Here is a 56567-nt window from a genome sequence, read left to right as displayed (position 1 = left end):
CTCACATGTTGCGTTCGCTCTGTGCCCTCACGGCCTGCGGTCTGCTCGCGGTTCCCGCCCTGGCCGCGGATGAAAAGGTCCGGATCGTGAACGTCGAAACGGGCAAGGTGCTCGCGGTCGTCGACGACTCCGACGAGGCCGGCGCCCGCGCCGCGCTCGCCAAGACCGATCCGGCCAACAAGGCCCAGCAGTGGGAGATCAAGAAGGACGGGAAGTCCTTCTCGCTGGTGAACGTGAAGAGCGGCAAGGCGCTCGACGTGTTCGAGGCGTCGAAGGACGAGGGCGTGCAGATCATCGTCTGGGACGCGAAGGACGAGGACGCCGACAACCAGCGCTGGACGTGGGAGGAGAAGGACGCGGAGCGCCGCATCACGAGCAAATTGAGCGAGCTGGTGCTGGACGTGGACGACGAGGGTCGCATCATTCAGAAGAAAGCCGACGCGAAGGCGAAGAAGCAGTTGTGGAAGATCGAACCGGTGAAGTGACGGCCCGCCCCGACGTGACCGACGCCGGGTGCCGCGACGCGGTGGGGGCGCTGGCGCACGAGGGCGCCCACGCGGTGCTCGACACGGGCCGTTACCTCCTGCGGTTGACCGTCTGGGGGAGCGGCCCGCCGCTCGTGATCCTGCACGGGCTGTCGGACGCGGTGCGCGGGTTCGCGATGGTGATGCACCAACTCGCCCCGCACTTCACCTGCGTGGCTTACGAGCTGCCCAACGGCCTCGACGACGGCGCGCGGCTCGGCGCGTACCGGCACCGCGACCTCACCTCCGACCTTTACGCTCTGCTCGATCACCTGAAGTTGGGGCGCGTGGCGCTGCTCGGGTCGTCGTTCGGCACGACGGTCGCGTTGCGCGCGCTGGCCGAGCGCCCCGAGCGGTTCACGAAGTGTGTGCTGAAGGGCGGGTTCGCGTTTCGCCCGCTGCGGTGGTACGAGCGGTTCGGGGCGCGTCAGGGCCGCTACTGGGACGGGCGGCTGTGCGAACTCCCGTTCCGCGAGTTCGCGATGCGGCGCGCCTGCCCCGCGACCTGGGGCGGGTGTTCGCCGCTGGCACGCGCGCTGTTCCTGGACTGCAACGGCCGGACCCCGATCCGCGCCGCGGCCCGGCGGGCGGTGGCACTCGATTCGCTCGACCTGCGCCCGCTGCTGCCTACAATCGCCGCCCCCGTGCTCCTGATCGGCGGTGACCGGGACCGGATCGTACCGTGGGGCTGCGAGGCGGTTCTTGCACGCGGATTGCGGGACGTGCGCCGGGTGGAGTTTCAAGATTGCGGCCACTACCCACAGTACACGCACCCCGGGGCCACGGCCGCCGCGGTGCGGGCATTTCTGGCCGAATGAAGAGATTCACACCGCCCTCTTGAAAACGGTCCCTAACCCGCAATAATTCCTCAAGAGCAGTTCCCCGCGGGAGTGGCGGAATGGCAGACGCACCAGCTTGAGGGGCTGGCGGGAGCAATCCTGTGCAGGTTCAAGTCCTGTCTCCCGCACTGAATCGCTAAACGGCCCGGGGAAATCCCCGGGCCGTTTGTTTTTGATCGCGTCACTTTCGTTCACTCGTTCCCAACACTGTTGCCCGCGTTGGTTTGCAGCACGCAATGTCGCCTGCGCACCGCTCCGACCCGTCGCTGACATCAGCCGTTTACCCGCTCTCGCTACGGGGCTCGTGTGTGGTTCTGTCTGGAGTGCGGCCTGCGCGTGTGCGCTACCGAACGATCATGGTGGGCACAGCGGATTTGATTCGCGGTTCGGTTGAAGAGAGGCCGGCTACAGAACACGGAGTGGATACAAACCAACCGCGTTCGGTATCAGGTGCGCAGCACCACTCGCGGAGCGAGCAGGCCACACTCAACGGCCAGAACCATACGAACCCCGGAACGAGAGCACGTCGCTGTAACCGGGGGTACAGCGACGCACTGCCAGTACCCGACGGGGCACGGACTGGACATTCGCTACCGCCCGACTGGTAATTTGCTGACGGTTCGCGGTGCAGTCGCTACCCACGAATCCTCGCCTGGAACTCGGCTAAGGTGCCCGATCGGAGCCGGACGCCGGAATCGGACGCGGTCGGTTGATGTGATGTAAGTTTCAACTGTGTAGGGTTTTGCGATCGGTTGTTTTGCGCGTGTGAGTTCGCCGTGCGGGTCGAAACCCGGTGCCGGTTGCTCGGTTGAGCGTGGTACGAGGGGAAAAAGAGGTGGGAAATGCCGATGTGACGACTGCAGTTCGGTAGGTGTGGAGGGATCTTTCCCGCTTCCGCCTGGTATCCGCAACGCACCAACCGCCTCGGGTGGCCTTCAGCGGCGGATAACAAAGTGTGGGTGCCACAAGTTGTCAGTTAGGACTTACGTAGTTGACTTTTGGGTAAGTAGGTATGTAGGTGCGGCGAGGTAGGTTCGCACCGCTTCGCGCACGATGGCCGTCTTGGCCGCGAACCAACTGACGCCGGACTTGAGCCGGTGCCACTCGAGCCGCAGGAACGCGCGGATCGCGAGCCCGATGTGGACCGCTTGGGCCCGGCTCATGCGCACCTGGCACCGGTCCACGTGGCAATGCTGCTTGAGGCCCCGGTGATACTCCTCGATGCCCCACGCGTGCCCGGCCAGAACCGCACGAGTGGCCTCGTCCATGTCGAGGTCGTTGGTGATCCAATGCTCCGTGCCCCCATCACCGGTGGCGATCCGGAACGCCTTCACCAATCCGAACCCCTCCAGGTGCACCACCGTACCGGCGGCCCCGATCGGGCACCCCTCGATGGCCCGATTGCCCGTGCGATCCGGGTTCACCCGCCGGTTGCTCCGCACCCGGGTCAGGAAGTGCCACCCCAGGGCCCGCACCGCCTTCCGGTTGTCCTTGCCCGAGTACCAGGTGTCGAACAGTACCACCCGGGGCGACAGGTCCCGTCCCTTGGCGACCGCCAGCATGGCTCGGAAGTGGTCGTTCTTGGTCTCGGCTCGGGCCGGGTCGGCGAGCCGGTAATCACACGGTACCAGGGCGGCCCCGTCGGTCCACAGCAGGGTCACCAGCCCGATCCCGCTCACCACCCGGCGGTGCCGCCCGGACCAGCACCGGCGCACCAGCCCCATGTGCCGGGCGAACGGCTTGTCCAGCACCGAGTCGTCGAGCACCACGGCACCGCCCGGGCGGACCGACGACCGGGCTTCGTCCCACAACGCCGCTGGGTCCGGTTCCAGCCGGTGCAGCAGTCGGGTGAACGCATCATGCGCGGGCGCCGTCGGATGGTCCGGTTGGGCTCGCGCGGCTTCCGCGGCCGACGCCACCTTGGGGGTGGCGATCAGGAATTGGATGTAGTCCTCGGCGCTCGCACGTGGTGCGTTCATGGCCCGATCATAGACCAACAACACACCATGCGCAAATCCTGCGCCAGCGCAACTGCGTAAGTCCTAGTCAGTGAACCCGAAGTGGCCGAATTTGCGACACGCGGTTGCGGTCGCGAGATGTGCACTGGTGATGGGCCTCGAAATTACGCGGGCCGGCGAATCGAGCCGATGCGAACGGCGGACCTTCTCGTTGAGTTTTTGAACCGGCTTCGCTAGAATCCGATTCAAAGAACCCGCCGGCCGGTACTGCTCTCGAATATTCGCTCGCACACCGCCTGAACGCCTTTCTGACCGGGAGACCTCGATGGTGCTGCGCCCCGTTCTTCTCGCGCTGCTCGGTACCGCGACCGCGGGCAGTCTCGCCGCCGGGTTGCTCCTCGCGCGCGGCGAACAGGCGAGCGCTACCGCCCGCGACGCCCTCCCGGTGCGCGAACCGGTCAACCTTGATGGTTTCGCCGGGGCCGAAGCGTTCGTCCGCGCCGCGCCGCCGGCCCAGCCCGAAGACCCCGCGTTCAAGGACAAAGTTCTCCCGTTCCTCCAGAAGTATTGCGTCGACTGCCACAAGGGCGAGAAGGCCAAGGGCGGTCTGGCGCTCGACGGCTACGTGTCCGAGGCCGCCGCACGCAAGGACCGCAAGAACTGGAGCGCGATCCAGCACACCATCTCCTCCGGCGAGATGCCGCCGAAGGCGTCGAAGAAGCCCCAGCCGACGAAAGACGAGAAAGAGTTCGTCGTCGAGTGGATCGCGTCCTCGCTCACGCGGGTCAACTGCTCGCCGGACGTGCCCAAGGACCCGGGCCGGGTCACCATCCGGCGGCTGAACCGCGCCGAGTACAACAACACGATCCGCGACCTGTGCGGCGTGGACTTCAAGCCGGCCGAGGAGTTCCCGTCCGACGATGTTGGGTACGGGTTCGATAACATCGGCGACGTGCTCTCGTTCCAGCCCATTTTGCTGGAGAAGTACCTCGCGGCGGCCGAGAAGATCCTCGGCACCGCGCTCAACATCCCCGAGCCCCCGAAGAGCGCGAAGCAGACGTACCGCCCGCAGAACATCCTCGCCACCCCGCGCGACGCGAAGTCCAAGGACCCGGGCGTGAAGATCGTCTTCAAGTCGGAGGGGCAGGGGTTCCTGGAGAAGTTCAACTTCTCCGCCGAGGGCGAGTACCTGGTCCGGTTCCGCGGGTGGGGCTCGAACGTCGGCGGCGCCCACCCCAAGGTGACCGTGCGGGTGGGCGGTGAGGACGTGAAGACGTTCACGGTGGACGGCGAACCGGGCAAGGCCAAGACCTACGAAGCGCCGGTAAAGGTCCGGGCCGGCGAGAAGCGCGTCGCGGTCGCCTTCACCAACGGGTTCGAGGACAAGAACGAGAAGAAGGTCCGCGAGTTCGGACTGGAGCTGATCGAGATCGAAGGGCCGTTCAACCCGGTCCCCCCGCCCGATTCGGCGTCCGTGAGGCAGCTCCTGATCGCCCGCCCCGGCGCCGGCGTTGACGCGCGTGCGGCGGCCGAGACGGTGCTGACCAACTTCACACGGCGCGCGTACCGCCGCCCGGTGAAGCCCGACGAGGTGGCGCGGCTGCTGAAGCTGTTCGACCTCGCGACCAAGCAGGGCGAGCCGTTCCACGTCGCGCTCAAGCTCCCGATGAAGGCGGTGCTGGTGTCCCCGCACTTCCTCTACCGCATTGAGGACGACCCCAAGAACGCGAACGACGTCCGCACGCTCAACGACTTCGAGTTCGCCACCCGGTTGAGCTACTTCCTGTGGTCCAGCATGCCCGACGAGGAGCTGTTCCGGCTCGCGGCCAAGGGCGAGCTGCGGAAGCCCGCGACCCTGGAGGCGCAGGTCAAGCGGATGCTGACGGACCCGAAGGCGAAGGCGCTGTCGGAGAACTTCGCGGGGCAGTGGCTCCAGTTGCGGAACCTGAAGACGCTGTCCCCGGACAAGGGCTTCTTCCCGGGCTGGGACGATCAGCTCCGGAACGCGATGGTGGGGGAGGTCGAGGCGTTCTTCGAGTACGTGGTGCGGAACGACCGGCCGGTGCTCGACTTCCTCGACGCGGACTACACGTTCGTGAACGGGCGGCTCGCGGAGCACTACGGCCTCAAGGACGTGAAGGGGGCCGAGTTCCGCAAGGTGACGTTGCCGGACGTCCGCCGCGGCGGCATCATCACGATGGCCAGCACCCTCACCGTGACCTCGAACCCGACCCGCACCAGCCCGGTGAAGCGCGGGAAGTGGATTCTCGAAAACGTGCTCGGCACGCCGCCCCCGCCGGCCGCCCCCGACGTGCCCGAGCTGCCGCCGACCGGTCAACTCAAGGGGACGCTCCGCGAGCAGATGGAGCAGCACCGGGCGAACCCGAGCTGCGCCACCTGCCACGCCAAACTCGACCCGCTCGGGTTCGGGCTGGAAAACTTCGACGGCATCGGCGGCTGGCGCGCCCTGGACAACAAGAAGCCGGTGGACGCGAGCGGCGAACTGCCCGGCGGGCTGAAGTTCAACGGCCCGGCCGAACTGCGCAAGGTGTTGCTGGGCAAGGCGGACCAGTTCCGGACGTGCTTTGCGGAGAAATTGCTTACCTTCGGCCTGGGCCGCGGGTTAGAGTATTACGATAAGTGCGCTCTGGACGAGATCACGAAGGCGTCGAAGGAGAGCGGGGACAAGTTCTCCGCCATGGTGCTAGCGGTCGTGAAGTCCGACCCATTCCAGAAACGGAAGGGCAAACGGAGCGAATAACCTGGTGCCGACCGACGAACTGTGTTGTTAACCCGACCTGCCACCGAGATCGACCTGCCGACCGACGATCGAATCACACCCGAAACCGATCACCTCGCCCGCAAGGGCGGGGGCGCCTCACAGCGAGCTGCCAATGCCGAAGTCCATTTCCCGCCGGACCGCACTCAAGGGCCTGGGAACGGCCATTGCGCTGCCGTTCCTCGAATCGTTCGCTTCAGCCGCGCCGGCGTCTTCGGTGGCCGCGGCTGCTCCCAAGCGGCTCGCGTTCGTGTACGTGCCCAACGGCGTGAACATGTCCCAGTGGACGCCGTCCGCGACCGGCGCGCTGTCGGAACTGACCGGCATCCTAGAGCCGCTCAACGCGCATAAAGAGTACGTGAACGTGATCTCGGGCCTGGCGCTCGACAAGGCCCGGGCCAACGGCGACGGCCCCGGGGATCACGCGCGGGCGATGTCCGCGTTCCTCACCGGCCGCCAGCCCCGCAAGACCCACGGCGCGGACATCCGGGCCGGCATGTCGGCCGACCAGCACGTCGCGAGCGTGATCGGCGACCAGACCCGGTTCCCGTCGCTGGAACTGGGCATCGAGCGGGGCCAGCAGGCCGGCAACTGCGACTCCGGTTACTCCTGCGCGTACTCCTCGAACCTGTCGTGGCGCGGCGAATCGACGCCCAACGCCAAGGAGTGCGACCCCAAGGCCGTGTTCGAGCGGCTGTTCAGCGGCAACGACCCAAAGGAGCTTGCTGAGGCGCGGGCCAAGCGCGAGCTGTACAACAAGAGCGTCCTCGACTTCGTGATGGAAGACGCCAAGGGGCTGAACGCGACGCTCGGCTCCGGCGACCAGAAGAAACTCGACGAGTACCTCAGCAGCGTCCGCGAGGTCGAACTCCAGATCCAGAAGGCGCGCGAGGCGAACAAGAAGCCGGTCGCGAAGCCGGACATGGCGGCCCCGACCGGCATCCCGAAGGAGGTCCAGGACCACATGCGGCTGATGGCCGACCTGATGGTGCTGGCCTTCCAGACGGACCTCACCCGGGTGGCCACGCTGCCGTTCGCCAACGACGGGAGCAACCGCCCGTACAAGATGATCGACGTGCCGGAAGGGCACCACGACCTGTCGCACCACGGCCGCGACCCGAAGAAGCTGGAGAAGATCGCGAAGATCAACGCGTTCCACATGCAGCAGTTCGCGTACCTCGTCGGCAAGATGAAGGCCGTGAAGGAGCCGAACGGCAGTTGCCTGCTGGACAACGTGATGCTGGTGTACGGCAGCGGGATCGGCGACGGGGACCGGCACAACCACGACGACCTGCCGATCCTGCTCGCGGGCAAGGGCGGCGGTACGATCACCGGCGGGCGGCACATCGTGTTCCCGAAACGCTCCGATGTCCCGCTAACGAACCTGTACTTGGCGCTGTTCGAGCGGATGGGGGCGCCCGCCAAGGCGTTCGGCGACAGCACCGGCGTTCTGAAGATCTGACGCGCCGAAGCCAGTAGCCGCAGCCGATACTGTGGCGGGCGGGGGAGGGGATTTGTCCCTCACCCGCCTCCGTTCCCAGGACGAGAGGACGACGGCCGAGTCACGAACCCCGACCGCAGCGAACCAGTCGGCCGCTTCCAACCGTTCTAATGTCGCCACGGTGCGGGGGGCATGATCGGCATACCTCCTTCAGGGCGGTTATTTCTTCTTGCAGTAGCTCAGCGCCATCAGGGCGTAGCCCGTGACGAGGTTCTTGTCGCCTTCCATCCAGCGATCGTTCTTGTTCACGAAGCTGCCGTCGACCTCCTGGCGCTTCGTGATGGCGGCGAGCAGGTCGGCGCGCCAGTCGTGCTTTACGCCCTTTGTGTCGGTGAACTCGTCGACCCCCAACGCGTCCATCGTTTTGGCGAAGGTGTGGTAGTAATAGTACAGCCCGCGCTGGCTGTTCTCCTCGGGCATGCCGGGGTTGCTGTCGAGGGTGTAGTTCTTGCCGATCCACTCCAGCGCTTTCTGTACCCGTTTGTCGTCCTTCGACAGCCCGCAGTAGATCATGCTCTTTACGCCCGCGTAGGTCATGCTGCCGTAGCCGCCGGTGTCGCCCTTCGTGTCGTCGCTGCGGCGGTTCTCGCCGCCGTTGGCGCCGGTGTAGATGAAACTCCCGTCGTTGGCCTTCGCGGCCCACGGCGCCTTGTTGAACTCGCTCTCCAGGTTCTGGCACTTGCTTACAAACACCAGCGCCTTCTTAAACGCGGGGTCGTCCTTCGGCACGCCGGCGGTCTTGAGGGCTTCGAGGAAGAACGCGGTGTTGGACAGGTCGGGGCGGGACTTGTCGCCGGCGTACCCGGCGCCGCCGTAGTAGTCGCTGTCGTCCTTCTTCCCGCGGTTCTCGTCCCACTGGTACTCTTTGAGGTACTTGGCCGCGTTGCCGATCACGCCCTTGTACTTGTCGGCCTTATTGGCGGCGCTGAGCGCCTGGATATTGATGCTGGTGGTGTAGTTGATGAGCCCGGCCTTCGAGTCGTTCCCGGCGATGTGCCCGGCCTTCTCGTTCACGAGGCCCTCAATGAACTTGATGCCCTTCGCGACGGGTTCCTCATCCGCCCCGGTGCCGGTGCGGATCAGCCCCGTCACCACGATCCCGGTGACGCCGCGGTTCTGCGGCTCGGCGGACCAACTCCCGTTCTCGTTCTGCGACTTCTTGAGGTACGCGGCGGCCTTCTCGACGGTCGCCTTCAGTGTGTCATCTTTCGGCTGAGCGCGCGAGGACGAAGGGACCAGTGCCGTCGCTGCCGTGAGCACCAAGGCGGGCAAGAGCAAACGCAGTTTGAGCATCAGGAGAACTCCACAGATAGGGAACGTGGTGTCATGCTACGGAGCAAAACAGAGTCCGAAGTGAAAACGCGACGACGCGCGAAGCAGGGGCACCGGCGATGCCGAATCCGGTAGTTTTAAACGTGCTGGCTGTGGCTGATACCTGTCTGTGCGGACGTGACTGTTGTGATCTGTAAGGCTATCTTGCGATTGTCAGCGATGTGCAATGCCGCTCGACATCCGCCGCCCCGAATTGGTTGAAGCGAGAAAAACACGAACCGCCCGGGTACTGGTCGCCTCTCCCCTCGACCAGATACCCGAGCGGTTGTATTAAGCGAGAACCTTCTTTCCTCAACAGTTGGTCGGCCAGCCTCTCCCCTCTGCCCGACTCGCTGTTCAGTTTCAGGTTCGCTACTAAACCTATGGCAGTACGCGTGCCAATGTCGCGAAAGGATGCGTCATGTGCGTGGATTTTTGTCGCAAGTTGATTGTGGATATTGCTTTGTGTCTCGGTTTTTAATGGAATTTTGGCCCCCTTCGAGGTCACCTACCTCTTATGGCTGCTATTGCCACAGGCAGCGAAGATGCTCCACTGCTGCGCCTTGTGACACTTCCGACAAAGTTCGTGGTAATCCACGTGCCGTTCGACCCCTCTGGGCCACTTTCCGTGTCGTTGACGGTCTGTAGCTGCCGACCGTAACATCGGAATAGCGTGTGTGACGCCCGGCGCCGCTTCTCACACGCTCAACGGGAGCACACATGGCCACGGACGTTCGACTCAAGGAAGAGCTGCCCAGCATCACGGACGAACTCGTCGAGACGTACACCGAGTGCAGCCGGCTCAACCACCTCGCGCACGAACCACTGCCGAACCGCGACGCGGTGGCCAACATCGCCGAAGACCTCTTCGAGGTGCTGTACCCCGGTTACGGAAAGCGTCAGAACCTCCACATCGGTAACATCGCGTACTACGTTGGCAGCCTAGTCGACGCGCTGCATGACAAGCTCACCACACAGATCGCACGCGCGCTGCGCCACGAACTGTGCCACGAGAGCCCACACGCGGACTGCGAGAAGATGGCCCAGCCGAAGGCCGTCGAACTGCTCCGCCGGCTGCCCGCGGTGCGCAAAACCCTGGAACAGGACGTGGACGCGGCATACCGCGGCGACCCGGCGGCCCGGAGTCACCACGAGATCATCTTCTGCTATCCCGGGCTCGAGGCCATTACGATTTACCGCGTTGCGCACGAGTTGCATCGACTCGGCGTGCCGTTCATACCGCGGATGATGACGGAGCTTGCCCACGCGAAAACCGGCATCGACATCCACCCGGGCGCGACCATCGGGTCTGGGTTCTTCATCGATCACGGTACCGGCGTCGTCATCGGTGAAACGTGCCACCTCGGCCAGAACGTGAAACTGTACCAGGGCGTGACGCTCGGTGCGCTCAGTTTCACAAAGGACGAAGAAGGCGGACTGCTGCACGGCACCTACAAGCGGCACCCCACGCTCGAAGACAACGTCATCGTGTACGCGAACGCCACAATCCTGGGCGGGCAGACTGTGATCGGCGCGCGCGCGGTGGTCGGATCGAACGTGTGGCTCACGGAGAGCGTCCCGCCGGACACGACTGTGGTGCTGGAGAAGCCTAAGCTGAGGTTGAAGGGCGCGAAGCCGGTGAACGAGCCCCTCACCTATGAGATTTGATGGCAGCGGCGAAGAATCACTCTCGTCCGGTCCCCGATCAATGAGCACCCACGAATGAACCCTTCCGACACCACGCGGCTCGACGATTACCGGTTCCAAATGGGACACGACGCCGGGAACCTAGCGCTGGTGCTCGATTCGCTCACGGACGCGATCACCGCGCTGAACCAGCACTTGGTGTACTACCGGCTCGAACAGGGGCAGAGGCACTCGCCCCCGCCGGACCTCGCGCCACTTCGCGAGGTTCTTGCGGACGCGAAAGGGCTCGTGCAGGAGTCGCTATTGCGTTTGAAAGGCAAAGATTGATTCGCCGTGCCAGGGGCGGCTACATCACGAGTCGGGGCTTGGCGGACCGCGCCGCGTTACACGCGGTACAGATGCCGCGGATCACCAGCGTGTGCCCTTCCGCCCGGAATAGGTGCTCCTGAGCAACCTTCTCCAGAATCGCTTCCAGTTCCGCGCTCTGGAACTCGGTCATCGAGTGGCACGTCTCGCACACGAGGTGATCGTGGGCAGGGTAGCCGTAATCGTGATCGAACACGGTGCGAGCGCCTAACTCGATCCGGCGCAACAGCCCTGCGTCCACCAGCTTCGACAGGGTGCGGTAGACGGTGGCTCGGCTCACCCGCTTGCCCGCGGTCTTCAGATTGTCGATCAGTTGCTCGGCGTCGAAGTGGGAGTGCCGCGCGAACACGTGCGCCAGCAACTCCCGCTGCTGGTCAGTAAACCGCTGCGGCTTGGGGCGGCTGGCGAGGTACTCCCGGAACTTGTCTTCCGGGGTTTGAGAGACCGCGATGGCTGGCAGTGACACGAGGTGCGCTCTCCCTAACTCGAACGGGCGCGAGCAATACTGACACCAATTGTAGTGCGATTCGATCAGAACTTGCGTGAAGACGACGAGAAAGCCGACCCACGCTGGGTCGGCTTTCGGGAGCGGAACCGAGGGCGGGGGTCAGATCCGGCCTTCCGCCCGGCGCAACAGCGCCTCCTCTGCCAGCAGCCACTTTTCTTCTGTGTCGTAGGTGCCGTCGGCAATCTGTTGCCGAACGCGGGCCACCAAATCGTGCCGAATACCGTCCAAGTTCTTCGCCTCCGCGGCCAGCACTATTGGGGCCGGTTCTGCCACGGGCGAACCGCTACGCCGCGTAAACCGGTCTAATGCCGGGGCCGCGGGGGCGGATTGAACGACGGCGACGCGCCAGCGGTGCCAGCCACGTGGTGAAGTCTCACGCATGGGAATAACGTCTCCCTGCCGGCGCGGGTGGACCCGTGCGGCAGTCGGTCGGTGTGCGCAGGCGCCGACGGGGCGGCACCTCACGCACGCGGTTCACCCTCTCCCGGACCGGCGCAACTCGGGTGCCGGAGCCCCCGAACGTCCAGTCCAAACCGGCGGTCGCGGGCCCGAATCCTGGCCCCGCGGTCGTCAGTTTCGGTCCTGCGTAGAGCGGAATCCGCCGCCCACCGGGACACGGTTCACCTGTTCAGTGAGCCGCGTCCCATTCTACGCAGGTGTATCGTCGTTCGCGCGCAACCGCTCGCAGGAAAATGCGCACTGGGTTGCTCGCCTTTGGCCCTCAGGAGTCGTCGCGCGCTCGTTACTCGGGTGGTGCTCAGCGGGGGGCTCACGCGGTCGCCCCGGCCCCCGTTCGCTGTTCACTTTGCCGGAATCAACTCAAGCTCCCGCCGGGGGCCGCGTTCAGGAGGCGGTGATCCGTATCGGTCGCATGGCGGTTGCATCAATGCACGGGTCAACAGGCCCAAAACCGGACACGCGATCCGAAACACCAGGCCCGAACGCTAAACTCCCGCAGCGGTTCGCAGCCGTCCCGCGGCGATGTGCGCCGCGCGGGTCGGAGCCGGGTGCCGATAGCCGCTCAATGTCGCTCGAACCAACTGGGTGGCCGACGCGACATCAATCCGGTGCCCCGGCGACACGAACACCGGTTTCACGCCGGTCGCGGAGCGGACGACAGCACCGACTTCTGCCCCGTCAACGGACAGCGGCGAGGCCTCGCCAGCGGTGCGGCCCGGCTCGGCGTAATCGCCCACCAGCCAGCTCTTCGCGCACCCCACGCACGGCAAGTCTAGCCACAATCCGAGGTGGCAGGCCAGCCCGAACCGGCGCGGGTGCGCGATCCCCTGTCCGTCGAGCATAACTGCATCCGGGGTGTGGCGCAAATTGCCGAACAGTTCCAGCAGGGCCGGCACCTCACGGAACGACAGCAGGCCCGGAACATACGGGAAAGTCACTTCCCGCGACACCGTAAGCTCTTCGACCACCGACAGATCGTTCATCTTCAAGATAACGACCGCCGCGAACAGCCGCGGCTCGGTCAGGTGGTACGCGATGTCGCATCCCGCGATCAAGCTGATCGTACCCGGGGGCGGCGCGGAAACGTCCACGCGCTCGCGGAGCGCGTGCTGGATCGCGACCGCTTCGGCTTCGCTCGCGGGCCAGTCGTGGAGGCGATTGATGAGCATCGTGGTTTACACCGGCTTGAGCTTGGCAATTATTTCGATCGTAACGACGAACTAATGGGTCGGTCGGTTCGTGGCGAAAAGAAACCCCGCGGCGTAGAGTGTGTTAAGAATTGGAACAGATGTAACCGTTTTGCCGGCTCGCCGGGTTGGAACCCGGGCATTTTCCCTCGGTGCGCAGGTTGCGCGGCCGCCGGGCACAGGCCGACGCGACCGGGCGAGCGAACACCGACGAGACGCCGAGCACCGTGATTTCTCCTCATTCTCTCACCGATCCGTGCCCCTCGGCCGGGAGCGGAGTGAATCCGCGACTGCTCAACGACTTCTTTACCCGGGCGGCCCGGTTGTGGCCCGGGAACGTCGCCATTGACGCCCCGCCGTGCCCCGCCCGTTCGGCACGCCGCACGGTCACCTACGCCGAACTCGACCGCCGCTCCGACGCCCTCGCCGCGCGGCTGCGCGAGTTCGTAGCTGGCGAGTGTGTGGTCGCGGTCGCGCTGCCGCGGAACTCAGAACACGTGTACCTCGCGCAGCTCGCCGTGCTCAAGGCCGGGGCGGCGTATGTGTGCCTCGATCCTGCGTTCCCGGACGCCCAACTCGGCATCATCCTCGGTGACGCCCGCCCGGCCGCCGTGCTAACGGACGGCCCGGGACTGGCCCGCGTGCGTCGGCTCACCCCGGCGTGCGCGCTGGACGCGACCGCGGCCGAACACTTCGGCCCCCACACGCCACTCGCGCCGGCCCCCTGGCTCACTACCGAGAGCCTGGCGTACCTGATCTACACGTCCGGCACCACCGGTCGGCCGAAGGGCGTGATGGTCGAGCACCGGGCCATCGCGAACCTGGTGCGCGGCGACCTGGCCACCTTCCCGGCCGCGCCCGGCGACCGGGTCGCCCAAAGCTCCTCGTGCGCCTACGACTCGTCGGTGGAAGAGGTCTGGATGGCGCTGGCGGCCGGGGCCACGCTCGTGGTCATGGACGACGACGCGGCCCGGCTCGGGCCGGACCTCGTTCCGTGGCTGCGGGACGAGGGCGTAACCGTGTTCTGCCCGCCCCCCACGCTCCTCCGGGCAACGGGCTGCGAGCACCCGGGCCGTGATCTGCCGGAGCTGGCTCGCATCCACGTCGGCGGCGAACCGCTGCCGCAGGACATCGCCGACCGGTGGGCGCCCGGGCGCCTGCTGGTGAACGACTACGGCCCCACCGAGTGCGCCGTGGTGGCGCTGCGCGGGGCGGTCGGCGCCGGCGACAACATTCACATCGGGACGCCCGTCCCCGGGATTCGCGCCTGGGTACTGAACGAGCAACTCGAAGAGGTGCCCGACGGCGAAACCGGCGAGCTGTGCCTCGGCGGGGCCGGGCTCGCACGGGGATACCTGAACGACCCCGAGCTGACCGCCCGCAAGTTTCCAGTTCACGCGCGGCTCGGTCGGATCTACCGCACCGGCGACCTTGCCCACCGAACGGCCGATGGCACCTACGTCTGCCACGGCCGCATCGACTCGCAGGTGAAGGTGCGCGGGTACCGGATCGAGCTGGAGGCGATCGAGTCGCGCCTCGCCGCGTGCCCCGGCGTGCGCGCGGCCGCGTGCCGCGTGCAGGGCGAGGGGCCGCAGCAGCAGATCGCGGCGTTCATCGTACCCGCCGACTCCACGAACGTGCCGCCCTTCGACGCACTCAAGGAGGCGCTCCGCGCGCAGCTCCCGGGGTACATGGTTCCGGCCCACTTTGGGCTGCTGTCGGCGCTGCCGGTGTCGGTGAGCGGGAAGCTGAACCGTCGGGCGCTGCCCGAACTCGCGGCCCACGTTCCCGAAGCGCACGAGCGTGTGGTGGAGCCGCGCGACCCGACCGAGCGGCTCATCGCCGACGCCGCCCGGCAGGTGTTGGGACTGACCGAGCGTGTGTCGGTCGATCACGACTTCTTCCACGACCTCGGCGGCGATTCGCTCCGCGCCGCGATGCTGGTTTCCGCCCTCCGCGACGATCCGCTGACCGCCGGGCTGGCGGTGCGCGACCTGTACGAGGCGCGGACGGTCGAAGGGCTGGCCCGGCGCGCCCGGCAGGCCCCGCCTCCGGCGCACGAAGCACCTGCGCCTGCCGCGCCCGCGCCTCGTGCGCACCCGCTGTTCGCCACCGTGGTCCAAACCTTGTGGCTGCTGCTCGGCGTGTTCACGGTCGGGCCGCTGGTGTACCTGCTCGCGTTCCACATCGTCCCCGACGCGACGGAGCGGCTCGGGCTGACGCCGTTTCTGCTCACCGCCCCGCTGCTGTACGCGGCCGGGGTCGCGCTGTACGCGGTCGGTTCGGTGCTCTTCGCGGCGGTCGTGAAGTGGCTGCTGATCGGCCGCTACCGGCCGACCCGCGCGCCGATCTGGGGCAGCTTCTACGTCCGCAACTGGATCGTCCAGCAGACCGCGCGGCTGATCCCGTGGAGCTTCCTCGACGGCACCGTGTTCACCGGCGCCGTGCTGCGGCTGCTCGGCGCGAAGGTCGGCCGCGGGGTTCACATCCACAAGGGCGTGGCGCTCGTTCACGGCGGCTGGGACCTGCTCGAGATCGGCGATAACGTGAGCATCGCCCGCGACGCCACGCTCCGGCTGGTCGACCTCGAAGACGGGCAGATCGTGGTCGGCCCGGTCGCGATCGGGAGCGGCGCGACGCTGGACATTCGGTCGGGTATGGCTCCCGACACGCGCCTCGGCGAAAACGCCTACCTGACGGCACAAGCGTACCTGGTGCCCGGCGCCGCGGTGCCGGCGGGCGAAACGTGGTCGGGCGTTCCGGCGGCTCCGGCCGGGCGCGCGCCCGCCGCGCCGCCGCTCCCGGCCGGGGCGCGGGGGCTGCCGCCGGTCGCCCACGGGTTGCTGCTGTGTGGCGCGAAGCTCGCGCTGGCCGCGTTCACGTTGCTCCCGCTGGCCCTGGCCGCCGTGCTGTACTCGTGGGCCGCCGGGATCGACACCTCCGCCGCGACCGGGTGGTTCCTCCACCCCACCCTCGGACCCGATGAACTGCTCGTCGGCGTCGCTCTGTCGGTGCTGTCCGTCCCGGTGCTGCTGGTGTCGCGCTGCGTCTCGATGCGCGCGATGGGCGCGATCCCGGAGGGCGTGGTGAGCCGGTGGGGCGTCACCTACGCCCGCGTGCTGCTCAAGCGCGACACCCTCGACTGGGCGAACGACTGGCTCAACGGCACGCTCCTGTGGCGCGCGTGGCTCCGCGGCGCGGGCATGAAGATCGGGCGCGACACCGAGGTCAGCACGATCTTCGATACCGTGCCGGAGTTGGTGGAACTCGGGCCGGGCACCTTCTTCGCCGACGGCATCTACCTCGGCGCCCCGCACGTCCACCGCGGGACCGTGACGCTCGCGCGCACGACGCTCGGGTCCGGCGTGTTCCTCGGGAACTACGCGGTCGTACCGGCCGGGCAGCACGTTCCGGACGGCGTGCTGCTCGGCGTGTGTACGGTCGCCGACGATCGCGTCATGACCACAGGCACGTCGTGGTTCGGGGTGCCGCCGTTCGAGCTGCCCCGGCGCGAGATCGTCGAGGCCGACGCCGGGCTGACGCACCGGCCGTCGCGCGTCCGGTACGTGAACCGCGTGTTCTGGGAGCTGCTGCGGTTCGCCCTCCCGGTGGCGCCGCTCCTGCTGGTGGTGACGTGGTTCGCGGCGCTCGAGGCGGCGCAGCCGCACGTGTCGCTGGAAACGCTGATGTTCGTGGTGGTCCCGGCGCTCGATCTGGCGTTCCTGGTCGCGCTGCCGCTGTTCGGGCTGGCGCTCAAATGGGCGCTGCTGGGGCGGGTGCGCCCGGCCACGCGCGGGCTGTGGTCGTGCTGGTGCAGCCGGTGGGACTTCAACTACATCGCCTGGCACTACCTCGCGCTGGCCCCGATGCAGGCGCTCGAGGGCACGATCCTGCTCAACTACTACCTGCGGGCGCTGGGTGCGAAGGTCGGCCGGGGCGTCGTGATCGGGGACGTGTTCGCCTGCGTGGTCGATCCCGACATGCTGGAGATGCGGGACGGGGCGACCGTGAGCTGCCTGTTCCAGGCGCACACGTTCGAGGACCGGGTGCTGAAGATGGACCGCGTGGTGATCGGGGCGGGGGCCTCCGTGGGCGTCGGTGCGGTGCTCTTGTACGGGTGCCATGTCGGTGCGGGCGCCCGGGTCGCGGGGCACAGCGTGGTGATGAAACGTGAGCGACTGCTGCCGAACCGCGCCTACGCCGGGTGCCCGACCGTCGTGGGCTGACGGCACCGGTTCCGTGAAGGCAACCCACCCCCAACCCCTCCCTTTAGGTTAGGGAGGGGTTGGGGGTGGGTTGCCTTCGCCCCGCTCAACTCACGGCCCCCTCCGGGTGCGGCAACTGCGGCTCCTCGCTCAGCTCGAAGCCCAGCAGCGGCTCGTCGGCCAGGCGGGCGGCGATGCGCACCGTGAAGGTGCTCCCGCGGCCCAGCTCGCTGTGGACCGTCACGTCCCCGCCGAGCAGCTTCGCCAGCTCCCGCACGATCGACAGCCCCAGTCCGGTGCCCCCCTGCTCGCGGGTCATCGGGTTCGCGGCCTGCCGGAACTTCTCGAAGATCAGGTCCTGCTCCTCGGGCGCGATGCCGACCCCGGTGTCGGTGACCGTCAGCACCAGGTCGGTCCCGTCGGTCGCCGCCTTGAGCGTCACCCGGCCGCCCTCGGGGGTGAACTTCACCGCGTTGGACAGCAGGTTCGTGATGATCTGGTGCACCTTGCCGGCGTCCTGGCGGGTGGCCGGCGCGTGCGGGTCGGCCGCCACCCGCACGTCGATGTTCTTCTTCTCGGCCTGCGGGCGGATCTGGGCCGCCGCGTGCTCGCACGCGGCGGCCGCGTTGAACGGCTCCGGGTGCAGCCGCATCTTCCCCGCCTCCAGCTTGGCGAGCTCCAGGATGTCGTTGATGAGCGCCGTCAGCCGCTGGCCGCTGGTCATGATGTTGCCCGCGTACCGCTGCTGCTTCTCGGTGAGGTTCTCGGCCGCGATCAGCACCTCCGAGAACCCGATGATGCTGTTCAGCGGGTCGCGCAGCTCGTGGCTCATGGTGGAGAGGAACTCGCTCTTGAGCCGGTTGCTCTCGAACAGCGCCATGTTCACCCGGGCCAGCTCGTCCACCTTGCGGTCCAGGTCGGCGATCAGCTTGCGGTTCCGCTCCTGGATGTTGGTGAGGTTGCGGAGCATCCGGTTGAACGCGTGCGACAGGTCCTCGAACTCGTCGCCGGTCTGGATCTCGCTGCGGATGTTGAGCTCGCCGGCGGCGATCGCCTCGGACACCTCCTTCAGGTGCTTCACCGGCTTCACGATCACGTACCGGATGATGAGGTAACTGCCCGCGATGATGAGCAGGGAGGTGCCGATGGCGAACGAGAACAGCAGCGCCCGGTTCGTGTGGAACCCCTCCTCGATCGACTGCGTGGAGATGCGGATGCGGACCACCCCCATCACCTGCCCGGGCTGCAGGTCCGGGTTGACGGCCTTGACGCCGGCCCGCAGGGGGTCCTTGTGGCACTCCACGCACGAGGGCTGGGCGCGGACCGCGGCATAGTAGTAGAAGGCGTTCTCCTTGGGGGCCTTGCGGGTCTCCTCGTTCTTCAGCGGGTCGGTGGTGAGCTTGGTGAACACCGGCAGGTCGTCGCTGTCGGGCTTGTCGGCGTCGTCCAGGGCCTTCGGCTTGAGCAGCCGGACGTTGTACCCGCGGAGCGTCTGCGGCCAGTGCCAGTCCCCCTCCGCGAGGTGCTGGAACTCGTCCACCGCCTTCAGCACGTCCCCCTTCACGTGCATCCGGGCCACGCTCGGCGCCAGCAACGCGCGGCCGGTGGTTTCGAGCTGCTCGGAGGCCAGGTCCTCGGTCTGCTTGGAGTAGACCCAGAAGCTGCCGGTCATGAGCACCAGAACCCCGGCCCCGAGCAGCCACCGGCACTTCCGCTCCAAACTGGTCTCACCGACCAGCCGCTTGAACGCCTTGTAGGACATGGCAGAGGGGGCAAGAGTTAAGGGTCAGGGGTCAGGAGTTAAGAGTTAGGGCGCGCCGTCAGGAATGTCGGCACATCGGGCACTTCCCCATCGCATTTCCTCGCATACCGCTTCCAGAAGTTTTGCTTTTCGTCGCGACCGCCCGCCGCAGAGTCTTCGGCACCGGGTTCCGTTCGCCTGCTCCAGCCGATTTCACGAAGGGTTCGGATTCGTAAATCGTTTTTCAGCAAGATATTGTGTCGCGTCTCTCGGATGCTTTCGGCTCCGATACCGGTCGCTCTCGGGCACGTCTCCCGGGGCTTGAGGGGCCGGATTCCGTGGTAGCGATGCCCCAGCGGGGCGGTAGTCCGTTGCCCGCGAATGTCCAGTCGGTGACCCATCGCCTGCGACCGGTCGGCGCTGTAACCCCCGTTACACCTTCGTCCGAAGGGGGACGACGTGCAACCGGTCGGAACCTTCGCCGGTCGGCACTGTAACCCCCGTTACACCACGGTCCTGGCGCCAGCGGGTTTATGTATCGGGCTCACTTGCCGCGCGTCGTCCGCTTCTTCTTACCGGTAGCCGGCTTCTGTCCCTCGGGGGCCTGGCACCGGGGGCAGAAGTGCGAGGCGCGGCCGGCGTAGCGGGCGCACACCACCGCCGCCGCGCAGGTCGGGCACGGCTCGCCCGTGCGGCCGTACACCGCGAACTCGTTCTGGAACCCGCCGCGCAACCCGGACCCGCCCACGTAGTCGCGGATCGTGCTCCCGCGCGACTCGATCGCCCGCGTGAGGACGGCTTCGACCGCCTCCCGCAGCGCGTCGCACTCCCCGGCGGTCAGCTTGTTGCCGGGGCGCCCGGGGTGCAGTTTCGCGCGAAAGCACGCCTCGTCCGCGTAGATGTTGCCGACGCCCGCCACAACCGTCTGATCCAGCAAGACCGCTTTAAGGTTGCGGCCCGTGCCGCTCACCGCCGCGCGGAAGTAGTCGGCGTCGATGTTGAACGGCTCCGGCCCGAGTTCCGCGTTCATCTCCGATTCGACCGCCGCCCGGTCCGCGAAGAACTCCGCCGACCCGAACCGGCGCTGGTCGCGGAACCGCAACTCGTGACCGTTGTCGAGCGCGAACACTGCGTGCAGGTGGTCGGGCTCGGGCGCGTCCGCCGGAACAACGGTGAACTGCCCGGTCATGCCCAGGTGAACGCGGAGCAGGGGGGAAGACCTACCCCCCGGCCCCCTCCCTAAAGGGAAGGGGAGCAAAGCCACGTTGGAACCGATTTGCGAATCGAGTTCGCGAGACGTTGCGCCCGAACTCCCCCTCCCTGAAGGGAGGGGGTTGGGGGGTGGGTCTGCCTTCCTCCCCCTCCCTTCAGGGAGGGGGTTGGGGGGTGGGTCTGCCTTGCACTCCAGGTCAACGAGAATCCACTTCCCCCGGCGCCGAACGGCTTCCACCCGGGTTCCCGCGAGTGCGGCGGCCCAGGCGGGGTTCCACGTTCGGCGCAGCTTGAACGCGCTGCGCCGGACGGCGGTAATCACCCGCCCGGTGAGCAGCGGGCGCAGGTCGCGGACGACGGTCTCAACTTCCGGCAGTTCGGGCATGAACGCTCCACCGCGCACAACGGGCAGAGAAATTATGGCGCATCCGCCCCCCGGCGCGAACCCCGGTCGGGCTGCTACAATCAGACTCTGGCCCGTTTCGCTTCCCGTGTCACTCCCCGGTACTCGACATATGGCAGTAGCGACCCCCGCTCCGGTTTCCCAGGTGCCCGACGCCCGCGGCCGGTTCGGCCCGTTCGGCGGCCGGTTCGTGCCCGAAACGCTCATGTTCGCGCTCGAGCAGCTCGACGCCGCGTACCGCGAGGCCAGGTCCGACCCGGCGTTCATCAGCGAGTTCCACACGCTCCTGAACGAGTACGTCGGCCGGCCGTCGCGCCTCTACTTCGCCGAGCGGCTCACGAAGGAGGCCGGCGGCGCGCGCATCTACCTGAAGCGCGAGGACCTGAACCACACCGGCGCGCACAAGATCAACAACGCGATCGGCCAGGCGCTCATCACGAAGCGCATGGGCAAGAAGCGCGTGATCGCCGAGACCGGCGCCGGGATGCACGGCGTCGCCACGGCCACCGCCGCGGCGCTGTTCGGGCTCACGTGCCGCGTCTACATGGGCACCGAGGACATCCGCCGCCAGGAGCTGAACGTGTTCCGGATGCGCGCGATGGGGGCCGAGGTGTACCCCGTCGAGAGCGGCAGCAAAACCCTCAAAGACGCCACCAACGAGGCCATGCGCGAGTGGATGTCGAGCGTGGAGCACACGCACTACATCATCGGCAGCGTGGTGGGGCCGCACCCGTTCCCCGCGATGGTCCGGGACTTCCAGAGCGTGATCGGCACGGAAACCAAGCAGCAGAGCTTCCAGCAGTTCGGGAAGATGCCCGAGGTGGTGGTGGCGTGCGTGGGCGGCGGCTCGAACGCCGCGGGCATGTTCTACCCGTTCGTGGACGAGCCCGGGGTGGAACTGGTCGGCGTCGAGGCCGGGGGCCGCGGTGCGAAGGCCGGCGACCACGCCGCCACGTTGAGCAACGGCAAACCCGGGGTGCTGCACGGCAGCTTCAGCTACGTGCTTCAGGACGACGACGGCCAGACCGCGGACGTTCACAGCGTCAGCGCGGGCCTGGACTACCCCGGCGTCGGCCCCGAGCACAGCTACTGGCACGACGCGAACCGGGTGCAGTATTGCAGCGTGACCGACGAGGACGCGCTGGACGCGTTCCACCTGTGCGGGCGCCTGGAGGGCATCCTGCCGGCCCTGGAAACCGCTCACGCGGTGGTCGAGGCCATGCGCATCGCCGCCAAGCGGCCGAAGGACGAGGTGGTGGTGGTGTGCTTCTCGGGCCGCGGCGACAAGGACTGCGCCGAAGTCGCCCGGCTGATGGCCGCGAAGAAGTGAAGAGGCAGTAGCCGCGAAGACGTGAAGAGGCAGTAGCCACAAAAACGCACAAAGGGCACAAAAGAAAACCGAAGAGAAAAGCAGAAGAGGCAGTAGCCACAAAAACGCACAAAGGGCACAAAAGAAAGCGAAGAGCAAGAGGGTGTTCAATGCACCTGCTGTTTGGTTTCCTTTTGTGCCCTTTGTGCGTTTTTGTGGCTACTGCCTCTTCACGTCTTCGCGGCGCACCACTGACAACCACAAAACCGATGAGTGCCGACGAGCCCGTGTCGCCATGAACTTCCGAAAGCTCGTTCGCAGCCTCACGATCGGTTGCGCCGGCCTGATCGACGTGATCCGGTCTGAGCAGAACATGCGGATTCACTGCGTGGTTGCGGCGGGGGTGACCGCCGCGGGGGGCGTGTTCGCGCTCGCCGCCTGGGAGTGGGTTGCGGTCGTGCTCTGCATCGGTCTGGTGCTCTCCGCCGAGTGCATGAACACCGCGCTCGAACGGCTCGCCGACCGCGTTACGCAAGAGCGTGACCCGCTCATCAAGCAGGCGAAAGATTGTGGCGCGGCGGCGGTGCTGGTGGTCGCGCTCACGGCGGTCGTGGTCGGCGGCGCGGTGTTTGTGCCCAAAATCGGGGCCGCGGTGGGGTGGTGAGTCATGTCCGACGGAAGCCCCATCACCGATGACCACGCGCCCCCGTTTCGCTGGTGGCTGCTCCCCAGTTGGCTGGGGCTCGACGCCCCGTGCGTCGCGCTGACCTGGACCTGGGCCACCGGCCGCGCGTCCGGGGTCGCGCTGCACGCCCGGCCCGCGGCCGCGATGTTCCTGGTGGTGTGGTTCATCTACCTGTCCGACCGGCTCATTGATGTCGCCCGCTGCCGGGACTGGACGCACGCCACCGGCCGGCTGCGGTTCGGGCGGAGCGCCCGGCCGCTGTTCGGCGTCTGTCTCCTCGTGTGTCTGGTGGGCATCGTCGCGCTACTCGGGGCTGGCTTGCCGGCCGAGGTGATTCAGCGCGCGGCGCTCGTCGCGATCGGGGTGGGTCTTCACGGGCTGCTGTTCGTGGTCCCGGTTTTGTTCCGGACGAAGCTTCCCGGTAAAGAGTTCGGCGTCGGGCTGTTCTTCGCGCTGGGCGCCTACGCGTGCCTGGGTGAGGCGGCGCGGACGTGGCCGCTTCTGGTATCGGTGTTCCTGGTGGTGACGTTCGCCTGTCTGGTGATCGCCGCCCGTGACGCCGACAGCGACCGGGTGAACGACCCCGGGGGCGCGTCCCGCTGGTGGCGGACCATGAACCGCGATCTGGTCTGGCTCGGAGTCGCGCTGACGCTGGCCGCGGCCCTGACGGCGGTTGGTGGCCGCGCGTTCGGCCTCTCGCTCGCGGTGTCCTTCGCCGGGCTCACGGCGCTGCACGGCGCCGCCCACCGGCTGAGCGGCGACGCCGTGCGGGCGCTGGCCGACGTGCTGCTCCTGACGCCCGTTCCGATCCTGGGCGCGTTCGCGCTGCTGTGAGCGTGACCGGCACGGGAACGCGCGGAGAAGTGGGGCCAACCGCAGAGGAAGAAGTAATGGCCGCAAAGAAGCACAAAGGGCACAAAAACGAGCCAAGCCAAGTCCAATAGCCTCCGACTCCCGGCCGAAAACCAACTCATCCGAAGCTCCGGGCGATTCATTCGTCCCGTGACCGTGCTCGAAACACGACTCCGGAACCGTCAGGGTACGCTGGCATCGAGACAACTGTAAACGACACGCACGCGCGGAACACGTGCGCGTGCGGGGGCACGAGTCCGCTCGATGAGTTGCAAGTTTCGCACGAACCCGTTACCTTGTTACTGCTCATATTGTGAAGACGGTATTCGTGCGGTAACTATCGCGGTCGTATTGGGCTGCCCCGCACGTGCGGGGGCAGGGGAAACGGTTCCGTGTCGGTGCGCGAGGCTTCGCACACTAAACACTGGTTCGGCGGCAGGAGGACAACCGATGGTTGCGACGTTGCTTCTTCCGGTGGTGCTGTCCATCCCGGCTCTCGGCAAAGCTCCGGAAGCAGCCGACCCGTACCGGGATGCCCTCGTCGAGGCGATCCACCACTTCGCGGAGGACGGCCAGCTGGCCCACCTGCGAGCCGTCCTCGAGAAGCACCCGAAGCTTCTCGACGCCAAGCGGGACCGGCAGCTCGGCAGGCCCACCCACGGCGACGACTACACGCCGCTGCAGACGGCGGCCCGGCACGGCCGGGGCGAGGTCGTCGCCTTCCTGGTCGAGAAGGGGGCGGGCGTGAATGTGGCCGATGGCTACGGGTACACGCCGCTGCACCTGGCCGCCGAGGGCGGGCACCTGGACGTGGTCAGGCGGCTGGTGAAGGCCGGCGCGAAGGCCGATGCCAGGACGACGGCGTTCCCCGAGAGTTTCGCCCCGGGCGGCCCGCCGGACGCGGCCCCGGTGAAGTTCCCCGCCGTCCCGGCCCGCACCGCGCTGCAGATCGCCGAGGACACGAAGCGGACCGAGGTGGTGACGTTCCTGAAGTCGGTCAAGTAAATCGCCGCGGGCCGAAGCCACGCTGAACCCGGCGCTGAACCTGACAACGCCAGGTGGTTTCCGACGCATTGCTCCCTGGGAGGGGGCGGTGCAGGTGAGCTTCATCGTTCGGCCACAGAGGGTGCTTCAATGGGATCGCCGGATCAACGCCGCACCCTTACCGCGAAGCTCGCCGTCAGCGCGGTCGCTGGCACCGCCTTTCTCGTCCACATGGCGTCAGAGCGGACACGGCTTGACACCACCGGGCTCGCCCTGATTGGATTGGCCATTCTCCCTTGGCTCGCTTCTGTCCTAACACGGGCCGAGTTGCCCGGCGGGTTGAAGGTCGAGTTCCAAGCCGTGAAAACCGAGCAGCGCCGGCAGGCTCAGGAGATCGATGCGATCAAGTTCCTATTGGCCTACTTCCTTACCGAGCATGAGTGCCGTCACCTGGAAGGGCTGGCTGCCAACAAGTCGTATCCCGCCCGTCGCAACTCGACGACCTCGTTTTTCGAGGCCGAAATGCGGCGGCTCAAGTCTCTCGGGTTCGTCGTCGGACGGCCGGGATGTGGCATCCGGTCACTGTTCGGAGCAATCGTTGAGGCGGCCGGAAAGGAGGTCAACGTCCGAGACCACTTCGAGATCACGCCGCGGGGCCAGGACTACCTTCGACTGCGCCGCGAGATGCTGACCCCGCTCGGGGGCGGAGCACCGGAGGCTGAACCCGGCGCGGCACCGGACGCCGCAAGCTGATTCGGGACGCACCGCTCATCCGGTGATGGCGGTGCAGGTGAGCTGTAGTTCGGCAAGATGAGGGCTGACCATGAGGTGCGTGTTGTTTGGGGCGGTGTTCTGCGGCGTCAGCTTTCTCCTCAACCCCGCCCTGGCCGATCCCCCGACACCCCCCGCGAGTTCACCCCCACGCGACCAGCCGGCGTGGGTCGCCGAGATCGAGGCGGCAGTCAAAGTCCAGAAGGGCCGTGAGCGGAAGATGTACGAGGAGTACGCCGCGAGGGGCGGGAAGGCGAAGGCCCCGGCCGAGCAGGACGCGGTCGACAAGTGGGCGGCCGACGCGGGCGAGGAGCTGAAGACGACCGACCGCGCCGCGGCCCGCGCCCTCATGCCGCTGCTGCGCGAGCACGCCGCAGACCCGCAGGTGTACATGGGGCTGGCCTTTGCAACGATGCACGGCGGCAGCGACGACCGGGAGGAGGCCGGTGCCCTGATGGGCCGGCACCACCTGTCCAACCCGATCGTGCTGAGCTGGGCCCAATTTGGGCGGGGTGGGGGGTGCGACGACTTCCGCGAGCCGATCATCCGCGGCCTCCTCGCCGAGCGGGCTAGGACCCCGAAGGAGCGGGCCTTGCTGCAGTTCGCGCTGGCCGTGCACCTGAAGGAGAAGGCCGAGGTCGCCCGGATGTCCGACCCGTCGATCGCCCGGCGGTACGGCCGGGACTTCATCTCCAAGGTCCGCAAGCGGGACGCGGCCAAGCTCGAGGTCGAGGCGCTGGGCATCCTCGACCAACTGGTCGCGAAGCAGGTGCCCGGCGAACTGCACCGCGGCGTGTCGATCGTGGAGCGGGCCAAGGAGGAGGCGTACGAGGTTCGCCACCTGGCGGTCGGGAAGAAGGCGCCGGAGGTCGTCGGCGAGGACCTCGACGGCCGGGCGATGAAGCTGAGCGACTACCGCGGCAAGGTGGCGGTGCTGACGTTCTGGCACAGCCGGTGTGGGCCGTGCCACGTGTTCGCGCGGCAGGAACTGAAGCTGGTCGCGCGGTTCGCCGGGCGGCCGTTCGCGGCGGTCGGGGCCAACGTCGACGAGGACCGGGACGCGGCGAAAGCCGTGGTCGAGGGGCTTAAGCTGCCGTGGCGGTCGTTCTGGTGCGGGCCGAAGGGTAACGCCGGCGAGGTCCCGCGGGCGTGGAACGTGAGCGGCTGGCCGACGGTGTACGTAATCGACCATGCCGGGGTGATCCGGGCGAAGGCGGTCCGCGGCCCGGAGCTGGATGGACTGCTCGACGAGCTGGTGAAGAAGGCGGAGGCCGACGCCCCAAGGTGACCGGCGGCGGCGGGTGAGCAACACGTTCGGCAAGTGGAGCAGGCATGCAGCGACGAATCGCACTGCTGTCGGTGGTATTCGCCACGATCGTTTTGCTCAACGGGTGCAGTCGGTCGCCAAGCGGCCCCGGCGTCGGGGCGAACGTGGACCCGCGGGCAAAGGCTGACGAACTGGCCGCGCTCGCGGGGACGTGGGTGTACGAGCGGCAGATTGTTGAGGGTAAGGAGATCCCGGCTGCGGAGATGGGTAGGAGCACCATCGTCATCCGCGAGGACACCATGACGCGGGAAGTGCACCGCGCCGACGGTCAACGGCTGTCCCCGATCAAGTCCACCATCTGGGTCGATCCGACTGCCAGCCCGAAGCAAATGGACGACGACGCGGCGATGCCGTTCGGGAAGAAGCGCCGGCCGGGGATTTACAAATTGGAGGGCGACCGACTCACCGTCTGCTACGACAACACCGGTGCGCAACGCCCGACGTCATTCGATTCGCCCGCCAATTCCTCGCTCGTGCTGACGGTACTCCGGCGACAAGGCAAGTAGCCGGCTGAGTTCAGGCGCCGAACCCGGCGCGGCACCGGACGCCGCAAGCTGATTCGGAACGCATCGCTCATCCGGTGATGGCGGTGCAGGTGAGCTTTCTGTTCGGCCACAGAGGGCAGCACGGTGGAAGTGACCCGCGAAATGGTCGAGGAAGCATTCCGCAATGACCACGCCGCGACGACCGTTCTGTTGGCCCCGCTTTGGCTCCAGTCCCACCCGGATGATCTTGGCATCATTCTCAATTACGCTGAGATGTTGTACAAGATGACGCGGTACGAGGAGGCCATCGGCGTATACGAGAACGCACTCGGCAAGATCGAGGAGGATGGACGTTGGGCGATCTACAACCAGCTCGGACGCATGTACCAGTACTGGGGGCACCCCGCGCGAGCGGAACCGTGGTTCCGGAAGGCGATCGAGATCGAGCCGGATGAACTCGCGAGCTACATGTTCCTCGGTGCGTGCCAAGCTCGTCAGGGGAAGCTGAACGAAGCCGAGGCGACGCACCGGGCCGCGACCCAGTGGGCGGAATCTTGGCTGCGGGACGAAGCGTATCACAACCTCGGTCTTGTCCTTCGCGGACAAGGCCGATTGAGCGAGGCGGCCGAGTGCTTCCGAAAGGCAATCGAGATCGACCCGAAGTACGCAGACGCCATCGAGGCGCTGGTCGATGTTGAAAAGGCGATGGTGTTCGCCCAAGGTGGCGCGGCCGAACCCGGCGCGGCGCCTGACACCGCCATCGGGTCTGGAACGCACCATTCATCCGGTGATGGCGGTGCAGGTGAGCTCATCGTTCGGCACACAGAGGGCTCTCGACCGATGAAGGTACCAGCCGAGGTGCTTGAGCGGTTGCGGAAATACCCGCAGCACTTCCCGTTGCCACTGGAGCCGATGCACGGCTGGCGGTCGTCGCCGGACGAGGGCGGGCACACGCACTGCGAGTCGTGCCGTGCCACCATCTACCGGGGCGACCCGGTGGTCGGCCGCTACCTGAAGTACGTCAGCGTGGTGTTCTGCCCGGACTGCGTACGGGACAATCCGGAGTTGTTCCGCGAGTGGCTGGCATCGCTGCCGGTGCGAGCCGCAGAGTCCGAACCCGGCGCGGCACCTGACACCGCCGGGTGATCAGGGGCGCACCGCTCATCCGGTGATGGCGGTGCCGGCGAGCTTAATGTTCGGTCACAGAAGCCGAGGAGGGGCGATGGACTACGCATCATTGCCGAGCTATCCACCACCCCCGTCGCACGCGCCCGAACCGCAACCGGGCAACGAGCGGCAACTCACCCCGCGCCAGACCCAAGTCCTCATCGACCTGACTTGGCTGGCCGGGATCATGGTCCTGATCCTTTGGACGCGGCATGCGGTCACCAACATCGAGCGGGCGCAGGCGGCCGAGCGCGCGCGGGCTGTTGCCCCACCACCGACGCCCCTCGACTTCGGTCTAGTTGCAGAGCGATTCGGCCAGATTCAGGCGGGAGCAAGCCGGGAAGAGGTCGAGCGATTACTCGGGCCTCCGACGGAGCGACGCGCGTGGGGGCCGGAGGTCGAGGAATTCGAACTGCGGTGGTGGAACGGGGGCAAGAACATCTTCCGTGCGGACCGGGAGTGGAACCGCTGGTCCGACCCGGCCAATCCGAACCGATGGGCGGCGGTCGTGTACTGGAGGTGGCCCGAGAAGGAACAGGCAGTGTATGGTAAGCTCAAGAAGGGGTTCTGAGCAAAGGCGAGCCGAACCCGGCGCCGCACCGGACCACGGCAAAATGTCTACTTTCCCGATCGGATCGCGGCTCCCCGCGGCCAGTGAGCTGATGTTCGGCGGCACCACGCAAGCGGTGAGCCTCGGGCACGAGGCGGATGAGAAGCTTGAATTGGCTTCGAATCTCGGAACGCTCTCGACTCGGGGTGCAGAACACGGAGATGTGTATGAAGCGATGGGGTCCACTCGCCAGCACGTCGGCCCTTGCGTTCCTGGTGACGTTTGTGTCCGCGGCCGCGCCGGTTCCGAAAGAGGACGGCGACACACGGTTGCGTCGGCTCTACGGCACACCCGTCGATCCGGACAAGGACTGTACTTTTGAACTCAAGCGGGACGCGCTCCAGATCACGATCCCGGCGACCCGTCATGTGGTCGAGGACGCGAGCCGGATGAACGCTCCCTACACCTGGAATGAGGTCAAGGGAGACTTTACCGCCACCGTCCGGGTCGCGTTCCCGATCCGCGTGGTCACGCCCCCGGGCGATAGTCAGAGGGCGGAGTCGAGGGCTGGTCTGCTCGCCATGGCCGGGGGTGAGGTGGTGCAGGTGGTGCGGACAGAGTTCACGTTCCCCCGGCCGATCCCCAACCCGCAACAAGAGAACTTTCACTTCAACCATTACACCACCAATCGCAGTTACGGTGCCAGCGCGGTTGACAAGGACGGGCCGGGAGATGCCGGCTACGTGCGGCTCACCCGAGCCGGAAAGGCGGTCGCATCTTTTTGGAGCCGTGACGGCAAGACGTGGCACGAGATCAAGTCGGACCACCGGGTCGGCTGGGAAGAGACGGTTCGCGTCGGGGTGGTAGCCGAGAACTCCTACCAAGCCCAGTTCGAGGTCACTATCGATCAGTTCCGGCTCACGCAACCGGCGAAGTGACTCGCCCACGTCGGCTCGGCACCTCGCCCCGCAAGAGGCCGAACCCGCGTGGCACCGGACCCGGCCACGTGATCGGTTTCCCGCTGCTTGCCGGGTGTCCGTCTGCGCGACTGGTGCCGCGGCCGGACCGGTGACCTTAATGTTCGGGGGCGGAGGGCGCACCGATGGGGCGGCGTGCTGGGGGGATCGTCGCGGGGGCCGTCATCGGCCTGATCGCCGGTGCCTTGGCCCCGGTCGTATTCATCGCCGCCTGTGTATGGGACGGCCGTGCGGAGTGGTCCGCGCTCACCGAGTCGGAATCCGTTCCGTACATCGCGACCTTGGTCGCGCTGGGTGCCGTAAACGGAGCGGTCGGTGCGTGGGACGGGTGGCGGTCAAGCCTGTACCGGGTGTGGCCGGTTGCCTGGGTGCCGGCCCTGCTGTTCCTGTTCCCCGCCGTCCAGTTGGTCCAATATCCTTCGGACTCGAAGACTTGGGGCGCGGCCCTTCTGGTGGTCGGTATCGTGGCCCCGTTCGTTTGGGTGGCCGGCCGGGTCGGGCAGGAAGTCGGCGTTCGGGTGCAGCCCAGGCACGTCGAACCCGGCGCTACACCTGACACCGCCATCTGATCTGGGACGCATCGCTCATCCGATGGTGGCGGTGCAGGTGAGCTCATTGTTCAGCCGCAGAAGTGGAAAGGAGTCCGGGAATGTTCTCTTTCATGGCCGTCGGTCTGGTCTGCCTTCTACCGGGCGATCAGGCGATCCCTCCGGATCGATACCCGACGTCTGCCGGAGGCCACCTGCGGCTGTTCCACCAACCGCAGAACGGCGACCGGGGGGGCTATGGCCAAATTGCTCCGGGAGGACAAGGCATGGGGCCGGCTCGGCCGTCAGACCTACCACAACGGGCTGCCGTTCCGGGTCGGTGATGAGGACTACAAGTGGGACGTCTCATACGACGCGGTCCGGGCTGTGGGCGGCGGCTTGCGGGTGTCGGTGTCGTACTCGGTCACGGACGCCCGTGGCGAGAAGGAATTGCTGCGCGGGTCGGCCGAGGTGCGATGCGACCCCAAGAAGCCGGCCCGGTTCCGGCTCGCCTCCGACTTCCGCGGGGGCGAACTGTACGCGGAGCTGTCCCTCCGCCCGGAGGGGCTTGTGGATCGGCAGCCGAACTTGGTACCGACACTCATCACGGCACTCGGGGCGGACGAGCCGATCCGTTCCGATGCGTTCCAGACGCTCGACTATCTCGGGTCCGACGCCGTCCCGGGTTTGGTCAAGGGGCTAAAGTCGGGGGACGCCTCTGTCCAGCCGTTGGTCGCCCAACTGCTGGGTCGGATCGTGGAGCGGGAGCCGTTCGTCCGTGATGACGTGGTCGGACCGCTCACCCGGGCGGTTCGGAGTCCTGACGCCGGCGTGCGAAAGGAAGCAACGCGAGCGTTGAAGTTGGCCGTCGTGGGGAGTCGCCGGCCCGGTCCGCCCTGACCTGCCGAACCCGGCGCGGCACCTGACGCCGCCGGCTGTATTGTGACGCACCGCTCATCCGGTGATGGCGGTGCAGGTGAGCGGTTTGTTCGGCAACCTTGAGGGCTGCACGGCGTGAAGCGGGTCCAGCGACATCAGGAGTCGTGGCACGTCCCACCCCCTCCGCCGGCGGTCGCGGTGTTCGCATGCCGAGGATGCGGAACCGCGCTGACCGCGCCGCTGCGGCGGTTGGACGACGCGGCGGCCCTTTGCGAGAAGGAATTGGCCCCGCTCGTACCGGAGAAGCATTACTGGCCGGTCGCGGCCGGGCACCTGCCGAGCAACTTCGACGGCCAGCCGGTGGACTTCACGGGCTGTTTCGCGGTCCGACCGGGTGCGCTGGTCGGGGTGGGCAACCACCCGGAGCGGGGGCGTTGGATCGGGTGCTGCGGGCCGAGCGGTGCCCACGGCCCCAATCGCATCTGTGCGTGCGGCCGCGTGGTCGGCACCGAGCGGTCGGACTGCATGTGGCCGGTCGCGGTCTACCTCGACCCACAGGCCGTCCGTGCCGTGGAGCAAGGCGCCGAACCCGGCACGCCACCGGACACCGCCGGCTGATTCGGTGCGCATCGCTCATCCGGTGGTGGGCGGTGCCGGTGATCAGTTTGTTCGACGTGCTGCGTGTGGTAGAGCAAGGAGGAAGGTCATGCGAACGGCGTCGTTGCTCCTGATCGGGTGTTTGTGTCTCGTGGGCGCGGGCGGTGCTTCCCGCGCCGAGGAGCCCAAACGTACCGATCCTGCCGTCCTCAAAGCGCTGCACACGACGTTCGCCGATGGAAAAGACGACGCGATCCTGAAGCTGGTGAAGCAGAACCCGTCACTCGTCCACGACGCGGACGAATCCGACTGCACCGCTCTGCATTACGCGGCCCGGTACGGCCGCGTGGAAACGGCCAAGTGGCTGATCGATCAGAAGGCCGACGTGAACTCCGTCTCCTACAACCGGTACACCCCGATGCACGTCGTCAGTAACGCGGCTGTCGCCAAACTTCTGATCAAGGCCGGGGCGGATCTGAACCGGAAGGACGCTTGGGGGAACACGCCTCTTCAACGGGCGGCCGAGGACGAACACGCGGATGTCGCCGAGGCCGTCCTGGCCTCCGGCGTCGCGCTCGACTTGCGGTCGGCGATCATGCTCAAGAAGCGGGACGCGGTCAAGAAGATGCTCAAGGACGATCCGAAGCTGGCGCGGCGGCCGTCCGAGGGATCGAACCTGTGGGGAAGTATCACCCCGCTGGGGCTGGCCGCCGGCCGGAAGGACAAGGAGATCGTTCAACTCCTTCTGGACGCCGGGGCCGACGTGAACGAGGGGACGTTCATGCCCAACGCCGGCGGGGAGGCCACCGCTTTGACAAACGCGGTCTGGGCCGGGGACAAAGAGATCGTCAAGCTTTTGCTCGCTCGGGGGGCCAAAACGGACGTGACCGGTGGGAAGTTTTACCCGAACATCCTGGACTACGCGCGCAAGCACTCCAGCCAGGAGATCGTGGAATCGCTGGAGAAGGCCGGAGCCAAGGTATCGGGCCAACGGAAGTAGCCACGTCGGGTGACGCCGAACCCGGTGCGGCACCGGGCACCGCCGGCTGACTCGGGACGCACCGCTCATCCGGTGGCGGCGGTGCCGGTGAGGTTGTTGTTCGGTACGCGGGGGAGGCGAGGGTTGCGTGGATGCGATTGCAGTGTACGAAGCGGTCACGTTTGAGGGCCGGCACCGGTTCGTGCTGTTACTTGATGCGATCCGTGTCACCAGCACGATCTTCCTTCGGGGCGAGATCGAGGCCATGCTGCCGCTGGCCGGACTGCAACCGCGAGTGGATTGGTTGCGGCTGAGGAGCAGTACATTTTGGTCGGGACTCATGGGCGCGACGCTAGCGGGGTGCGGCTGGCCGGTGCTTGTGGAAGGGCTCAAGCTCGACCCCCTGGGGCTCGGTGCCGTTCTCGTCGGTGGGGTCGGCCTGGTCTGTGCGTCGGTGGCATTGGCAACCGTCCGCAAAACCGAATTCGCTCAGCTCGTGACCGATGCGGGTGTACCGGCGCTGCTCATTGCTCGGGCACGGCGCGGAGTTGGAGACTTTGATGAGTTCGTCGAGCAGGTGCATCAGCAGATCCGAGTATGTAAGGGGCTCAACTGAGTCGCGCCAGCCGCGGCGTGCCGTAAAGCCGGTGAAGGTGTTGTTCGGCCACAGAAGGGGTCCGGTATGAAACGCTGGTGTGTGGGACTCTTCTGCGCCATCGTCCTGGCGGTGGTCGGCGGGTGCCGCCGGTCGCCGACCGCGCCAACCGATTCAGGGGCGCCCGCCCGAGTCGTCCGCGTCGCGCCGGCCAAGCTGCTGACCGGAGAGCTCGGCCGCCTCTCCCCTCACCTTGACCTGACGGCGACCGGCTGCCTCCGTCTCGACGCCCCCGACGAGGACCTCTTTTTCGGCTTCGAGCCCGAACTCTGGGAGATGGGAAAGCCGCGTACTCTGGGCTCGTCGAAGTCGCGGGTGCGCGGGCCGAGTGAGGTGTCGTTCTCCATTCGGGAGGCACACGACTCCAAAGGGGGCCGAGTGTACCGGCTGGTGACGGCGGTGGCTACGCCGTCCGGTCAGGGGGCCTCGCACTCCTACACGGCTGCCGTCCCGGAAGTGTCGGACATGGGGCAAATGAGCCGCGCGGTGGACCTGGCCGAGCCACGGGAGTTGGCGGAAGGCGAGGTGGTACCGGTGTGGGCGTTCGTGGTCCGCACGGACGGGCGAATGGACGGAGAGCCGCTGGAAGAGGCGGTGAAGAAGGCCCGTTGGGCACTGGTCGTCAAAGCTCGCTGGGAGCGGCCCGAAAACCGGTAGATGCCGGCCCAGGTGCGGCCCTGACACCGCGGGCGGATTCGGGGCGCGCCGCGGTGCAGGTGATGGCGGTGCCGGTCAAGGTTGTTCTTCGGTGGAGGCGCAGTGGACTGGCCACGGGTTTATCGTCCGCGGCGCGACCAGGGGTGGCTGGTCGTGAGTATCGCCGCCGTTGTGCTGATCGTCGGCTTGGGCGCCGGCCTCCGCGGGCACCCGGGCGACGCGGTCGGCGTGTGTTGCTTCCCCCCGTTTGCGGTGGCGGTGGCCCTGCTCGGCGTCGCCCACCTGCGGACACGGGTGGAGGTCGGCCCCGACGGCGTCTCCAGGCGGCCCCGGCTTGTGGGCGGGTTCGTCCTCCGGTGGGCGGCGGTCGAGTGGTGGTCCGTGGTGGACCTCCGCCGGGAGGACGACGCCGACACGTTCAGCGACCGGGCGGTGCGGTTCGCGGTCGGGTGGCGGCGGTTCGAGGTGCGGGAGTCGGAGGTGTACTGGCCGGGGTTCGAGCCGTTCCTGGCGGACGTGCGGGCCTGGGCCGGGGGCCGCGAGCGCCCCGAACCCGGCACGGCACCGGGCACCGCCGGCTGATTCGGCGCCGCGGTGCAGTTGATGGCGGGGTCGGTGAGTGGTAAGTTCGGCGCCAGCAAGGAAGCACGTATGGTTGCAAACTCGGTGATGCGATTCGCTCGCGTGATGCTCTGCGGCGGCGCGCTCGTTTGGACGGCGGGCTGTGCCTTCCAAACTGATCGTGATATGACCGCGCTCGACGCGCTGATGAGGGAGCAGCAACTGAGGAACAACAGCGCCGAGACCACGGTATGGGTTCACAACCGAACCGGGGTGCCGATCCAAGAATTCGGGATGAAGTGTAAGTCGGTGGATCGTCCGGACAAACGCCGCTCGTATGCCACAAACTGGACGCGGAAGGCCACCATCGAAGGGGAACCGCTGGAGGTTTGGAGCGAGAGGTATCCCGAGCCGCTCGTTCTGGAAACACTCAAGGTGCGGTTCGGCGACGGCGGATGGCACGAATACCAACTCGGCCATCGTTGCCAACCGGGTGACAAGATAACATTGGTGGTCGAGACCGAAGAGCGCGTACTGATCAGGGCCAAGGAATAGCGCCGCGCCCGGGGCGGCGCCGGCGGATTGGTGACGCACCGCTCATCCGGTGATGGCGGTGCCGTGAGCTTGATGTCCTGTGGGAGAGGGCGACCCGCGTGAGCGAAGCCGAGCAACAGATCCTCCGTCTGCTGACCGAGATCCGTGACGCGCAGCGGGAGGAGTTGGCCTACCGGCGGCGGGTGTTGGACGAGTCGTTCGACCTCCAGAAGAAGTCCGTCGCCCTCCAGAAGGGGGCCGTCCGGGCGCAGCGGGCGTACATGTGGGTCGTGATCGTCGGTGTCACGCTCGTGGTCGCGCTGATGGCGCTGGTGAAACTGCTGACCGGGCCGTAGGTCGCCGAGACCGACCCCGGCGGTGCCGGTGGGCTGAATCTTCGGCGAGCGGAGGCTACCGGCGTGCGGTCCCTGTTGCGGCAGTTGCGAGAGGCGTTCCCGGACGCACCGCTCCCTCCGCGTCCGATCACTGAGCACCGGTGCCCGGAGTGCGACGCGGCCGACGTGTTGCTCGGGGGGCAGCCGTGGCCGGAGGTGGCCGCCGGTTTTCCCAGGGAATGTCACCACGCGTTCCCGCTGCTCACCCCGGCCGCCCAGCGGTACTACCTGCCGGCGTTCATGCTGTCGGCATTCGGGTCCAATGGCATGCAGGTCGACTCATTGGAGGCGGCGCTGACCGGCGGTGAGTTCGCCCCCCAATCCTTCACCCAAGACCAGCGGTCTGCGATCGGGCGATGGGTGGTCGAGTACTGGGGCAGTTGGATGGGGTGGGAGGAACCGCCCCCACAACTCGCCGCGTGGTGGGCCGAGGCCGGGGGAAGCCGGGCCGAACCCGGCAACGCCGGCTGATTGGTGACGCATCGCTCATGGGTGATGGCAGTGCAGGTGAGGTTGTTGTTCGGCAAGCAGAGGGCGCGATGTTTGTTCCTGTGCCTCCGCCGCCGGAAGCCGCGCGCGCCGGGGAGGGGCGCTCGGCACCCGTGCGGCGCGGGACGCGGGCCGGAGCGGCGGTCGCGGCTTACCGCCGTGCGCGGTGGTGGGCCACCCGCGTGATGGGGCTGTCGTTCCCGTTCGTGCTCGGGGAGGCGTGCGTCGCACCGCTTTCGGGCCGTGGCGGCTGGCTCGTAGGCATCGGAGCCGCGGTGCTGTTCTGTGCATTCTTTTGGGCCTTCTGGATCGGTTGCGCGGTCACCGCCGCGTGGTGCCGGAGGGACTGACCGTGCGGGCCGTCGGGTGCGAGGCGTCGGCCGCGTGTAAGGCCGAGCCGAACCCGGCGTGGCCCCCGGCGCCGCCGCTGATTCGGGGCGCACCGCTCAGCCGATGGTGGCGGGTGAGCGGGTTGTTCGGCGAGCGGAGGGCGTGACGTGATTCGAATCGCGATCCGTGGGTACGCTTGCGTCTGCTCCCCGGGGCCGCACGAGGACCCGTGTCAGGTGGTGACCGACCCCGACATCCTGAGCACGCTCGACGGCCTCGTCGCCGACGACGAGACGTTCACCGACTACCTCGGGCCGGGCGGCCTCCACCCGACGCCGGAGGAGCTGGAACTGGCCGCGGTGCTCGAGCCCGGCGGGGTCATCACCTTCGGGCACCGCGCCGGCGAGCCGTTACTGACCGCCACGACCGAGTACCGGTCGCCGCGGCCGCTCGCGCCGGCCGAGTTGCGGGCGCTGGTCGAGTACACGATGGGGCAGTGGTCGGACGGGATCGGGGACAACCTGTTTCAGAACTCCATCCACCCCGTGTACAGCCTCGAGTGCCTGTGGTCCCGAGAGGTCGTGCTGAGCCGCTGCCCGGGCGCCCACGTCGGGGCCGAGTACCCGACCGTTGAGGTCACCGAGGAGTAGAGGCACGCCGAACCCGGTGCCGCACCGGACCCTCCCTGCACGTGGTCTGTTCCTCCTTGCCCTCACGCGTTCGTGTCGCGGCCGGGCCGGTGAGCGTGTCGTTCGGCGGAGGGAACAAGGTGGGTGAACGCGTCGCGCCAGAACCGGACCACGCCGGCCTCCTGCGCCCGTTCCTGTCGAGCCGGTGGCGGTCCCGATACGACGCCCTCCGGCCCGGCTCGACCCGCCGGGCGGAACTGTTCAACAGGCTGGCCCTTCGGTACGCCGAACTGCTCGACTGGCGGTACGCCGCGCCCCGCGGCGCTCGCGGCGTTGGAAAGGGCGTTGCGAGGGCAGGGGGGCGGCGGACCTGTGCGACTGCCTGTGCGGCCCAGACGAGCTGGTGGGTTCTCAGCGCTTATTGCGCCTTGGCAGCCGAGCGCCGGCGGCCGTTCCAGTTAGTCGAGGTAAAAGAGCGCTGTGGCGAGTAGGCCGAACTGGCCGCGGTGGTATACGGGTCGGCGGCGCGGGCTCCGCGGAGCCGCGTCGTGCCGAGCCCGGCACCGTATGCCGTGATCGCAGAGAAAGACGAAACTACGGCCACAAAAAGGCACAACGGGCACAAAAGGGAACCGGAGACAGATAGTCAATTGAATCAGTCCTCTGCCTTCGGCTCCCTTTTGCGCCCGTTGTGCCTTTTTGTGGCTAATATCCTGGCTATCAGATGATCCCCACGCTGATCCGGCGCCGGGGCGCACAGCACATCGCGGAACAAGAGGCCACGGGGCGCCGGCCGGCGTGCCCGCCCGCTCCCCGCCGCTCGCAGTCGTCCAACTGATCCCCGAATCGGTCGCACGCGCGCACACCGTACTGGCCGTGCGACTCGACGGCCGCACCGTTCACGTCGCCACCGCCTACCCGTCGGACGTCCTGCTCCGGGACAAGCTGTCGTTCCTCCTGAACAAGTACATCGCGTTCGCGCAGTACCCGCGGGACGAGATCCGGGACGCCATCGACCGGCTGTACGGCCGGACGGAAACGGAATCGGTCGAGCCTGCGCACCGAGCCGGCGATCGAGGTGGGCACCGAGATCGACCCGACGCGCAAGCGCCAGGAGGCGGAGCAGGAGGTGCGTGCCGGACCGACGAGCGGCAGCGGGCGCACCTGGGGCGGCTCAAGGAGCTGGGCGTGGACCTGACCGCCCTGCTGACGCAGGGGCGCGCCGACCGGGTGATCGAGCTGCGGGGCGGCCAGGGGGTGAGCCCGCACCTGCACCTCGACGGTACCGACGCGGACGCGTGACGGCGGCGTGATACCGGGGGCGGTCGTTTCCGGTTGGCGGCCCGGGCCAACCGCGGCGATGTGCGCCGCGGCGCCGGGCCAATAAGCGGTGCGGGCACGGAACGTTCGACAACGACCGCCTGCCGTGGCCGGGGCGATCGGGACTCGGGACATGCGCGGCCGCGGGTCGTCAGGCACGCGAGCCAAGCGACGCTGGACGGGCTCGTGACGGGGCCACGGTTACGAACGCGACGGCGAACATGGACGGGCGGAAGGGGTACGGCGGGTTGCCCCAGGCCGATCGGACCCATGAGCCGGCTCGTTGCGCGCCGGCCAACCGCGGGTGGGTCCGGGATGACGACGGGGACGGGGCTCGTGAGACGCGCACCAACACCACGGAAGGCGCCGGGACCGGGCTCCGTAACTTCTTGCGCCTGTTCCGCCGCGTGAGTAAGTGGTTCCTGTCCCAGTATGTCGCCCAGTTCCAATGGAGACATAACCTCAGGGTCGCTACCGCCACGCATTCACGAATGATCCGAGCTAGCCGGTTGAGGACGAGGTACGAACGCAAAAAGGGATGGCGGCGGATGTTTACTGGACTTCGCAGAGGACAAAACAATTATATGCTTGTTTTCCGTCGGCCCATGATCCTTCGACTTCGATCCGGAGACTTCCTCGAAACTCTGGCTTGCTGCATAAATCCAAGCAAATCGAAAGCAAAACCGTTTGCTCTTCTCCTCCCTCTTGCACCTGTTGGGTGACCGCCAAACAGGTGCAACTTACGCTCGGCGGCGCGAGTCGCCCGGACTGGTTCTGTACGACCGGCACTCTCAGCAAGCCTTTTGCGGTTCCGCCAGCCTTAACCACCCCGAGGTGGAGCTCCGCAGGGGGATGCGGTCCCCCGATCGTGGAGGGGCTCGTCAGTCCGACGCCGGTCGTCAGGGCCGCGGCCGAGAGCGAGAATACCGCCGCGGCTGCGAGGAACCGGGGACTCGCGGGCCGGGGCCGGGGTTTCAGTGCGGCCAGTGCGACCAGGGCCAACCCGTCGAACGCGGCCATGGCCGCCGGTGCGATCCGGGCGGCCCCAAAGCAGGCGCACGTCGCCTCCCCGGCGGCCGCCTTCGCCGAGGCGACAACAAAGAAGACGGTGAACATGGCGGCCGCCGCTCCCCGGGCCGTGGCGGGGGCCGCTCCCGCGGCCAGCCAGGTCCCGACGCAGAGTTCGGCCGTCACGGCCCCTGCCCAAACGGCCCGTCCGCCATACGGCCCGAACCCGGCGTGCCCTTGCCAGGCCGACACGAGCTTCAAGACGGCCGCTGTAACCAGGACGGCCCCAAGGACCACCGCGACGCACCGGTAGGCCCGCTCTGTCGTCCCGCCGCGGTCCAACATCGTAGTCATTCCAGTACGACGGTTTCCCCGCCGGCTCGGGTCGAAAGGGCGTTCATAATGGGGCGGCTGTTGTACGTTAGCACTACAGCGCTAAAATCCGTAAGTGCTGTGGTTATTTGGACTAAAACATCCTCTGCCCCACCGTGGAGGGATGCGATGACGGAAGTTCAACTGGAGGCGCTGGGACCGGCGCTGGCGACGTTCCTGGAGGGTTTCCGAGCCCACTTCCGATCGGCCCCGACGTTCGAGCACCTGCGCACGTACTCCCGCGGGTTGCTGTCGGACCTGCCGCGGAAGACGGCCGAACCGGTGGCCCTGGCCGCGGGCACCCCGGTGCGGACCCTCCAGGAGTTCCTCCGGGACCACCGGTGGGACCACGTGGCCCTGGGCGACGACCTGCACAAGCGGATCGCCCGCACGTTGTCCACGCAACCGGGCGATGAGACCGGCACGGTCGGGCTCATCGACGAGACCAGTGCCCTCAAGAAGGGGGACCGGACGCCCGGGGTGGCCCGCCAGTACTTGGGGTGCGTGGGCAAGGTGGACAACGGCATCGTGACCGTGCACCTGGGCGTCGCCCGGGGCTCGTACCGGACCCTCCTGGACGCCGACCTGTACCTGCCGGCCGACTGGTCCGCGGACCGCCCCCGGTGCCAGGCCGCGGGTCTTCCCGACGACGTGGCCCACCGGCCCAAGTGGCGCATGGCCCTGGAACAGGTGGACCGGGCCCGGACCAATGGGGTGCACCTGGACTGGCTCACGTTCGACAGCGAGTACGGTAAGAGTCCCGAGTTCCTGCGGGGCCTGGGCGAACGCCGGCAACCGTTCGTGGGTGACGTGCCGTCCACGTTCTCGTGCCGGGTGGCGGCTCGATCCGGGGCCCAACCGACCCCCGGGGTGAAGGGCCAAGAGGCCCGGGACGTGGTCCGCCAGGCGGGCGCATTCCGGTCCCAGGAGTGGCAGATCCTGCGGCTGTCCCGGGCCACCGCCGAGGACCAGGTGTGGCGCGTCAAGCGGGCCCGGGTGTGGGCCTCGGGGGCGGACGGTTGGTCGGCCGGCACGTACTGGTTGGTGTGGGCGTGTAGCGACCACACGGGCGAGGAGAAGTTCCTGGTGTCCAACGCCCCAGCCGAATGCACGGCCGAGGCGCTGGTGCGGGTCGGGTTCCGCCGGGCGGCCGTGGAGCACGTGTTCCGGATCTGTAAATCGGAGCTCGGGTTCACCCACTTCGAGGGCCGCAACTATGTGGCCCTGCGGCGGCACCTGTGCCTGTGCGTGGCCATGCTCGAGTTCGTGGCCGAACACACCCAACAACTGCGGGGGGGAAAATCCCCAGGTGACCGCGGAGCAGGTGTGCCGGGTCCTGGCCCTACTGAGCCGCGAGTGGCTCGAGCGGGCCCGGGAAACGACGACACGGGTCTGGGTGCTGGAGGTCCTCGCGTACCACCAGCGCCGCAACAAGGCCGCCACCGCGTCCAAACAGCGACGCGTCGTTCAGCCACGCACACGCAAAATACCGAGAATGCCAAAACCAAAACGGCCGGCAAAGTCTACAGTTAGGTCAAAGTATCGCTGTAGTGTTAGGAACCGGACCGACCCGTCCGCGAGCAGGAAGTTCGCCCCCCCCCGGGTGGGTGCTCCAGTAGTGGAACATGGCACACGGGTCCGCGGGCACGGCCGGACCGAAGGCGTGCGGGCCGGTCGGACAGTACCAGGTCCCGCGGTCCTTCACGTTCACCTCGGCGACGCCCAACACGGAGTCCAGGGAGCCGGTCCCCAGTTGCCCGTAGCCCGCGTACCACCACCCGAACCAGAAGTCAAAACTGGGCGGCCGCTCCCCGGCGACGAGGGTGTTCGAGGTGCCGTCGATCACGTCTGTCGGCCGAACTTTCGACCCAAGAAACAGGACGCCGTCGAACTCCCGTAAGTCCCGCCCCGAAACTCCGACGTAGCTGGTCAGCCCCACGAGGAGGTCGTTTCGGGTGACCTGCGCCCGGCCGGCCCGGTCGTCCGACGGGCAGGCGAACACGGCAACCGGCTTCGACATCGGGGGGTGGGGCGGGGACCCGAACGGGGACGGGTCGGCCTCGTACGCTTGCCCGGCCTCCCGCCACAACGGGTCGAGTTCCAGATACGGCAGGAGGCGGGCCAGCCAAGTCAGGTTGGGCATTCGGTCTGGAGATCCGGCCGGAGTCAATCCCTGGGGGAAGGCTCCCCGCGCGCCGGCGTGGTTGTGGAGGGCCAGACCCAGTTGTCGGAGGTTGTTGGTGCATCGCGTCCGGGCTGCTGCTTCCCGGACCTTCATAACCGCCGGGACCAGCAGCCCCAGTAGGACGGCAATGATGGCGATCACCACCAGCAGTTCGATGAGGGTGAAGCCGGCGGAACGAAGGAAGTGCGGTCGTCGTCTCGGTGGCCGGACCATCAGAGGGCTCCTGCGGTGCTACGGTCTTACGGCTGCGCCACGGGGGTCACTCGACGGTTCCAGTCAAGCGCACGGTCGTCACCAAACAGCCTGGGATGTCGGTGTAGATCTCGAAATTGCACGAGTAGGGTCCGGGCTCCCACCGCGTACACAATAGTACCAGTTCCAGGTGCCCCCCCGGGGGCACGACGGCCGGCAGCTCGGTGGCCGTTTTTACGCACCCGTCCGGGGTGCAGGTCTCCAACACCCCGACGACGTGGACCGGCTGACCCGAGGTGTTCCCAATCTGGAGTCGAACTTGCCGCGGCTCGGCGCCGGGCCAGCGGCCAAGTTCGACGGCCGCCGGAACGTCGAGGACGGGGGGCGGGGGGGGCGTCGGACCCGTCGGACCCGTCGCCCCGGCGGTGTCCACCGGGCCGGCGCGTAAGAAGAATGCCCCGGCGAGGACGCCAGCAGCAAGTACGAGCAACGCCAGACACACCTTCGTTCGCACGCTAAACCTCCGTGGGTCGTTCGGTTCGAAGAGCGACGGCCTGGCGGTGAACCGCGACTTGGCCCCAGAACAATGACCGTTCTTGAACGCCTGCCCTCAGCAAGCACTCATTTCCGCCTCAAGAAAAAGAGGCCGACCGCCCCAATCCCCAGGCCGCCTGCCAGGAAATACGCCCATGTCCCGAGTCGCCACCTACCGGAACTCGGGGACGGGGACGGGGACGGGGACGGGGGCGGGGGGCTTGGCTCCGGGAGGCCGTAATGGCCCAGGCGGAACGTCTCCTCACCGGCGGTGTCCGCCGGCCGGACCTCCACGAGATCGTACGTGAGCACATCGAAGAACTTGCCGTCGTCGTTTCGAGCCTCCGACCTGAACGTCGAAACGACCGGGGTGTCATACTCGGCGGGCCGGGTGTACTCAAAAGTGGACACGTACTTCAACCGGGGCTTGCCCGGACCGAGGTCGGGCCGCTGGGTGATCTCCCGGATCACCCAGCGGTTATTTCGGTCGAACACCACGCTACATGTGTCTCGTACCCCCGGCCCAGCAGCCTCGGCCCAGTGCTATGCACATCTTGGATTTGTATAACTGATTGCGGATTGCTGATTTAGGGTTTTCACTGCGACGAAATTGGGGTTAACCGAGTGGTCGTGGGACGCGGGGTGGTGCGGGGTCCGCGACCCGGGACATGGAGGTCACCGTGATTCTGCCACCTCATCAGCGCGTCCCACGCTCCCAACCGCACGCGCCCACGGACTTCGCGCGCCAGGTCCTGGAGGGCCTGCCACTGGCCCACGCGTCGCTCGCACTCTTCGCCTATGGCGTTCCCGACCCGGTCCTCGCGGACCTCTACGAGCGACATCGGGGACGCGGCTATGAGGACGTCGTGACCTTCGCCCAACTGGTCACCTGGATCTTCGATGCGCTCATCGAACACCAGGGCTCGGGGCGGCAGGCCCACCTGCGACGCCACCGGCAACCCGACGACGGGTGCCACGAAGCGTTCTACGGCAAGCTCCGGCGCATCCCCCGGGGCCTGAGCGAAGCGTTCCTGCGGGACGTCACCGACCGGTTCACCGCCCTGTTCCCCGAGGTCGTCGCGCACCGCCTTCCGACCTCCTTCGACCGCCTGGAGGTTCTGATCCTCGACGGCAAGAGTCTCAAGAAGGTGGCCAAGCGACTCGTCGACACGCGGGGCACACCGGGCAAGCTCTTGGGCGGAAAACTGCTCGTGGCGTACCGGCCCCGTGACGGGTTGGTGCTCGACATGGCGGCCGATCTCGATGGCGAAACCAACGAGGCCAAACTGATCCCCGATTTGATGCCCCGAGTGCACGCCCGAGGCGGTCCGGCGAAACTGGTGGTCGGGGATCGGTTGTTCTGTGCGTCGAAGCACTTCGCCGAGTTCACCAAGGACAATGGTCATTTCGTGGTGCGGTACGCGCGGACCCTGTCGTTCGAACCCGACCCGAAGCGCCCCGCGGTCACGACCGCGGACCCATCCCAACGAGCCGTGGTCGAAGAATGGGGGTGGGCCGGGAAGCCCAAGGACAAGCTCCGCCGGTACGTCCGGCGGATCACCGTCGCGCGCCCGGTGGGCGAAGCGATTACAATCCTCACGGACCTGCTCGATTCGGCCCCATACCCGGCGACCGATCTGTTGGACCTGTACCGCATCCGGTGGACCATCGAAGGCACGTTCCAAAAGGTGACGGCGATCTTCGCCCTGGGTCGGTTCATCGGTTCGACACCGGAGGCGACCGTGTTTCAGGCGTCGATGTGTTTCGTCCTCGCGAACGTGGTGCAGGTCCTCCAGGGCTATGTGGTTGCGAAGCGGAAGGTGACCATCGACGACCTCTCGACGGCGCAGTTCTGCACGGACTGGCATCGTCAGTTGGCCGCGCTCAAGGAGTTGGTCGAGGTGTCGATGATCGTGTCCCTGATCCCGACGGATCAGACGGCAGAGAGTGTGGGAACGTTGTTGGATCAGTTATTGGGCACGATGTGGAAGCCGGGCTGGGACAAGACACGCAACAAGGCGCCCCGTGCCCACCCGCACGCCGCGAAACAGAAGGGGGCACACACCTCCGTCCAACGGCGTCGACAAGCCCACAAGCCCAACGAGGATCCCTGAACTCAGTTGTGCACAGCACTGGCCTCGGCCGCCGGGGTCGTCAGAGTGACTTTGGTCAGGCCCTGGGACGGGTCGTCGTCGACAACGGAGACAATGTCGGTGCTGTCGGCGGCGATGGCATCGGGCAACCCGGCGTGCAGGAATACCTGCCAGGGCTCGATAGCGAGCAGGTAGCGGTTCGCCAGCATGCGTTGCATCTCCCCGTCGGCAGTCTTCCCCAACCCTTGAAGCGACCAGGGCTTGCCACCCCCGCCCCGGCCGACGATGAAGGTGTAGTCGGGGTTCACTCCGTAGGCGGCCCGAGCGCCCGCGGCCGGCATCGTCTTCTCGGCCTCCACGACCACCCGGGCACCGGCCCCCCTGCGGTAGGTGATGGACTGGCGGAGGATGACCTTGCCGTTGTGGGTGTTAGCGGCGGCATACACCAGATGGGCGGGTTTGGCGTCCTTAACGTTCCGCCAGCCCTCGGCCCGGTCGATCAAAGTGCCTTTGAGATCGCCGCTCTCGCCCGCGGCCGACCGGTTGGCGTGGCCCGCCCAGATGGAAAAGGCGGATAAAAACGCGAGTAGTCGCAGGGGGGTGGTCATCGGGGAGCATTCACTCGGGATTGTTACGGCAGAACAGACGAGTTTGACCCGAGCCACCGGGCGGTGCGCCCGGTGGCTACCAGAGGTTACTGACAGTCGTACACGCCAAGGACTTGGTAACAGGTGCATGAGCCGATGATGTGACCAGTGCACGATTTGCCGACCTGATAGTTGCCGTTCTGGTCGACCCGGCAAGAGGCTAAGAGGCAAGGGGCCGCGTAGTCCTCAACAGGAACGGGAACAGGATCGTCCGCGCGAACGAACCCACCGGCGGCCAAGATGCCGGCGAAGGTTAACATGGCCACCGACAGGGTGCAGAGGGCCTTGGCCGCGATCCGGTTCAGCGTGTTGCTCATCCTCAGACCTCCTCAACCCCACCGCCTGCGCACGATGTTTGCACACGCCCGGGAAGTGCGCGGCTGGAGCAGGGTTGTTCTCAAATAACCTCTTCCCGGGTGTGTTTCCGAGCGGTCAACCGCGGGAAGTTACGCCGACCAGTTTGACCCGCAGTTGCCGAATGTGTTGCTCGTCGGTGAAAAACGCCAGCTTACTGACGAACGGCCCGGGGGCGGCCGGGAAGACCACCTCCACTGGTATCGTGATTGCCCCCCCTGCCGGGATCTCAACGGGAAAGGGGGCATCAACCATCAAGCAGGTGCAGTCCTTGTAAACGCCGAGTACCCGGGCCGGAGCTGGAGAGTCGTTGACAAGTTGCACGCTGACTTTTGCGACGTGCCCCGCTTTGTGCTCGCCGAGATCGAACTCGGGGGTTGTCACGGACAGGCCGGCCGGAGTGCGCTTGCCAGCCACCTGCAACACGCCAGCGACGCCGGCGTATCCGCCCCCGGCCAACAGACCCGTCAAGAGTGCCCATTTGGCAACAACCGCCCATTTCGCGTGCGAAATCATCAAATTAACTCATGTTAATACAAAAATATAACATATCAAAGTAACAACCTATCTATAAATATACACTGCTGGAATCATCCCCTGCGACTTCGTCATTATTAACGCGATGGCGAATGTTAGTCCCGTTCACCCGTGTCTGTCAACGTTTTTTCGTAATTTCCGGCGCTGCACGCTCCGCCGCAAATAACAAAGAATTTACATATCAAAACACTATTAATGCATTTATTGATTGTTGTATAACTAACCAGCCTGCGCCGCTTCGACGGCCGCTGCATGCGATGAACTGCGCGCCGGCGGACCGAGCAGGCGATCGAGGTGGACACCGAGATCGACCTGACGCGCACGCGCCAGGAGGCCGAGCGGACCCAGAAGGAGGCGGAGCGCGCGTCCCAGCGCGAGCAGCGGCGGCGGGACGCGGAGTCGGAGCAGGAGGTGCGGGCCCGGGCCGACGAGCGGCAGCGGGCGCACCTGGGGCGGCTCAAGGAGCTGGGCGTGGACCTGACCGCCCTGCTGACGCAGGGGCGCGCCGACCGGGTGATCGAGCTGCGGGGCGGCCAGGGGGTGAGCCCGCACCTGCACCTCGACGGCACCGACGGGGACGCGTGACGCCCGGAGCGAAATCCGAGTCGACCGCCCGCCCCGCGTGACGCCGAATCGACCACATCGAATGCACGCGGGCCGAGCCGCGTTGTCGGTTGTGCGCGCGCCCGGGAGCGAACCGGTTCGGCGGGGCGCGTGTCCGTCCGGGTGTCCCGTGTCTCACGACCCGGAGCCTTGATGGACGAAGAAGCCGGCTTCCTCGCCGCGATCGGCCTGGCGCCCGCCGAGGACACCACCCGCCTCGCCTACGCCGACTGGCTCGACGAGCAGTCCGACCCGGGGTGCCGGGCGAAGGCGGAGTTCATCCGCCTCGAAACGCGCCTCGCCACCGAACCGGTCGACGATTACCCCGCCCTGACTGCGCACCTCCGGCAACTGGCCGCGGGGCTGAACCCCGACTGGCTGGCGGTCGTCAGTCGCCCGCCGGTCGAGAACTGCCGGGGGCGTCTGGACCAGGAGTGCCCCGGCGCCTGGTCCCGGCTGGTCCCGAGCGAGCTGAACGCCCGGACGTGCGGCTCCTGTCTGAAAACGGTTCACTACGTCCGCTCCCTCGCGGACGCGCAGCCCCACGTGCGCGCCCGGAGCCCGGTCGTCGTCTCACTCGGGGTGGTGCGCGAGCCCGGCGACATCCCGCCGAGCCGGCTGCTCTGGAACGCGTGCTGGGAGCGGCCGGCGCTGCTCGAGCGCAAGCGCCTGTCGCGGAACGGGAACGGGCCGCGGCCGGACCCGCCGCACCCGGGCGCGGAGGAGGCACGCGAACCGCCCCGGCCGGCCCCGCCCCGTCGGCAGAACCGGCGGCCCCGCCGCATCGAACGCGAGAACTGGGAGGAACTGGAATAGCCGCCGCCGAGGGGCGCCCCCAAAGGGCGTCCGTGTTTCTCGAGCCTGAATGCGGAGACGACCCCATGAACGACGAAGCCGGCTTCCTGCGCGCGCTGCTCGACGCTCCGGCCGACGACACCACGCGCCTGGTGCTCGCGGATTGGCTCGACGAGCGCGGCGATCCCGAGAGCCAGACGAAGGCGCACTTCCTGCGGGCCAGCGTGCGACTCGCTGGAACGAACGAGGGAGCGAATCACCCAACGGAACTGCGCGACCTCGCACACGGGCTGCCGCCGGAGTGGGTCGCGGTCGCGAGCAAGGTTCCGGTCGAGCGCTGCGCCGACCCCGCGGCCAAGCCCTCGGGGCGCCCGAACGCCGAAGCCGAGTTCCAGCGGCTCGGGGTGCGGTTCAACTTCATTTGTGACCAGCGGTGGGATGAACTGCGCCCCACCGGGGACGCCCGCGTGCGGCACTGCGAACGGTGCCAGAAGTCCGTCCGCTACTGCGACACCATGGAGGCGGCCCGGGCACAGGCGAAGTTCGGGAACTGCATCGCCGTCAGCCCGGCGGAGGAGCGCGAAACGGGCGACCTGGACATCGCTTCGAAGATGCTCACCCTCGGCGCGCCGGGGCTGATCTGACGCCGCCGGCGCGCCCACGCCGCCACTCAAACGGAGACCTCTCGATGAGCGACGAAGCTGGCTTTCTCGGCAAACTGCTCGAAGCCCCCGCCGACGACACGACGCGGCTCGTGTACGCCGACTGGCTCACCGAGCGGGGCGACCCGGAGAGCGCCGCCAAGGCCCGGTTCCTGCGGCTCACGGTCCGGTTCCGCCAGAGTGGGCGCACCAACGAACACCAGCAGGCCGAGCTGCAACCGCTGGCCGCGGCGCTGCCGCCGGAGTGGCTCGGGGTGGTGAGCAGCCTGAAGGTCGAAGGGTGCCCGGCAAAAGCGCCGGGACCGGCACGTGCCGGTCTCCGCCGCGGCGGTCTGTTCCGGTTCGTGTGCGATCAGGGCTGGGATGAAATGACCCCGACCGGTGAGCCGACCGTCCGGTATTGCGCGCAATGCGGTGAGACCGTTCACTACTGCGATACAATCACGGAAGCGCGGAAGCACGCCGACGAGGGCCACTGTGTCGCGGTCGATCTGGGGATCGTCCGGCGCAAAGACGACCTCGCCCCGCCCCGGCGCATGATGATGATCGGGCGCCCGAGCCCCGAATCGATACGACGGGAAGAAGAGCGCCACAAGCTCGACCCGGTGTCCGAAGCCCGCGAGGCACGCAAGCGACGAGACGCGGCCGACGCCGCGGGCTGAATCCCCGCAGGAAAACGTCCGGAATCTGCCCCGGGGGCGCTGGCGCCGACGCTCCCGGTTGCTAACCTCAACTGCACACCTCTCCCACACCAACCTCACAGGTCGCCGCGATGCGCGCCGTCCTGCAACGTGTACGCCACGCCCGGGTGACCGTCGGCGACGAACCGACCGGCGAAATATCCCGCGGGTGGCTGGTGCTCCTCGGGGTCGGACCCGGCGATACGCAAAAGTCGGTCGACTGGCTGGCCGATAAAGTCGCCAACCTGCGTGCGTTCGAGGACGCCGCCGGCAAGATGAACCTGTCCGTACAGGACGTGAGCGGCGGCGTGCTGGTCGTCAGCCAGTTCACGCTGTACGGCGACTGCCTGAAGGGGCGCCGGCCGAGCTTCACGGGCGCGGCCCCGCCCGCGGTCGCGGAGCCGCTGTACGAGGCGTTCGCGACGGCACTGAAGATGCTCGGGGTGCCGGTCGCGACCGGGCGGTTCTGCGCCGACATGCTGGTGGAACTGGCGAACGACGGCCCGGTGACCTTTGTGCTCGATGTCCCGGTTTGACGGACACTCTCCATGAACCGCCGCGCGTTCCTCGCCGCCGCTGCCGCATCGAGCGCCGCCCCGCTCCTCGCGGCCCAGCCGAAGGATAAGGTCAAGCTCGTGTCGAGCCTGCCGCGGACCGGTAGCGCGAAGGGCCAGACGGACGGCATCGTGAACGCCATCAAGATGGCGATCGCGGACTTCGAGAAGGTCGTGCCGTTCGCCGTGAGTTACGAGGACCTGGACGACGCCACGCCTCAAACGGGGGCGTGGGACACCGATCAGGAGACGGCCAACGCGGAGAAGGCCGTCGCGGACAAGGACGTGGTGGCGTTCATCGGGCCGTACAACTCCGGCGCCGCCCGGGTCTCGGCCCCGATCCTGAACCGCGCCGGGCTGGTGCAGGTCACGCCGTCGGCGTCGTGGCCCGGGCTGACCAAGAGCGCCCCCGGGGCGGACGCGGACGAGCCGGGGCGCTACCGGCCGGGGAAGGAAATCACCTTCTTCCGCGTGTGCCCGCACGACGCCAGCCAGGGGCCGCTGTCGGCCGACTTCGCCGCAAACGATTTGAAGGCGAAGAGCGTGTACGTGCTGAACGACAAGGAGCTGTACGGGGCGTCCGTGGCGGGCGGGTTCAAGACGCGGTGCGAGGCGCTGAAGGTTAAGGTGGCGGGCGACGAGGGCGTCGGCCCGGGCGCGGACTTCCGGGCGCTGGCCAAGCGGATCGGGGCGGCGAACCCGGACGTTGTGTACTTCGGCGGCACCAGCCAGAGCGGCGGCCCGCGGCTCGCACGCGCCCTCCACGCGGAAAAGGTGAACTGCCCGCTCCTGTTCCCGGACGGGTGCTACGAGCCGGCGTTCGTCGAGGCCGTCGGGGCCGACGTGCTGGACGAAATGAAGGTGTTCGTCACCGTCGGCGGGATCGCGCCGGCGCACCTGAAAGGGGCGGGCGCCGCGTTCGTGAAGCGGTACACGGCGAAGTACGGCAAGGCGCCCGAAGCGGTCGCGGTGTACGGGTACGAGGCGGCGGCGGTGGTGCTGGAGGCGCTCCGGACGGCCGGCAAAAAGGACCGCGCGGCGGTGCGCAAAGCCGTCGCCGCCACGAAGGAATTCGACAAGGGCGTGCTGGGCAAGTGGGGCTTCGACGCCGACGGCGACACGACGCTCCAGCCGCTCACCGTGGCGGTGATCGAGAAGAAGGAGTTCCGGGCCGTAAAGGTGCTCGGGACGAAGTGAGCGGCCGCGCCCGTGAGGCGCGGTGCGAGCGGCCGCGAGGGCGGGCCGCAGGGCCGGGGCGGCCGCGGTCCCGGGGATGGCGCTAGACGCGGGCCGGCCGCGAGCCTACATTCTGGCTTGATACGGACCCCGAAACACCACCACAGGTTCACCGAAATGGAAAACCGCGCAGCCGGGCCGAACATGAACCGCCGCAAGTTCCTCGGCGCAGCCGCCGCGGCGGCCGTGCCCGCCCTGGTCACCGGGTGCGGCGGGGGCGGCTCCACCGACGACGGGAAAGGCGGCGGGGGAGGGGGCGGGGCCGCCCCGGGCACCCCGGGCGTGATCCGCATCGTCTCCAGCCTGCCGCGCACCGGCAGCGCCAAGGGGCAAACGAACACGATCGTCAACGGCATCCAGATGGCGATCGAGGACTACGGCGGGAAGGTCGGCGACTTCAAGATCGAGTACTCCGACTGGGACGACGCCACCGCCGCGTCCGGGTCGTGGGACGGCCCGACCGAGAAGGCCAACGCGCAGAAGGCGGTCGCGGACCCGGACGTGATGGCGTACATCGGGCCGTACAACTCGAACGCGGCCAAGGTCAGCATGCCGGAGCTGAACGAGGCCGGCCTGTTGCAGGTCTCGCCGGCCGTCACCTGGCCGGGGCTGACCAAGAAGATCAAGGGCGTCGCCCCGGACGAGCCGGAGAAGTACCGGCCCGCCAAGAAGAAGAACTTCTGCCGCGTGTGCACCACCGACGACCTGCAAGGGCCGCTGGCGGCCGACTTCGCCGCCGAGGTGCTGAAGGCCAAGCGGGTCTACATCCTCAACGACAAGGAGCTGTACGGCGAGGGGCTCGCCAAGCTGTTCCGCCAGCGGTGCGAGGAGCTGAAGCTGGAGATCGTCGGCGACGAGGGCATCAACACCACGAGCATCGAGTTCGGCGGGCTGATGACCAAGATCAAGGGGCTGAACCCGGACCTCGTGTACTTCGGCGGCACCACCCAGAGCAAGGGCGGGCAGGTCGCGAAGGACATGGTCGGCGCGGGGCTGACGTGCCCGATCCTCGCCCCGGACGGGTGCTACGAGCAGGCGTTCATCGACAGCGCCGGGGCCGCGAACCTGAACGGCCGCGCCTACGTGAGCATCGTGGGCCTCGACCCGTCGCAGCTGACCGGCAAGGGGGCCGAGTTCGTCAAGCGGTACAAGGAGAAGTACAAGACGGCCCCGGAGGCGTTCGCGCTGTACGGCTACGAGTGCGCGAAGGTGGTGCTGGAGGCGATCAAGAAGGTGAACAAGAAGGACCGCGAGGCGATCCTGAAGGAAGTGCTCGCGACCAAGAACTTCACCGCCGGGGCGGTGGGCGGGGCCGAGGGCTGGGGCTTCGACAACAACGGCGACACCACCCTGCGGCAGGTGACGATCAGCGTCGTGGAGAACGGCAAGTTCGTGCCCAAGAAGACCGTCACCAAGTAGCCGGCCCGCGGGGCGCGCCCCCGCGGCCGAACGGACCCACGCGCCGGGGGGCGCACGCCCCCCGCCCGCAGAGACCACGCCCGCCACGAGTTCCGATGCTCGACTCGCTCGCCACTGCCCTCGGCCCCGCGTTCTACCAGTACCTGCTCATCGGGCTGGTGACCGGCCTGCTGTACGCGCTCATCGCGCTCGGCTACACGATGGTGTACGGCATCATCGAGCTGATCAACTTCGCCCACGGCGACCTGTTCATGCTGGGCTCGTTCCTGGCGCTCCAGGTCGCCATCTGGGTCGGGGCCGCGACCGCCACCGGCGAGGCCACCGGCGCCGCCGCGCTGCCCACCATCCTACTGATGCTGGTCGCGGCGCCGGTGTTCTGCGCCGGGCTCAACGTGACCGTAGACCGGGTCGTCTACAAGCCGCTGCGGAACGCGCCGAAGCTGGCCCCGCTGGTGTCCGCCATCGGGGTCAGCTTCATTTTCATGAACATCGGCGTGTTCTGGATGGGCACCTACGACCTGAACTTCCCCAAACTGGTCCCGCAGGACAACCTGACCCCCGGCGCCCGGATCGCGCTCAACTACAAGCACATCATGGTGCTCGCGGTGACCCTCCCGGTGATGGTCGCGCTGACCGTGTTCGTGCGGTACACGTCCCTCGGGAAGGCGATGCGGGCGACCGCCCAGAACCCGACCGCGGCCCAGCTCATGGGCATCAACGTGGACCGCGTGATCGCCGCGACGTTCGCGATCGGCGGCGGGCTCGGCGGGGTCGCGGCGGTGGTGTACGGGCTGTACAACAACACCGTCGGCTACATGATGGGGTTCCAGACCGGGCTGTACGCGTTCACCGCGGCGGTGCTCGGCGGGATCGGCAACATCCCCGGGGCGGTGCTCGGCGGCATCATCATCGGCCTCGTCCGCTCGCTCGGCAGCGCCTACGTCGGCGAGCAGTGGAGCGAGGCGCTCATCTTCGCGATCCTGATCGTGATCCTGATTTTCCGGCCCAACGGTATCCTCGGGGCCCGCACGCGGGAGAAGGTATGAGTCTGGTGCGCGGCGCGCTCGGGTACTGGATGGTCGCGGGGTTCGTGCTGCTGGCGGCGGTGCCGTTCCTGCCGTACCGGGACGCCCCGATCTACGGCACCCAGGCCATCCCGGTGCTGTGCTTCGTGATCCTGGCGCTGGGCCTGAACGTGGTGGTCGGGTACACCGGCCTGCTGCACCTCGGGATCGCGGCGTTCTTCGGCATCGGCGCGTACACCGCCGGCGTGCTCACCACCACCGCGTTCCCCTTCGGCTCCAGTTTCGTGGTGGTCGCGGTCGCGTCCGCGCTGGCCGCGGCGGCGGTGGGCGTGGCCACCACCGCGCCCACGCTGCGCTTGCGCGGCGACTACCTGGCGCTGGTCACCCTCGGGTTCGGGCTCATCACCATTTACGTGATCCGCAACCTGGCCGCGATCACCGACGGGACGCAGGGCCTCACGCCGGTGGCGCCGGACTTCTTCCCGGGCATCGACGACCCGGTGCTGCCGAAGTCGCGGCCCGGGTGGAGCAACAGTTGGCGCAAGTACCCGTACCTGTACTACCTGTGCCTCGGCCTCCTGGCGGCGGTGGTGGTCTTCCTGCGGAACCTGGAGCGGAGCCGCCTGGGCCGCGCGTGGGTCGCGCTGCGCGAGGACGAGCTCGCGGCGTCGTGCATGGGGCTCAACCCGGCCCGGCTGAAGCTCTCGGCGATCGCGCTGGGCGCCGGGCTGGCCGGGCTGGCCGGGGCGCTGTTCGCGGTGTCGCAGAACGGCACCACGGAGCCGAAGGCGTACGGGTTCGAGCGGTCCATGATCGCGCTGTGCTGCGTGATCCTCGGCGGGCTCGGCAACCGGCCCGGGGTGATTCTCGGCGTGGTGCTGCTGGTGGGCTACGACCAGATCCTCACCCCGCTGCTGGACAACTGGCTGCAAGCGCAGAAGCTGAACCCGAACGGCAAAGAGTACCTGAAGGTGAGTGGGTGGCGGCTGTGCATCTTCGGGCTGGCGCTCATCCTGATGATGCGGCTGCGCCCCGAAGGGCTGCTCCCGTCCGCGCGCCAGAAGCGCGAGCTGCACCCCGAAAAGGACGAAGCCGCCGGCGAGGCCGCCGCGCGGGCGGAGGTCGAGGGGCACGAGGCCGGCGGGGCCGCCCGCGCGTGAACCGTTTCGGGGCGCGGCGCCCCTTCGCGCCCCTCACCTGATCTCTGGCCGGCTTCCCGACGCTCGATTATTCCTGCCTCCTGCCCCCTGAGCCTATGGCCCTCTTGAAGGTTACGAAGCTGATGATGCGGTTCGGCGGGATCACCGCCGTCAACGGCGTCGATCTGGACATCGAGCGGGGGCACATTTTCTCCGTGATCGGCCCGAACGGCGCCGGGAAGACGACCGTGTTCAACGCGGTCACCGGCATCTACGAGCCGACCGCCGGGGCGATCGAGTTCGAGGGCCGATCGCTCGTCCGGCCGTTCACCTGGCGGGTCGCCGCCGGTGCCGCGCTCACCGGGCTGGCGGTGGGGCTCGTCCTGACGCTGTTCGCGGTGAACGCGGACACGCTCTGGAAGCGGTCGATCCGGGCGGTGGAGGCCGCCCGGCAGGAGAAGATCGGCCTGCGCGTTGTTGAAGAGACCGAAAAGAACGCCGACGCCGACGCCCGGCTCACCGACGCGGAACTGCAAAAGGTCGAGGAGGCCCGGAAGAAGGCGGCGGTCGCGGCGTTCCCGTTCCCGTGGGGCGACGCGGCCCGGGCGGCGCGGGCGCACGTGGCCGACCGGCCGCTCACGGCGGGGCTGGCCTTCGGGCTCGGCACGCTGATCGGGACCGCCGGCGCGCTCGTCACGTGGCGCCGGTCCCGGCGGTCGGCGGACGTGATCTCGCAGAACGGCATCGCCCGCACGTTCCAGAACATCCGGCTGTTCCACTCGATGACGGTGCTGGAGAACGTCCTCGTCGGCATGACGCGCGCGATCCCCGGCAGCCCGGTGCTGGCCGCGTGCGGGGCCGGCGCGGCGCGGCGCGCGGAGTCCGCGGCCGAGCGGCGGGCGGCCGAGCTGCTCGCGTTCGTCGGGCTGGCGGGCAAGCACAACGAGCTGGCCAAGAACCTCCCCTACGGCGACCAGCGGCGGCTGGAGATCGCCCGCGCCCTGGCCACCGCCCCGCGGCTCTTGCTGCTCGACGAGCCCGCCGCGGGCATGAACCCGAGCGAGACCGTCGACCTCATGGGGCTCATCCGCCGCATCCGCGACACCGGGGTGACGGTGCTCCTGATCGAGCACCACATGAACCTCGTCATGGGCATCTCGGACCGCATCGCGGTGCTCAACTTCGGGGTCAAGATCGCCGAGGGCACGCCCGCCGAGATCGCCCGCGACCCCAAAGTCATCGAAGCGTACCTCGGGTCGGAGGAAGTGTCGTGAGTGCCCCGCTGCTCGAAGTGCGCGACCTCGAAGCCGGGTACGGCCCGATCAACGTGCTGCACCGGCTCTCGCTGACGGTGAACCCCGGCGAGATCGTGACCATGATCGGCGCCAACGGCGCCGGCAAGACCACCACCCTCAACGCCGTCTCCGGCGTCGTGAAGACGCGGGCCGGGAGCGTCACGTTCGACGGGAAGCCGCTCGCCGGGGTGCCGGCGCACAACATCGTGCGGCTGGGGCTCGCGCAGTCCCCCGAGGGCCGCAAGATCTTCGCCCGGCTGACGGTGCGCGAGAACCTCGAGATGGGCGCGTTCACCCGCGCCGACGCCGACGGGGTCCGGGCCGACATCAAGAAGGCCTACTCGATGTTCCCGATCCTGGAGAAGCGCCAGGCCCAGCCGGGCGGGCTGCTCTCCGGCGGCGAGCAGCAGATGCTGGCCATCGCCCGCGCGCTCATGTCCCGGCCCAAGCTGCTGCTGCTGGACGAGCCGTCGCTCGGGCTGGCCCCGCAGATCGTGGTGCAGATCTTCGACGTGATCCGCACCCTGAACCGCGAACAGGGGATGTCGGTGCTGCTGGTGGAGCAGAACGCCCGCATGGCGCTGAAGGTGGCGCACCGCGGGTACGTGCTGGAGACGGGCCGCATCACCTGCACCGACCGCGCCGACGTGCTGCTCCACGACCCCCGCATCCGCGAAGCGTACCTGGGCGAGTAGCCCGCGACGACCCGGCGTACCGGCTGCTGTTGGTCGGGGTGAGTCTGCGGGTCCGCGCGTGGCGGATGACCGGAGGCACCGGCCCACCCGTCACCACCTGCGGGGACCGGATCATCACCTTCACACCCAACACCGCCGCGAACACCAAACCAACGGCGCAGGCCCCAGCGGCCACCGCACTACCGAATACGCCGTAGCCGTGGCACAGACGGGAACCTGTCCGTGCCACGAGCAGCAAACGCC

The 56567-nt window shown here is 67.6% G+C and carries 57 protein-coding genes, 1 tRNA gene and 3 pseudogenes; 47 read left to right on the top strand and 14 right to left on the bottom strand.

Going from position 1 to position 56567, the window contains the following annotated elements; translation table 11 throughout:
* Positions 1-5 precede the first annotated feature (5 nt).
* The 3 genes from GobsT_RS32710 (at position 6) to GobsT_RS32700 (ending at position 1491) form a co-directional block, all read left to right on the top strand.
* A complete protein-coding gene (locus tag GobsT_RS32710; protein ID WP_010042506.1) occupies positions 6-485 on the top strand; it encodes an RICIN domain-containing protein in 480 nt (159 codons plus the stop codon).
* Positions 461-1342 carry an alpha/beta fold hydrolase gene (locus GobsT_RS32705; protein ID WP_157506791.1) on the top strand — a complete coding sequence of 294 codons (882 nt, stop codon included), beginning with the start codon at positions 461-463 and terminating at the stop codon, positions 1340-1342. Before GobsT_RS32710 ends, GobsT_RS32705 begins: the two co-directional genes overlap by 25 nt.
* 66 nt (positions 1343-1408) lie before the next feature.
* Positions 1409-1491, top strand: a tRNA-Leu gene (locus GobsT_RS32700).
* A gap of 855 nt (positions 1492-2346) precedes the next feature.
* Here the strand turns inward: GobsT_RS32700 and GobsT_RS32695 are convergent.
* Complete coding sequence (locus tag GobsT_RS32695) at positions 2347-3342, bottom strand: IS701 family transposase (protein ID WP_010036248.1); 996 nt, start codon at positions 3340-3342, stop codon at positions 2347-2349.
* A gap of 304 nt (positions 3343-3646) precedes the next feature.
* Between GobsT_RS32695 and GobsT_RS32690 the strand changes: the two genes are divergently transcribed.
* Positions 3647-6082: a DUF1592 domain-containing protein gene (locus tag GobsT_RS32690; RefSeq protein ID WP_010042511.1), complete on the top strand. Its 2436-nt coding sequence runs from the start codon at positions 3647-3649 to the stop codon at positions 6080-6082.
* Between the two features lie 133 nt (positions 6083-6215).
* Positions 6216-7562 carry a DUF1552 domain-containing protein gene (locus tag GobsT_RS32685; RefSeq protein WP_010042513.1) on the top strand — a complete coding sequence of 449 codons (1347 nt, stop codon included), beginning with the start codon at positions 6216-6218 and terminating at the stop codon, positions 7560-7562.
* 198 nt (positions 7563-7760) lie between these two features.
* On the opposite strand, the gene GobsT_RS32680 is transcribed toward GobsT_RS32685, so the two are convergent.
* On the bottom strand, positions 7761-8894 hold the full coding sequence (locus GobsT_RS32680) for a prenyltransferase/squalene oxidase repeat-containing protein (protein WP_010042515.1): 1134 nt from the start codon (positions 8892-8894) through the stop codon (positions 7761-7763).
* A gap of 738 nt (positions 8895-9632) precedes the next feature.
* Here GobsT_RS32680 and epsC point away from each other — a divergent pair.
* Both epsC and GobsT_RS32670 read left to right on the top strand, forming a co-directional pair.
* The gene (gene epsC, locus GobsT_RS32675) at positions 9633-10580 is read left to right on the top strand and encodes a serine O-acetyltransferase EpsC (protein WP_010042516.1); all 948 of its coding nucleotides are present in this window, start codon (positions 9633-9635) and stop codon (positions 10578-10580) included.
* Between the two features lie 54 nt (positions 10581-10634).
* On the top strand, positions 10635-10886 hold the full coding sequence (locus GobsT_RS32670; protein WP_010042517.1) for a hypothetical protein: 252 nt from the start codon (positions 10635-10637) through the stop codon (positions 10884-10886).
* 19 nt (positions 10887-10905) lie between these two features.
* On the opposite strand, the gene GobsT_RS32665 is transcribed toward GobsT_RS32670, so the two are convergent.
* From GobsT_RS32665 to GobsT_RS32650, 3 genes are all read right to left on the bottom strand, one after another.
* Positions 10906-11391 (bottom strand): Fur family transcriptional regulator, encoded by a 486-nt coding sequence (locus GobsT_RS32665; RefSeq protein WP_010042518.1) that lies wholly within the window; start codon positions 11389-11391, stop codon positions 10906-10908.
* 141 nt (positions 11392-11532) lie between these two features.
* The gene (locus GobsT_RS40870; protein ID WP_162542110.1) at positions 11533-11661 is read right to left on the bottom strand and encodes a flagellar biosynthesis anti-sigma factor FlgM; all 129 of its coding nucleotides are present in this window, start codon (positions 11659-11661) and stop codon (positions 11533-11535) included.
* 716 nt (positions 11662-12377) lie between these two features.
* Positions 12378-13061, bottom strand: a complete 684-nt coding sequence (locus GobsT_RS32650) for an endonuclease V (RefSeq protein ID WP_010042521.1) — start codon at positions 13059-13061, stop codon at positions 12378-12380.
* 296 nt (positions 13062-13357) lie between these two features.
* On the opposite strand from GobsT_RS32650, the gene GobsT_RS32645 reads away from it, so the two are divergent.
* Positions 13358-17305, top strand: coding sequence for a non-ribosomal peptide synthetase (locus tag GobsT_RS32645; protein WP_162542111.1), 3948 nt, complete (start codon positions 13358-13360; stop codon positions 17303-17305).
* 85 nt (positions 17306-17390) lie between these two features.
* Here GobsT_RS32645 and GobsT_RS32640 read toward each other — a convergent pair whose 3' ends face one another.
* Complete coding sequence (locus GobsT_RS32640) at positions 17391-19046, bottom strand: ATP-binding protein (protein ID WP_010051727.1); 1656 nt, start codon at positions 19044-19046, stop codon at positions 17391-17393.
* A 523-nt stretch (positions 19047-19569) separates the two neighbouring features.
* Complete coding sequence (gene mutM, locus GobsT_RS32635; protein WP_148087961.1) at positions 19570-20622, bottom strand: bifunctional DNA-formamidopyrimidine glycosylase/DNA-(apurinic or apyrimidinic site) lyase; 1053 nt, start codon at positions 20620-20622, stop codon at positions 19570-19572.
* Positions 20623-20752: 130 nt separating this feature from the next.
* On the opposite strand from mutM, the gene trpB reads away from it, so the two are divergent.
* From trpB to GobsT_RS32505, 26 genes are all read left to right on the top strand, one after another.
* On the top strand, positions 20753-21970 hold the full coding sequence (gene trpB, locus GobsT_RS32630) for a tryptophan synthase subunit beta (RefSeq protein WP_029601371.1): 1218 nt from the start codon (positions 20753-20755) through the stop codon (positions 21968-21970).
* Between the two features lie 274 nt (positions 21971-22244).
* Positions 22245-22613, top strand: a complete 369-nt coding sequence (locus GobsT_RS32625) for a diacylglycerol kinase family protein (protein ID WP_010037094.1) — start codon at positions 22245-22247, stop codon at positions 22611-22613.
* A 3-nt stretch (positions 22614-22616) separates the two neighbouring features.
* Complete coding sequence (locus tag GobsT_RS32620) at positions 22617-23468, top strand: hypothetical protein (protein ID WP_010037096.1); 852 nt, start codon at positions 22617-22619, stop codon at positions 23466-23468.
* Between the two features lie 468 nt (positions 23469-23936).
* Positions 23937-24491: an ankyrin repeat domain-containing protein gene (locus tag GobsT_RS32615; RefSeq protein WP_010037097.1), complete on the top strand. Its 555-nt coding sequence runs from the start codon at positions 23937-23939 to the stop codon at positions 24489-24491.
* A 129-nt stretch (positions 24492-24620) separates the two neighbouring features.
* Complete coding sequence (locus GobsT_RS32610; RefSeq protein WP_010037098.1) at positions 24621-25223, top strand: hypothetical protein; 603 nt, start codon at positions 24621-24623, stop codon at positions 25221-25223.
* A gap of 70 nt (positions 25224-25293) precedes the next feature.
* Complete coding sequence (locus tag GobsT_RS32605) at positions 25294-26529, top strand: TlpA family protein disulfide reductase (RefSeq protein ID WP_010037100.1); 1236 nt, start codon at positions 25294-25296, stop codon at positions 26527-26529.
* A 44-nt stretch (positions 26530-26573) separates the two neighbouring features.
* On the top strand, positions 26574-27074 hold the full coding sequence (locus GobsT_RS32600) for a TIGR03067 domain-containing protein (protein WP_010037101.1): 501 nt from the start codon (positions 26574-26576) through the stop codon (positions 27072-27074).
* A gap of 123 nt (positions 27075-27197) precedes the next feature.
* Positions 27198-28199: a tetratricopeptide repeat protein gene (locus GobsT_RS32595; protein ID WP_148087960.1), complete on the top strand. Its 1002-nt coding sequence runs from the start codon at positions 27198-27200 to the stop codon at positions 28197-28199.
* Positions 28200-28275: 76 nt separating this feature from the next.
* On the top strand, positions 28276-28791 hold the full coding sequence (locus tag GobsT_RS32590) for a hypothetical protein (protein WP_010037104.1): 516 nt from the start codon (positions 28276-28278) through the stop codon (positions 28789-28791).
* Between the two features lie 206 nt (positions 28792-28997).
* On the top strand, positions 28998-29708 hold the full coding sequence (locus tag GobsT_RS32585; protein WP_010037106.1) for a DUF1349 domain-containing protein: 711 nt from the start codon (positions 28998-29000) through the stop codon (positions 29706-29708).
* Between the two features lie 164 nt (positions 29709-29872).
* Positions 29873-30316 carry a hypothetical protein gene (locus GobsT_RS32580; protein ID WP_010037107.1) on the top strand — a complete coding sequence of 148 codons (444 nt, stop codon included), beginning with the start codon at positions 29873-29875 and terminating at the stop codon, positions 30314-30316.
* Positions 30317-30532: 216 nt separating this feature from the next.
* Positions 30533-31174 (top strand): HEAT repeat domain-containing protein, encoded by a 642-nt coding sequence (locus GobsT_RS32575; RefSeq protein WP_010037108.1) that lies wholly within the window; start codon positions 30533-30535, stop codon positions 31172-31174.
* Positions 31175-31288: 114 nt separating this feature from the next.
* Positions 31289-31771, top strand: coding sequence for a hypothetical protein (locus GobsT_RS32570; protein WP_197905161.1), 483 nt, complete (start codon positions 31289-31291; stop codon positions 31769-31771).
* 88 nt (positions 31772-31859) lie between these two features.
* Positions 31860-32750 carry an ankyrin repeat domain-containing protein gene (locus tag GobsT_RS32565; RefSeq protein ID WP_010037110.1) on the top strand — a complete coding sequence of 297 codons (891 nt, stop codon included), beginning with the start codon at positions 31860-31862 and terminating at the stop codon, positions 32748-32750.
* Positions 32751-32877: 127 nt separating this feature from the next.
* Positions 32878-33345 (top strand): hypothetical protein, encoded by a 468-nt coding sequence (locus tag GobsT_RS32560; protein WP_010037112.1) that lies wholly within the window; start codon positions 32878-32880, stop codon positions 33343-33345.
* A 66-nt stretch (positions 33346-33411) separates the two neighbouring features.
* Positions 33412-34041 (top strand): hypothetical protein, encoded by a 630-nt coding sequence (locus GobsT_RS32555; RefSeq protein WP_010037114.1) that lies wholly within the window; start codon positions 33412-33414, stop codon positions 34039-34041.
* Between the two features lie 102 nt (positions 34042-34143).
* Entirely contained in the window at positions 34144-34623 is a 480-nt protein-coding gene (locus GobsT_RS32550; RefSeq protein WP_010037115.1) for a hypothetical protein, read from the top strand.
* 33 nt (positions 34624-34656) lie between these two features.
* Positions 34657-35157 carry a hypothetical protein gene (locus GobsT_RS32545; protein ID WP_148087959.1) on the top strand — a complete coding sequence of 167 codons (501 nt, stop codon included), beginning with the start codon at positions 34657-34659 and terminating at the stop codon, positions 35155-35157.
* A gap of 98 nt (positions 35158-35255) precedes the next feature.
* Positions 35256-35492: a hypothetical protein gene (locus GobsT_RS32540; protein ID WP_010037120.1), complete on the top strand. Its 237-nt coding sequence runs from the start codon at positions 35256-35258 to the stop codon at positions 35490-35492.
* 63 nt (positions 35493-35555) lie between these two features.
* Positions 35556-36002: a hypothetical protein gene (locus tag GobsT_RS32535; RefSeq protein WP_010037123.1), complete on the top strand. Its 447-nt coding sequence runs from the start codon at positions 35556-35558 to the stop codon at positions 36000-36002.
* Between the two features lie 68 nt (positions 36003-36070).
* Positions 36071-36370 (top strand): hypothetical protein, encoded by a 300-nt coding sequence (locus GobsT_RS32530; protein WP_010037126.1) that lies wholly within the window; start codon positions 36071-36073, stop codon positions 36368-36370.
* Positions 36371-36517: 147 nt separating this feature from the next.
* Positions 36518-37000, top strand: a complete 483-nt coding sequence (locus GobsT_RS32525) for a hypothetical protein (RefSeq protein ID WP_033198019.1) — start codon at positions 36518-36520, stop codon at positions 36998-37000.
* A 119-nt stretch (positions 37001-37119) separates the two neighbouring features.
* On the top strand, positions 37120-37470 hold the full coding sequence (locus GobsT_RS32520) for a hypothetical protein (protein WP_148087958.1): 351 nt from the start codon (positions 37120-37122) through the stop codon (positions 37468-37470).
* A 307-nt stretch (positions 37471-37777) separates the two neighbouring features.
* On the top strand, positions 37778-38281 hold the full coding sequence (locus GobsT_RS32515; protein ID WP_010037130.1) for a GspE/PulE/PilB domain-containing protein: 504 nt from the start codon (positions 37778-37780) through the stop codon (positions 38279-38281).
* Positions 38282-39317: 1036 nt separating this feature from the next.
* Complete coding sequence (locus tag GobsT_RS32510) at positions 39318-39620, top strand: hypothetical protein (protein WP_148087957.1); 303 nt, start codon at positions 39318-39320, stop codon at positions 39618-39620.
* A 188-nt stretch (positions 39621-39808) separates the two neighbouring features.
* The gene (locus tag GobsT_RS32505) at positions 39809-41212 is read left to right on the top strand and encodes an IS701 family transposase (RefSeq protein WP_010037133.1); all 1404 of its coding nucleotides are present in this window, start codon (positions 39809-39811) and stop codon (positions 41210-41212) included.
* Here GobsT_RS32505 and GobsT_RS41315 read toward each other — a convergent pair.
* The 4 genes and pseudogenes from GobsT_RS41315 to GobsT_RS32490 all read right to left on the bottom strand — a co-directional run bounded on the left by GobsT_RS41315 (position 41147) and on the right by GobsT_RS32490 (position 43088).
* Positions 41147-41311, bottom strand: a complete 165-nt coding sequence (locus tag GobsT_RS41315; protein ID WP_417936394.1) for an H-X9-DG-CTERM domain-containing protein — start codon at positions 41309-41311, stop codon at positions 41147-41149. The two genes, GobsT_RS32505 and GobsT_RS41315, sit on opposite strands and share 66 nt — an antisense overlap.
* Positions 41312-41543: 232 nt before the next feature.
* Positions 41544-42077 (bottom strand): annotated as a pseudogene (locus tag GobsT_RS41310) (type II secretion system protein); the annotation flags it as partial.
* Between the two features lie 46 nt (positions 42078-42123).
* Positions 42124-42570, bottom strand: a complete 447-nt coding sequence (locus tag GobsT_RS32495) for a hypothetical protein (RefSeq protein ID WP_010037136.1) — start codon at positions 42568-42570, stop codon at positions 42124-42126.
* A gap of 107 nt (positions 42571-42677) precedes the next feature.
* Positions 42678-43088 (bottom strand): hypothetical protein, encoded by a 411-nt coding sequence (locus GobsT_RS32490; protein ID WP_010037138.1) that lies wholly within the window; start codon positions 43086-43088, stop codon positions 42678-42680.
* Between the two features lie 182 nt (positions 43089-43270).
* On the opposite strand from GobsT_RS32490, the gene GobsT_RS32485 reads away from it, so the two are divergent.
* Positions 43271-44704: a transposase gene (locus tag GobsT_RS32485; RefSeq protein WP_162097345.1), complete on the top strand. Its 1434-nt coding sequence runs from the start codon at positions 43271-43273 to the stop codon at positions 44702-44704.
* Between the two features lie 2 nt (positions 44705-44706).
* Here the strand turns inward: GobsT_RS32485 and GobsT_RS32480 are convergent, their stop codons facing one another.
* From GobsT_RS32480 to GobsT_RS32470, 3 genes are all read right to left on the bottom strand, one after another.
* Positions 44707-45291, bottom strand: coding sequence for a hypothetical protein (locus tag GobsT_RS32480; protein ID WP_010037140.1), 585 nt, complete (start codon positions 45289-45291; stop codon positions 44707-44709).
* 86 nt (positions 45292-45377) lie between these two features.
* Complete coding sequence (locus GobsT_RS32475; RefSeq protein ID WP_010037141.1) at positions 45378-45647, bottom strand: hypothetical protein; 270 nt, start codon at positions 45645-45647, stop codon at positions 45378-45380.
* 115 nt (positions 45648-45762) lie between these two features.
* Positions 45763-46200: a DUF1573 domain-containing protein gene (locus tag GobsT_RS32470; protein WP_010037148.1), complete on the bottom strand. Its 438-nt coding sequence runs from the start codon at positions 46198-46200 to the stop codon at positions 45763-45765.
* A 315-nt stretch (positions 46201-46515) separates the two neighbouring features.
* Here GobsT_RS32470 and GobsT_RS38420 point away from each other — a divergent pair, with 315 nt between their 5' ends.
* The 12 genes and pseudogenes from GobsT_RS38420 to GobsT_RS32415 all read left to right on the top strand — a co-directional run bounded on the left by GobsT_RS38420 (position 46516) and on the right by GobsT_RS32415 (position 56324).
* Positions 46516-46806, top strand: coding sequence for a hypothetical protein (locus GobsT_RS38420; RefSeq protein WP_010037150.1), 291 nt, complete (start codon positions 46516-46518; stop codon positions 46804-46806).
* A 171-nt stretch (positions 46807-46977) separates the two neighbouring features.
* Positions 46978-47640: a TIGR02996 domain-containing protein gene (locus tag GobsT_RS32460; RefSeq protein ID WP_010037152.1), complete on the top strand. Its 663-nt coding sequence runs from the start codon at positions 46978-46980 to the stop codon at positions 47638-47640.
* A gap of 65 nt (positions 47641-47705) precedes the next feature.
* Complete coding sequence (locus tag GobsT_RS32455; protein WP_010037154.1) at positions 47706-48263, top strand: TIGR02996 domain-containing protein; 558 nt, start codon at positions 47706-47708, stop codon at positions 48261-48263.
* A 44-nt stretch (positions 48264-48307) separates the two neighbouring features.
* A complete protein-coding gene (locus tag GobsT_RS32450) occupies positions 48308-48943 on the top strand; it encodes a TIGR02996 domain-containing protein (RefSeq protein ID WP_010037156.1) in 636 nt (211 codons plus the stop codon).
* Between the two features lie 110 nt (positions 48944-49053).
* Positions 49054-49497, top strand: a complete 444-nt coding sequence (gene dtd / locus GobsT_RS32445) for a D-aminoacyl-tRNA deacylase (protein WP_010037159.1) — start codon at positions 49054-49056, stop codon at positions 49495-49497.
* A 12-nt stretch (positions 49498-49509) separates the two neighbouring features.
* Positions 49510-50712: a branched-chain amino acid ABC transporter substrate-binding protein gene (locus GobsT_RS32440; protein WP_010037165.1), complete on the top strand. Its 1203-nt coding sequence runs from the start codon at positions 49510-49512 to the stop codon at positions 50710-50712.
* A gap of 183 nt (positions 50713-50895) precedes the next feature.
* Positions 50896-52170, top strand: coding sequence for a branched-chain amino acid ABC transporter substrate-binding protein (locus GobsT_RS32435; RefSeq protein WP_157506624.1), 1275 nt, complete (start codon positions 50896-50898; stop codon positions 52168-52170).
* Positions 52171-52265: 95 nt separating this feature from the next.
* Positions 52266-53216, top strand: a complete 951-nt coding sequence (locus GobsT_RS32430) for a branched-chain amino acid ABC transporter permease (protein WP_010037168.1) — start codon at positions 52266-52268, stop codon at positions 53214-53216.
* Entirely contained in the window at positions 53213-54355 is a 1143-nt protein-coding gene (locus GobsT_RS32425; RefSeq protein ID WP_010037171.1) for a branched-chain amino acid ABC transporter permease, read from the top strand. Before GobsT_RS32430 ends, GobsT_RS32425 begins: the two co-directional genes overlap by 4 nt.
* A 95-nt stretch (positions 54356-54450) precedes the next feature.
* Positions 54451-54864 (top strand): annotated as a pseudogene (locus GobsT_RS41305) (ATP-binding cassette domain-containing protein); the annotation flags it as partial.
* A 198-nt stretch (positions 54865-55062) separates the two neighbouring features.
* Positions 55063-55608 (top strand): annotated as a pseudogene (locus GobsT_RS41300) (ABC transporter ATP-binding protein); the annotation flags it as partial.
* A complete protein-coding gene (locus GobsT_RS32415; protein ID WP_010037175.1) occupies positions 55605-56324 on the top strand; it encodes an ABC transporter ATP-binding protein in 720 nt (239 codons plus the stop codon). The pseudogene GobsT_RS41300 and the gene GobsT_RS32415, both read left to right, overlap by 4 nt.
* The last annotated feature ends 243 nt before the right edge of the window (positions 56325-56567 follow it).

This window comes from Gemmata obscuriglobus (genome assembly GCF_008065095.1).
GTDB classification, from domain to species: Bacteria; Planctomycetota; Planctomycetia; order Gemmatales; family Gemmataceae; genus Gemmata; species Gemmata obscuriglobus.
This window is presented reverse-complemented; position numbering and strand designations above follow the sequence as displayed.

Excerpts from the sequence above, each read along its gene's own strand:
- GobsT_RS32710 (WP_010042506.1), top strand. The coding sequence starts at position 6 with ATGTTGCGTTCGCTCTGTGCCCTCACGGCCTGCGGTCTGCTCGCGGTT.
- GobsT_RS32695 (WP_010036248.1), bottom strand. The coding sequence starts at position 3,342 with ATGAACGCACCACGTGCGAGCGCCGAGGACTACATCCAATTCCTGATC.
- GobsT_RS32690 (WP_010042511.1), top strand. The coding sequence starts at position 3,647 with ATGGTGCTGCGCCCCGTTCTTCTCGCGCTGCTCGGTACCGCGACCGCG.
- GobsT_RS32685 (WP_010042513.1), top strand. The coding sequence starts at position 6,216 with ATGCCGAAGTCCATTTCCCGCCGGACCGCACTCAAGGGCCTGGGAACG.
- GobsT_RS32680 (WP_010042515.1), bottom strand. The coding sequence starts at position 8,894 with ATGCTCAAACTGCGTTTGCTCTTGCCCGCCTTGGTGCTCACGGCAGCG.
- epsC (WP_010042516.1), top strand. The coding sequence starts at position 9,633 with ATGGCCACGGACGTTCGACTCAAGGAAGAGCTGCCCAGCATCACGGAC.
- GobsT_RS32670 (WP_010042517.1), top strand. The coding sequence starts at position 10,635 with ATGAACCCTTCCGACACCACGCGGCTCGACGATTACCGGTTCCAAATG.
- GobsT_RS32650 (WP_010042521.1), bottom strand. The coding sequence starts at position 13,061 with ATGCTCATCAATCGCCTCCACGACTGGCCCGCGAGCGAAGCCGAAGCG.
- GobsT_RS32640 (WP_010051727.1), bottom strand. The coding sequence starts at position 19,046 with ATGTCCTACAAGGCGTTCAAGCGGCTGGTCGGTGAGACCAGTTTGGAG.
- mutM (WP_148087961.1), bottom strand. The coding sequence starts at position 20,622 with ATGCCCGAACTGCCGGAAGTTGAGACCGTCGTCCGCGACCTGCGCCCG.
- trpB (WP_029601371.1), top strand. The coding sequence starts at position 20,753 with ATGGCAGTAGCGACCCCCGCTCCGGTTTCCCAGGTGCCCGACGCCCGC.
- GobsT_RS32625 (WP_010037094.1), top strand. The coding sequence starts at position 22,245 with ATGAACTTCCGAAAGCTCGTTCGCAGCCTCACGATCGGTTGCGCCGGC.
- GobsT_RS32620 (WP_010037096.1), top strand. The coding sequence starts at position 22,617 with ATGTCCGACGGAAGCCCCATCACCGATGACCACGCGCCCCCGTTTCGC.
- GobsT_RS32615 (WP_010037097.1), top strand. The coding sequence starts at position 23,937 with ATGGTTGCGACGTTGCTTCTTCCGGTGGTGCTGTCCATCCCGGCTCTC.
- GobsT_RS32610 (WP_010037098.1), top strand. The coding sequence starts at position 24,621 with ATGGGATCGCCGGATCAACGCCGCACCCTTACCGCGAAGCTCGCCGTC.
- GobsT_RS32605 (WP_010037100.1), top strand. The coding sequence starts at position 25,294 with ATGAGGTGCGTGTTGTTTGGGGCGGTGTTCTGCGGCGTCAGCTTTCTC.
- GobsT_RS32600 (WP_010037101.1), top strand. The coding sequence starts at position 26,574 with ATGCAGCGACGAATCGCACTGCTGTCGGTGGTATTCGCCACGATCGTT.
- GobsT_RS32590 (WP_010037104.1), top strand. The coding sequence starts at position 28,276 with ATGGACTACGCATCATTGCCGAGCTATCCACCACCCCCGTCGCACGCG.
- GobsT_RS32585 (WP_010037106.1), top strand. The coding sequence starts at position 28,998 with ATGAAGCGATGGGGTCCACTCGCCAGCACGTCGGCCCTTGCGTTCCTG.
- GobsT_RS32580 (WP_010037107.1), top strand. The coding sequence starts at position 29,873 with ATGGGGCGGCGTGCTGGGGGGATCGTCGCGGGGGCCGTCATCGGCCTG.
- GobsT_RS32575 (WP_010037108.1), top strand. The coding sequence starts at position 30,533 with ATGGCCAAATTGCTCCGGGAGGACAAGGCATGGGGCCGGCTCGGCCGT.
- GobsT_RS32565 (WP_010037110.1), top strand. The coding sequence starts at position 31,860 with ATGCGAACGGCGTCGTTGCTCCTGATCGGGTGTTTGTGTCTCGTGGGC.
- GobsT_RS32555 (WP_010037114.1), top strand. The coding sequence starts at position 33,412 with ATGAAACGCTGGTGTGTGGGACTCTTCTGCGCCATCGTCCTGGCGGTG.
- GobsT_RS32530 (WP_010037126.1), top strand. The coding sequence starts at position 36,071 with ATGTTTGTTCCTGTGCCTCCGCCGCCGGAAGCCGCGCGCGCCGGGGAG.
- GobsT_RS32510 (WP_148087957.1), top strand. The coding sequence starts at position 39,318 with ATGGCCGCCGGTGCGATCCGGGCGGCCCCAAAGCAGGCGCACGTCGCC.
- GobsT_RS32505 (WP_010037133.1), top strand. The coding sequence starts at position 39,809 with ATGACGGAAGTTCAACTGGAGGCGCTGGGACCGGCGCTGGCGACGTTC.
- GobsT_RS32480 (WP_010037140.1), bottom strand. The coding sequence starts at position 45,291 with ATGACCACCCCCCTGCGACTACTCGCGTTTTTATCCGCCTTTTCCATC.
- GobsT_RS32475 (WP_010037141.1), bottom strand. The coding sequence starts at position 45,647 with ATGAGCAACACGCTGAACCGGATCGCGGCCAAGGCCCTCTGCACCCTG.
- GobsT_RS32470 (WP_010037148.1), bottom strand. The coding sequence starts at position 46,200 with ATGATTTCGCACGCGAAATGGGCGGTTGTTGCCAAATGGGCACTCTTG.
- GobsT_RS32460 (WP_010037152.1), top strand. The coding sequence starts at position 46,978 with ATGGACGAAGAAGCCGGCTTCCTCGCCGCGATCGGCCTGGCGCCCGCC.
- GobsT_RS32455 (WP_010037154.1), top strand. The coding sequence starts at position 47,706 with ATGAACGACGAAGCCGGCTTCCTGCGCGCGCTGCTCGACGCTCCGGCC.
- GobsT_RS32450 (WP_010037156.1), top strand. The coding sequence starts at position 48,308 with ATGAGCGACGAAGCTGGCTTTCTCGGCAAACTGCTCGAAGCCCCCGCC.
- dtd (WP_010037159.1), top strand. The coding sequence starts at position 49,054 with ATGCGCGCCGTCCTGCAACGTGTACGCCACGCCCGGGTGACCGTCGGC.
- GobsT_RS32440 (WP_010037165.1), top strand. The coding sequence starts at position 49,510 with ATGAACCGCCGCGCGTTCCTCGCCGCCGCTGCCGCATCGAGCGCCGCC.
- GobsT_RS32435 (WP_157506624.1), top strand. The coding sequence starts at position 50,896 with ATGAACCGCCGCAAGTTCCTCGGCGCAGCCGCCGCGGCGGCCGTGCCC.
- GobsT_RS32430 (WP_010037168.1), top strand. The coding sequence starts at position 52,266 with ATGCTCGACTCGCTCGCCACTGCCCTCGGCCCCGCGTTCTACCAGTAC.
- GobsT_RS32425 (WP_010037171.1), top strand. The coding sequence starts at position 53,213 with ATGAGTCTGGTGCGCGGCGCGCTCGGGTACTGGATGGTCGCGGGGTTC.